Source organism: Pseudomonas sp. 22515 (genome assembly GCF_052044625.1).
Lineage (GTDB): Bacteria > Pseudomonadota > Gammaproteobacteria > Pseudomonadales > Pseudomonadaceae > Aquipseudomonas > Aquipseudomonas alloputida.
On sequence record NZ_JBQENN010000007.1, the window covers coordinates 1 to 55,651 of the forward strand.

Sequence of the window (55,651 nt, forward strand, 5' to 3'; positions counted from 1 at the left end):
TACGTCGGTACCAACGACCCTGTGATCAAATCGATCGCAACCGTTGAAGGTGCGGATGTCGGCAAGTTCGAGCAACTGACGCTGGACAAGACCCCGGTCAGCACCGCTGTGACCGACGAACCAGGTACGGGAACGCCGGGCACCGGCAACCAGGGTGACGTCACCATCGTTGGTATTACCGGCACGTCTTCTCTGACCGAAGGTGAAACCGGCCAGTACACGCTGACCCTGAGCAACGCGTCCAAGTCCGAAGTCACTATCACCCTTAGCTACAGCGGTACCGCCAAAAACGGTGATGACTTCACCGGTGTTGCGACCGTGAAGATTCCGGCCAATAGCACAGGCACGACGTTCAACATCGCTACCATCGATGACAAACTGGTCGAAGGTACCGAGAACTTCGTCGTGAAGATCGAAGCCGCCACGGGTGGTAACTTCGAGAACCTGCAGGTTGATAGCAGCAAATCGAGCGTGACGACCACCATTCTCGACAATGACCACCTGCCGGTTTCGCCTGGCGGCGCAGTATTTGGCGTGGAGGACACCGATTACGTATTTGCCTGGAGTGATTTCAAAGTCACTGATGCCGATGGCAACACTAACCTGTCTGTGACCATTACCTCGCTCCCGGCCGCCGGCAACTTGCAGTTCTTCAACGGTACTGCATGGGTGAATGTGGCCGTTGGCCAGGTGGTCAGCCAGGCTGATATCACTGCCAAGAACCTGAAGTTCGTTCCGGCCCTCAACCAGTCGGGTGCGGACAACTACGGTGGTACTGGCGTGGGTAACCAGAAGGCTGACTACGCCCAGTTCAAGTTCAAGCCGAACGATGGCACCAACCTGGGCAGCGAAGTGACCATGAAGGTCGATATCAGCCCGGTTGCCGACAAACCGACCCTGAGCTTCGGCAGCGCCGATATCGAGTCCAAAGGGCTGACCAAGGAAGTCTGGACCAGCCTCAAAGGCCTGGGTACTGGCGGCAACGGCATTACCGGCGAGGATCTGAAGACGGTCTTTGCCAACTCCGGCAGCGCGAACTCCAGCAGCACCACGACCAACGTGCAGTCCGATGGCAGCGTCACCGCTGGCACCGGTTCGAAAACGTCGGGCCTGATCTACCTGGAAGCCGGCAAGGTCTATACCTTCAGTGGTTTGGCCGACGACAGCTTCGTGGTCACCATCGGTGGCAAGACTGTAGTCACGGCCACCTGGGGAGCCGGTGGCGGGGTGTCGGGTACCTTTACCCCAAATACCAGCGGCTACTACCCGATCGAGGTCTACCATGCCAACCAGTCCGGTCCAGGCAGCTATGACCTGAACATCCAGGTAGGCTCCGGTGCCGTTACCGACCTGAGCAGCTCGAACGTCAAGATGTACCAGAACGTGACCGAGATGGCGAACGCAGGCCTGGGCGTGTCCGACCTGCACACCGTGAATGGTCAGAGCTACTACGACGGCTACAAGCTCAACGAAGGGCCTGAGGGTGGCTCGGTGAAACTGGTCGGTATTTCCACCGCCCTGACCGACACTGACGGCTCCGAAAGCCTGAACGTGACACTCAGCGGTATCCCGAAAGGTACCGTGTTGAGCGATGGTGCAGGCCACACGGTCACGGTTGGTACTGCCCCGGTCGATGTGACAGGCTGGAAACTCAGCAGCCTGACGCTGACCCCGCCGGCCTATTACAAAGGCTCGTTCGACATCACGGTTACCTCGACTGCCACCGAAAGCCTGGGCGGCTCGGCCATCACCACCGGCAATATCCCGGTGACGGTGTACGCTGCGACCTACAAGGCCAGTGTGGGTACCTCGGGCAATGACACGATGACCGGTAGTGAAGGCAACGACATCATCGTCGCTGACGTATCCGGGCTGAACGTGGTTCAGGGCAAGAACTACAACATCGCCTTCATGGTCGACAGCTCGGGCAGTATGAGCGACAAGTCGATTGCCGACGCCAAGACGCAGTTGGCCTCGGTGTTCAACACGCTCAAGGCCAGCCTGGGCTCGGACACCTCGGGTACCGTAAACATCTTCCTGGTCGACTTCGATACCCAGGTAAACAAGAACGTGGCAGTGAACCTTGCCGACCCGGATGCTTTGAGCAAGTTGCAGGCGGTATTGAACTCGATGGTGGGCGGCTACTACGGTGGCGGTACCAACTATGAAGACGCGTTCAAGACCACGTCCAACTTCTTCAACAGCACCATGGCCACCGGCAACAAAGGTGCGGAGAACCTGACTTACTTCATTACCGACGGTAAGCCAACCTATTATCAGAGCGGTGAGTCCACCAACCCTAGCCTGTGGAAGAATGGCAAGAGCCTGGATGATGTAGTCAACGTCAACAATTACAAGATGGGTGACACGTTCAGCGCCTGGGCCGATGCGACTCACAAGGTCGAGATCAGCAGCAATGGTGTGGTCAAAGTGCTGACCTATACCGAGAACCGCCGCGGTGAGTTGGTGCTTGACTCCACCAAGACGGTCGGCACCCTTCACGCACAAGGTGATGGTACCTATGAACTCTCCAGCCTGGACGGTACCGGCTACGCGGATTACTGGAACTACGTCTACTCGGCCGCAGGTTCTACTGAAAGTTTCGCAGTATTGGGCGGCACCAATGGCTTGAGCAAAGTCCAGGCTATCGGCCTGAACAGCGATGTCACGCTGAACGATCTGAAACCTTACGACAGTGCCGGCAAGCCACAGACCAATATCGACCCGTCCGATTTGGCCAAGGCGATTCTCGGTCACTCCGAAGCAACGGTGCCAGGTGCCGACACCATTGATAGTGGTAACGGCAACGACATCATCTTCGGTGACCTGATCACCCTCAACGGTGTCGTCAGCGAGGGCTACCAGGCCCTGCAGACGTACGTTGCACAGAAGAGCGGTGTTGAAGTCGGTGCTGTCACTACCAGCAATGTTCACCAGTACATCACCGAGCACTACACCGAGTTCGATATCTCCGGTGCCAAAGACGGCAATGACATCCTGTCGGGCGGCAATGGCAATGACATCCTCTTCGGCCAAGGTGGCAGCGACACGCTCGATGGCGGCAAAGGTAACGACATCCTGCTGGGCGGTACCGGCAACGACACCCTGATCGGTGGCCAGGGCGACGATATCCTGATCGGTGGCAGCGGTGCCGACACCTTCGTGTGGAAGGCTGGCGACATCGGTAACGACGTGATCAAGGACTTCAACAAGGCCGAGGGTGACCGTATCGACCTGAAGGACCTGCTGCAGGGCGAGAAGGGCAGCACCATCGACAACTACCTGAAGCTCACCACGGTGGAGGGTACGACCACGTTGCAAGTCAGCAGCGAAGGCAAGCTCAACGCCGAAGGTGGTATCGCCAACGCCGACGTGACCATCAAACTGGAAGGGGTGAACTGGTCCAACCAGACGATCAACTCGTTGATCAGCGGTGCCGATCCGACCATCATCATCCACAACAAGGACAGCTGACAGACTACCGGGGNCGGCCCCGGCTCTTTCCTGCTACCCGCCAACAGCGCATACTCTGGCGCCGGGCCTGCGCGCCCGGCGATCTTTGCCTATGCTGCTGTCTACCAACAAGGAACCAACGTGACGAGGGACATCGCCATGTTCTACGTGCAACGCAACGCCGCCGGCCAGTTGCTGCGGGTGGAAGCAGCCGCGTTTGATCAGTTCACCGAAATGCTCCCTTCAGACCATGCCGATATCCAGGAATGGTTTGCCGATGATGTCGTGGAAAACAGCCTCAACCAGCTCAAACAAAGCGACCTGGACATGATCCGCGTGCTTGAGGACCTGATCGACGTGTTGACCGCCAAGGGGGTGTTCAAGATCACCGACCTGCCCGCCGGCGCGCAGGCCAAGCTGCTCAACCGTTCCACGGCGCGCAAGGCGCTCAGCAGCCTCAATAACCTGATTGACGAAGAAGAGCAGGGCGGGCTGATCTGACTGCAGGACGCTCCCGCGAGAGTGATATTGTTATTCCTTAATGGTATTTAAAATATTGGCTTTATGACTTTATAGTCGCTTTCACTGCGTACCCGTCGACCAATCGATGCGCCGCACGACTTGAACCCACACGGGAAATCCCCGTGCGTTTCTGATCGTTGCGCGCCATTGAGGTCGCGCATTGCGTGGGAGTGAAAAATGTCAGCCGCCTTGAACGCCTTGTCGTCCATCGACAGCGCCCAGCCGCAAGTTTTTGAAGTTCGCCCCTTCTCGGGTGCCGTCGGCGCCGAGATCATAGGTCTGGACCTGGCCAAACCGGTCAGCGCCGAGGATTTCACCCGTATCCATCGCGCCCACCTCGACCACCATGTGCTGGTGTTCCGCGACCAGCGTATCAGCCCGGAACAGCAGATCGCCTTTAGCCGCCGCTTCGGTGAGTTACAGATCCATGTGCTCAAGCAGTTCTTGCTGACTGGCCACCCCGAGATCCTGATCGTTTCCAACATCATCGAAAATGGCCAGAACATCGGCCTGGGTGATGCCGGCAAGTTCTGGCATTCGGACCTGTCGTACAAAGAGCTGCCAAGCCTCGGTTCCATGCTGCATGCCCAGGAACTGCCCAGTGAAGGCGGTGACACCTTGTTCGCCGACATGCATAAAGCCTGGGACGCTGTACCTGATACCCTGCGCAAAGTGGTCGAGGGCCGCAGTGCCGCTCACTCCTATACCGCCCGTTACGCTGAAACCAAATTCGAAGGCAACTGGCGCCCGACCCTGACTGCCGAGCAACTGGCGCAGGTAAAGGAGGTCATTCACCCGGTAGTCCGCACCCACCCGGAAAACGGCCGCAAGGCCCTGTTCGTGAGTGAAGGCTTCACCACCCGCATTGTCGGCCTGCCTGATGATGAAAGCCGCGACGTGCTGCAGCAGCTGTATGCCCTTAGCGTGCTGGAGCAGAACATTTACCGCCACCAGTGGCAGCCCCATGACCTGGTGTTCTGGGACAACCGCTCGCTGATCCACTTGGCCACCGGCTGCCCCGCGCACCTGCGGCGCAAGCTGTACCGCACCACCATCCAGGGCGATGCCCCGTTCTGACGACTGAGGAAACCATCATGCGCAAATCCATCAGCCGCCTGGCGGCAAGCATCGGCCTGGGCGCAAGCCTGGTCGTCGGCAGCCTAGCCGCCCCCGCCGTGGCCCAGGCCGAAGGCAAGATCCGTATTGCCGAACAATTCGGCATCGTCTACCTGCTGCTGAACGTGGTGCGTGACCAGCACCTGATTGAGAAACACGGCAAGGAGCAGGGCATCGACATCGAAGTCGATTGGGCGCAGCTGTCGGGTGGCTCGGCCATCAACGACGCATTGTTGTCCGGTTCGGTGGACATCGCCGGCGCCGGTGTCGGGCCGCTGTTGACCGTCTGGGACCGCACCAAGGGCCGGCAGAACGTGAAGGCCGTGGCTTCGCTGGGCAACTTTCCGTACTACCTGGTCAGCAGCAACCCCAACGTGAAGACCATCGCCGACATCTCCGACAAAGACCGTATCGCCGTTCCGGCGGTGGGTGTTTCGGTGCAGTCGCGCTTCCTGCAGTACGCCGCTGCCCAGCAGTGGGGCGACAAGGAATACAACCGCCTCGACAAATACACCTTGGCCGTGCCGCACCCGGACGCCACCGCCGCACTGTTAGCGGGCGGCACCGAGCTGAACGGGCACTTCTCCAACCCGCCGTTCCAGGACCAGGTGCTGGCCAACAAGGACGTGCACGTGGTGCTCAACAGCTACGACCTCCTCGGCCCCAACTCGCCGACCTTGCTGTTTGCTACTGAGAAGTTCCGCAAGGACAACCCCAAGACCTACAAGGCCTTCGTCGATGCCCTGGCCGAAGCCGCAGACTTCGCCCAGAAAGACAAGGCCGCTGCCGCCGACACCTATATCCGCGTAACCAAGGCCAAGATCGACCGCGACGCGCTGATCAAGCTGATCGACAACCCGCAGTACGAATTTACCGTTACGCCCAAGAACACCTACAAGCTGGCCGATTTTCTCTATCGGGTAGGCGCCATCAAGCACAAGCCGCAATCGTGGAAGGATTACTTCTTCCAGGATGAACGCCCGCTGCAGGGGAGCTGACCGATCATGACCGCCCCATTGCCAGGCCACACGGCCAGCAACCTGAGCCGTGTTGCAGCGCCGCCTTTGCTCAAGGTGGATAACCTCAGCCTCGAATACCGTACCGCGCAACGCGTGGTGCGGGCCACCCATCAGGTCAGCTTCGAAGTCGACCGCACTGATCGTTTTGTACTGCTCGGCCCCTCCGGCTGTGGCAAGTCCACCCTGCTCAAAGCCGTGGCCGGTTTTATCCAGCCGCAAGAAGGCCAGATTCTGCTGCAGGGCCAGACAGTTCGTGGCCCAGGCCCCGACCGCATCGTGGTGTTCCAGGAGTTTGACCAGTTGCCGCCGTGGAAAACGGTGAAGCAGAACGTCATCTTTCCGCTGCTGGTGTCTGGCCAACTCAAGCGTGCGGAGGCGGAGGAGCGGGCGCTGCATTATCTGGAGAAGGTCGGTCTGGCCGCCTTTGCCGATGCTTATCCACACACGTTGTCCGGTGGTATGAAGGCACGTGTGGCAATTGCCCGGGCCTTGGCCACCCAGCCCAAGATCCTGTTGATGGATGAGCCGTTCGCCGCCCTGGATGCGCTGACCCGGCGCAAGATGCAGGAAGAGCTGTTGCTGCTGTGGGAGGAAGTGCGGTTCACCCTGTTGTTCGTCACCCACTCCATCGAAGAAGCGCTGGTGGTCGGCAACCGCATCCTGTTGTTGTCGCCCCACCCGGGGCGGGTGCGCGCCGAAGTGCACAGCCATCAATACGGCCTGGGCAGCCTGGGTGGCAGCGACTTCCAGGCCAGTGCCCGGCGTATCCACCGTTTGCTGTTCGATGAAGCCGATATCCCGGAACAGCCTGACAACCTTGGGTTCAACGATATTCGTATCGCCTACTGACAGGAGCCTCAGCCATGACCACTACACCTGTACGCCAGGAATACGAGGTGCAGCTGGAGCCCCTGCTCAGTGTGCCTGTAGAACGACAACTCCCCTTGGCCCAACGCCTGTGGCAGCAAGGCTGGTTGAGAAAGGCGGTCATATTGCTGGTGATCGCTGTGCTATGGGAAGCCGTTGCCCGCTACCAGGACAATGACCTGCTGCTGCCAAGCTTTCTGCAAACCGCCACGGCGCTATGGGACGGCATGATCAGTGGCGAACTGCCCGCCAAGGTCGGTGTTTCGCTGGTAATACTGCTCAAAGGCTATGTGCTGGGTATCGTCCTGGCCTTTGGCCTGACCAGCCTGGCGGTGTCGACCCAATTGGGCCGAGACTTACTGGGCACACTGACCTCGATGTTCAACCCGTTGCCGGCCATTGCCCTGCTGCCGCTGGCCTTGCTGTGGTTCGGGCTGGGTGACAACAGCCTGATCTTCGTGCTGGTGCATTCGGTGCTATGGGCGTTGGCGCTGAATACTTATGCCGGCTTCCTCGGTGTGTCGGAGACGCTGCGCATGGCTGGCCGCAACTATGGTCTGAAGGGCCTGCGGCTGGTATTGCACATCCTCGTGCCAGCAGCCCTGCCGTCAATCTTGTCGGGGTTGAAGATCGGCTGGGCGTTTGCCTGGCGTACCCTGATCGCCGCTGAATTGGTGTTTGGTGCCAGCAGTGGCAAAGGCGGGTTGGGTTGGTACATCTTCCAGAACCGCAACGAACTGTATACCGACAAGGTCTTTGCCGGGTTGGCGGTGGTGATCCTGATCGGTCTGCTGGTGGAAGGGCTGGTGTTCAATACGCTGGAGCGGTTGACGGTGCGGCGATGGGGGATGCAGCGCTAGCAGGTTAGCCAGTACCGGCCTTTTCGCGGCAGATTGACGCTAGAATCCGCGTCTGCGGGATCTTCGTCCTTGAAAGAGGGGCGAGGCGCCGAACCGCCGCGAAAGACCCTGTACTGGCTACAAATTCTGGTACTGAGCTGCCGCATTGCTCAGAATCCTGCCAATCTCTTCCCGCAAGCCGGCAGGCTGCTCTACCACCACCCTGTCCCCATGGCTCAACAGCCACCAGCGTAATGGCCAGCCGTCACTTACCGTGCCGCGTAACCGATGCCCATGCTCCAGCGCCGTCAGTTGCATGTCGCTGCTCAATGGCGCATCCCGCAACTGCCGCGCCAGTGCATCGCTGATTCGCGCCACCAGCTCCACGCCCTCACCCTGCGATGGCTGCAATGCATCCCCTCGCAGATGTGTCAGCAAGTCGAAATTGCCGCGCAATTCGCCCACGGCACTGGCCGACCAGTGCCAACCGAACGGAATGCTCTTGTCATTGCGCTCCAGCGGGAATATCAGCGAAAGCTCGTTGAGGTCACGCTCGACAGTGCGTTTGCTGACCGTGAACCCCACGTCACGCAGGCGCCAGACCAGCTCGGCGCTGGTTATGCCTGGGGAACGGCTGGGCAACTGGCGCAGCAGCGCCCACTGTCGGCTAAGGGTGGCGCGAGTGGTGGCGAACGGCAAAAGATAACGTCCTTGTCTAGGCTTGCCGCAATAGGATGGCGGCATGCGAGGGGCATGGCAATTGGCCACAGCCTGCTCAGATCAAGGAAGTCGCATTTGGTTGCCTCGTGCCGGTTCGTTCGCGACAGGTTTTGACGTGACATCACGCAGAATCACGCCTCATCACAGCCGAAGGTTGGGGCTGTGCGTCGTTCAATGAGGATGAACATGTCTGTTGCCAGCAATATCCATTCGCTACTTGCCCGCCTTCTGCCCGAGCGGGTCATCGCCCCTCCTGCCCCTGCAGGAAGGCGACAGCGGCTGTTCTGCGGTGTGGGCTTGCCCAGCCAGCGGTCACTGCTGGTCAACCGCCTGGATGAGGCCAACGACCTGCAGGCGGTGTATGTCGACTTGCGTCGCCAGGCATTGCAAGGCAGCGTGTCCGCATTGAACGATCTCGGCTGGATCTGGCTCAACGGCAAGTACTGGCGGGCCGATACCGTGCTGGCCGGGCACCTGTTGCGCATGGCGGCCCTGCAGGGCAATGCTGCTGCCTGGTTCAACCTTGGGCAACAACACTACTTCGGCAAAGGCATCGACCCTTCCTATGTGCAGGCGGCGGAGTGTTACCGGCAGGCCTTCGACCGCGGCATGCTGCATGCCGCCGCCGCACTGGGTGACCTGTATGAGGAGGAGGTGTGCGACGGTGACCTGGAGTGGCAGGTTGACCTGGTGCAGGCCTACCAGTGGTTCATGCGTGGCGCCGAACAGGGCGAGGCGCGTTGTCGTTTTGAAGTGGGCTACCGGCTGATGCATGGGCTGCACGTAGAGGCCAACCTCAAGGCAGCGCTTTACTGGCTTGAGCTGGCAGCAGCGGCGGGGGTGGTGCAAGCGGCAGAGGAGCTGGCGGTGCATTTCAGCAGCCGTGATGCGGTGCGGTATCAGGAGTGGCGGGACCGGGCGGTGCAAATGGGCAGTACATTGGCCTTGACCATGAAGCTGGAAGACCAGATCCAGCCCTGAGTATTTCTCTCCAGTGCTGCACAGGGATTGCGTAGATTCCGAAACCGGTGCAGCCCCTGTGTGCGGGTTTACCCGCGAAGCGCGCCAGCACTGGCTGAAAAATGAACAACATTTCACCCCGGCTATCCGTCGCCCCCTGTTGACGACAGGGGGATGTCGGGGCGTATATTGATAGTTAGCAAACTATGAATATACTTGGTTCTCTTCATGTCCCTTGATTTCCTGCGCCTGCAAGTCAGCAGTGGCCTGGTAGTTGCTGCCCGCCACTGGCGGCGCATCTGTCATACCGCCTTGACCGGCTACGGCATTTCCGAGGCCTGCGCTGCGCCGTTGCTGATGATCGTGCGCCTGGGCGACGGCGTGCACCAGGTGGCTGTGGCCCAGGCCGCTGGCCTGGAAAGCCCGTCGCTGGTACGCCTGCTTGACCAACTGTGCAAAGCTGGCCTGGTGTGCCGCAGCGAGGACCCACTGGATCGCCGCGCCAAGGCACTGAGCCTGACTGCCGAAGGCCGTGCCCTGGCCGAAGCCATTGAAGCCGAACTGGTGCGCTTGCGCCGCGATGTGCTCGGCGGTATCGATCAGGCCGACCTGGAAGCTGCCTTGCGTGTGCTTCGTGCCTTCGAGGCTGCCGGTCTGGGCAGCGCAGGCGGGGTGGCATGAACGGTTTCTTCAGCTCTGTCCCTCCGGCCCGTGACTGGTTCTACGGCGTGCGCACCTTCGGCGCGTCCATGATTGCCCTGTACATTGCTCTGCTCATGCAACTGCCGCGTCCCTACTGGGCCATGGCTACGGTGTACATCGTCTCCAGCCCCTTCGTCGGCCCGACCAGCTCCAAGGCGTTGTACCGTGCCGTCGGCACGTTGCTCGGCGCTGGCGGGGCAATCTTCCTGGTGCCGCCGCTGGTGCAGTCACCGTTGCTGCTGAGCATCGCCATTGCCCTGTGGACCGGCACCTTGCTGTTCCTTTCGCTGAACCTGCGCACGGCCAACAACTACGTGCTGATGCTGGCCGGTTATACCCTGCCGATGATTGCCTTGGCCGTGGTGGATAATCCGCTGGCAGTGTTCGATGTGGCCTCTTCTCGCGCGCAGGAAATCTGTTTGGGAATTGTCTGCGCGGCAGTCGTCGGGGCTATCTTCTGGCCACGCCGGCTGGCGCCGGTGGTAGTCGGTGCCACCGGAAACTGGTTCACCGAGGCGATTCGCTACAGCGACACCTACCTGGCCCGCGATGCCAGTGCCGACAAGGTCGGCGGGATGCGCGGGGTGATGGTCACCACCTTCAACTCGCTGGAGCTGATGATCGGTCAGCTCGCCCACGAAGGTGCCGGCCCGCATACCCTGAAGAACGCCCGCGAATTGCGCGGGCGGATGATCCATCTGCTGCCGGTGATCGACGCCCTCGACGACGCACTGGTAGCCCTGGAAGGCCGCGCCCCGGCCCAGTTCGCCCAGCTTCAACCCGTGCTGGAAGCCGCTCGTGAATGGCTCAAAGGCACTGCCGACAGCGCTTCGGTAGCGCACTGGGCCACGTTGCATGAGCAGATCGGCCGCTTGCAGCCCGCTACAGCCGCCCTCGACCAGCGCGCCGAGCTGCTGTTGTCCAACGCCCTGTACCGCCTGACCGAATGGGCCGACCTGTGGCAGGACTGCTGCACCCTGCAGCACGCCCTGCGTACCGATGATGCCAAGCCTTGGCGTGCGGTGTATCGCCACTGGCGGCTGGGCCGCCTGACAGCGTTTTTTGATCGTGGCCTGATGCTGTACTCGGTAGCCTCAACGGTCCTGGCGATCGTGGTCGCCTGCGGCCTGTGGATCGGACTGGGCTGGAACGACGGCGCCAGTGCGGTAATCCTCGCGGCAGTTGCGTGCAGCTTCTTCGCCGCCATGGACGACCCGGCACCGCAGATCTACCGGTTCTTTTTCTGGACGCTGATGTCGGTCATCTTCTCCAGTCTGTACCTGTTTTTGGTACTGCCCAACCTGCACGACTTCCCGATGCTGGTGCTGGCCTTTGCCGTGCCGTTCATCTGCATAGGCACCCTGACCGTACAGCCGCGCTTCTACCTGGGCACCTTGCTGACCATCGTCAACACGTCGACCTTCATCAGCATCCAGGGCGCCTACGACGCCGACTTCTTCACCTTCCTCAACTCCAACCTTGCCGGCCCCGCGGGCCTTCTGTTCGCCTTTATCTGGACCCTGGTGATGCGCCCGTTCGGCGTGGAGCTGGCGGCCAAGCGCATGACCCGCTTCGCCTGGCGCGACATCGTCGAAATGACCGAGCCTGCGACCTTGGCCGAGCACCGCCAGGTTGGCGTACAGATGCTCGACCGCCTGATGCAGCACCTGCCACGCCTGTCGCAAACCGGCCAGGACAGTGGCGTGGCACTGCGCGACCTGCGCGTAGGGTTGAACCTGCTCGACCTGCTGGCGTACATGCCGCGCGCCGGCCAGCAGGCTCGCGAGCGCCTGAACACTGTGGTCGAGGAAGTCGGTGCGCACTACGCCGCCTGCCTGCGTGCTGGCGAACGCCTGCATGCCCCGGCCGCACTGTTACGCAACATGGAACGCGCTCGCCTGGCGCTGAACCTGGACGAGCTGTACGAGCGCGGTGATGCCCGCACCCACCTGCTGCATGCCCTGAGCGGTCTGCGCCTGGCGCTGTTGCCGGGGGTGGAGGTGATGCTCGAGCCAGCTGAACAACCGCAACTGCCCCCCGGCCTCGACGGAGCACCCCTGTGATTGGTGAACTGGATATCAGCGGGGTGTTCCTGCCCACGCTGCTGGTGATGATGTTTGGCACCTACCTGCTGTTCCTTGGGGTGCACGCGGTGCTGGTGCGCCTGCATTTCTACCGCCTGGTCTGGCACCGGGCGTTGTTCAACGTTGCTCTGTATGCCGTGCTGCTTGGTGCGGTGGACCACTTTTGCCGAAACCTGATGCTGCCATGAAAAAACCTATGCTGACCTTGGGCCGTGTGGTCCTGACCTTGCTGGTAGTGACCTTCGCCGCCGTGCTCGTGTGGCAGATGGTGGTCTACTACATGTTTGCCCCCTGGACCCGTGACGGCCACATACGCGCTGACGTGATCCAGATCGCCCCCGATGTGTCGGGATTGATCCAGAAGGTCGAGGTGCGCGACAACCAGACCGTCAAACGTGGCGACGTGCTGTTCACCATCGACCAGGACCGCTTCACCTTGGCCCTGCGTCAAGCCAAGGCAACCCTTGGCGAGCGCCAGGAGACCCTGGCCCAGGCTTCCCGCGAAGCGCAGCGCAACCGCAAGCTGGGCAACCTGGTGGCCGCCGAGCAACTGGAAGAAAGCCAGTCCCGCGAGGCCCGTGCCCGTTCGGCTGTCAGCGAGGCGCAAGTGGCTGTCGATACTGCTCAGCTCAACCTTGACCGCTCGGTGGTGCGCAGCCCGGTAGACGGCTACCTCAACGACCGCGCGCCGCGTAACCACGAGTTCGTCACCGCCGGCCGCCCGGTGCTGTCGGTGGTCGATAGCGCCTCGTACCATGTCGATGGCTACTTCGAGGAAACCAAGCTTGGCGGTATACACATCGGCGATGCCGTGGACATCCGTGTGATGGGCGACAACACCCGCCTGCGCGGCCATGTGCAGAGCTTTGCCGCTGGCATCGAAGACCGCGACCGCAGCAGTGGCGCCAACCTGCTGCCTAACGTTAACCCGGCGTTCAGTTGGGTACGCCTGGCCCAGCGCATCCCGGTGCGCATCGCCTTTGACGAAGTGCCGCAAGACTTCCGCATGATCGCCGGGCGCACTGCCACGGTGTCGATCATCGAGGGCCAGCGCCCATGAAACAGCTGATCCTGGCTGGCCTGTGCCTGTCGCTGGGGGCCTGCATGATGGTGGGTCCCGACTATGAGGTGCCTGGGGATGCGGCCGTGCAACGCAATGACCTGAACGGCCCGCTGCGCCAGGATGCCGACAGCGTCGTGTCGGCGCCGGTCCCCGAGGACTGGTGGCAGCTGTATCAGGATCAGCGGCTGAATGAACTGGTGCGCCAGGCGCTGAGTGCCAACACCGAATTGCGCGTGGCGGCGGCCAACATCGCCAAAGCTCGCGCCCAGGTGGAGGTGGCTGAATCGCAAGGCGGCTTCAACGGTGGCGTCAAACTCGGCGCTCAGCGGCTGCAGGAGTCGGGCGAAGCTTTCCTGCAGCCTGAGAAGGTGCCGGTAGCCAACATCGGTGAGGCCATCATCAGTGCCTCGTACCAGTTCGACCTGTGGGGTACCTTCAAGCGTGGTACCGAGGCTGCCAAGGCAAATGCCGACGCAGTGCAGGCCGCTGCCGACACTGCCCGCATCACGCTTGTGGCGGACGTGGTCAAGGCTTATACCCAGGTGTGCTCGGCCAACGAGGAATACCACATTGCCCGTGAGTCCCTCGATCTGCAGGAGCAAAGCGTGAAACTCAACCAGCGCCTGCGCGATGCTGGGCGTGGTGATGAAACCCAGGTCACCCGCTCGCAGACCCAGTTCAAATCCTTGCGTGCCGAACTGCCACGCTTCAAGGCCGAACGCGAGACGGGCATGTACACCCTGGCCGCGCTGCTGGCCAAGCCGGTCGACCAGTTGCCTGCCGGTACCGCCGATTGCGCCGAGCTGCCGCACCTGAACCAGCTGGTCCCGGTGGGCGATGGTGCGGCCCTGCTCAAGCGCCGCCCCGACGTGCGTCAGGCCGAACGCCAGCTGGCTGCCGCCACCGCCTATATTGGCGTGGCCACCGGCGCCTTGTACCCGGACATCAGCATTGGCGCCCAGGTTGGCACCATCGGTATCCTGGAGAACCTTGGTGAGCCTTCGACCAACCGCTGGGGTTTTGGCCCGCAGATCAGCTGGACCATCCCCACCAACGGCACCCGTGCCCGCATTCGCATGGCCGAAGCCTCGACCCAGGCGGCCCTGGCGAACTTCGATGGGGTTGTGCTGAATGCCATCCGCGAGACCCAGACCCGCCTGGCGCAATACAGCGCCTTGCTCGATCGGCGCGAGGCGCTGGCCGAGGCGGAGAAATCGGCCAAGGAAGCGGCGGACCAGACGCACCGGTATTACCAAGCGGGGCGTGAGTCGTTCCTGGCGGATTTGCAGGCGACGCGGACCTATACCGATATGCGTGCGCAGTTGGCGGCGGCGAACAGCCAAGTGGCGTTGGGGCAGATTGGGGTGTTTCTCGCGTTGGGTGGGGGGTGGAAGGCCCGTACTCAGGAATAAGTGTGCTCACGGCTCGGCGAATTACGCACTATCAAAATTGCCAGTTACGCGGTTCGAAAATAGGGGGCATGCTTCCGTGAGCTAAAAAAGGAGGTGTGATATGGGCGAGGATTCGACGAGTGTCGTGAAGAGCTTTTACTGCCGAGATCGATTGGCAACACAAGTGCGCGAGTTATCGTCGTACTCGTTACTTGACCACCGGCAAGGCTGTCTGGCTCAGGTAAATGTCGGGCAGGGCGCAGGCTCTGTATTATTTGCTGTCGATGCCATGCGGACTGTAATTGCAGGTAGTGCTGAGCTATCTTTTGCCAAAATGTGCTATCAAGCGTACGGACTCAGTTCTCCTCAACCATCGATAGTTCCCGGCTTTAATGGTGAGTCTCGTGACGCCGTCACCGGCTGCTACCTGCTGGGTGCAGGCTACCGTCTTTACAGTCCGGTAATGATGCGATTTTGCAGCCCGGATAGTTGGAGCCCATTTGGCGAAGGTGGTTTGAATGCATATGCCTACGTGTCGTGTGACCCTGTCAACTATTCTGATCCAACGGGGCATGGTAAACACATTAAGATGAAGGTTTCACAACCGAAAGAAAGGCCTGGTAAGTTAGCGGTAGAGCCTCTCCGTACTCCGGCTTCGAAGAGTCCCTCACTGGATCGATCGAACTCAAGCGGTTCGAATTTATCTGGGGCGTCGTCACCCTTGACCCCCTCCCCAGTCAGTGCGGGAAGTAGTAAGCGATACAGCTCTCAAGCTTCAAGTGACACCAGTGCATCTACTGACCTTGACGACATTTGGAAGCTTGATAAGAGCCGAGCCACGTATAAAGAGCTGACACCTGCCGAGCAGTATGTGTTTGATGAATTTCAGAATGCTATAAAAAACGAGGGCAAGTCTCCCAGAGACGCTGCAGAGATGGCAGGTGCCAGTGACTATAAGAGAATGAAAGATAAAAAAGTCAATAGGTTTCAAATCCGCCTTAGTCAAGGGCAGCGTGTGTCATTTGAAATAGAAGGTAAGAACGTGATCATTCGCCAAGTAGGTGGGCATACCTGATTATCGCGTATCAAATTTGTAGCAAGATTTTTCATGAAATCTGCCCAAGACCCTTGAGGTAAGCTGAGTCAGAGTAAAGAATGTTCTCTTTCGCATTCCCTCCGAGACTGGCCATGAATTCCCGTTTCCGTCTACTTGCCTGGCTACCGGCTGTGTTGCTTGGCCCGGTGCTGGCGCTGTGCAGTAACCTGGCGCTGGCAGAAGCGCCCGCCGAGGCCACCAAGGCCTTGCATTTGCTCGATTACATCGGTGCCGACTACCCGCCGACCGTACAAGACGGGACGGTGATCGACGATGGCGAGTATCGCGAACAACAGGAGTTCAGCGCGGTATTGGCCGATCTGCTCAAAGGCCTGCCGGCAAATGCTGAGCAAAAGGGTCTGGAGCAAGGTGTTCAAGCGCTACGCCAAGCCATCGACCAACGCCAGGAGGGCGCCGCAGTCGCCAAACAGGCCCGACAGCTGGGTGCGCGACTGGCTGTGGCCTACGAGGTCAGCCAGGCACCGGTGATTACCCCGGACCCAGCCCGCGGTGCTGCGCTGTACGCGCAAAACTGCTCGATTTGCCACGGCGAAACCGGCGCCGGCGATGGCCCGGCTGGCGTGGGCCTGGAGCCTGCACCCGCCAACCTGCGTGATGTCTCGCGCCTGGACCAGTTGAGCCTGTTCGACCTCTACAACACCCTGGCCTTGGGTATCGACGGCACCGAAATGCCGTCGTTTGCCGACCAATTGGACGATCGCCAGCGCTGGGACGTGGCCGCGTACATTGCCAGCTTCACCGCCAAGCCGGAAGCAGGCAAGGGTGACAAGACCTGGAACCTCGCCGACCTGGCTCGCCAGACGCCGGCCGAAGTCGCCGCCAACGAAGGCACTGCGGCCGTCGAGGCATTCCGTGCCCAGCGTGCTCAACCGCCGCAAGTAAAGCGCGGCCCTGCGCAATTGCTCGAATACACGGCCAGCACACTGGACAAGAGCCTGGCGGCCTACCGCGCAGGCGACCACGATCAGGCCTATGACCTGTCGGTGGCGGCCTACCTGGAGGGTTTCGAGCTGGTGGAAAGCTCGCTGGACAACATCGACACCCAGGCGCGCAAGGACACCGAAAAAACGCTGATGGCCTACCGTCAGTCCTTGCAGGACGGCTTGCCCGTGGCCCAGGCCGAACAGCGTCTGGCCGACGCCAAAACCAAGCTCGAGCAGGCGGCCAAGCTGCTGGGCAGCGATGGCCTGAGCTGGACGCTGAGTTATATCTCCGGTTTGCTGATCCTGCTGCGTGAAGGCCTCGAGGCGATTCTGGTGCTGGCGGCGATCCTGGCCTTCCTGCGCAATACCGGGCAGCAGTCGGCAGTGCGCAGCGTCAACATCGGCTGGGGCCTGGCGCTGGTTGCCGGCTTCGCCACCTGGGCGCTGGCGGCCTATGTGATCGATGTGGGGGGCGCTCAGCGCGAGCTGCTGGAAGGCTGCACGGCGCTGTTCGCTGCTGTGATGGTGCTATGGCTGGGTGTGTGGATGCATGACCGCCGCCACGCCGCCGCCTGGAAGGACTACATCAAGAGCAGCCTGGTCAGCGGTGGCGGGCGCTTCGGCTTTGCTGTGCTGGCATTCTTCTCGGTATACCGCGAATTGTTCGAAGTGATCCTGTTCTACGAGACCCTGTGGCTGCAGGCAGGCCCTGCCGGGCATCAGGCGGTGCTGGCGGGTGGCGCGACGGCATTGTTGCTGCTGGTGGGCCTGGCCTGGGTGATTCTGCGGGGTTCGGCCAAGCTGCCGCTATCGCTGTTCTTCAGCATCAACGCCGCGCTGCTGTGCGCGCTGTCGGTAGTATTCGCCGGGCATGGCGTGAAGGCGCTGCAAGAGGCCGGCGTGCTGGGCACACGGCCAGTGGCGTTCTTTGAGTTCGACTGGCTGGGGATTCATGCCGATGCCTACTCGCTGTCGGCGCAAGCGGTGGCCTTGCTGGCCATCGTGTTCCTTTACGGCCGCTCGTGGCTGGCGGAAAAGCGCAGTACTGCGGCCAACTGACTGGAGCCTGCGCGGTCCTGCAGGGCCCGCGCAAGGTCTCAGATCTTGCGCGAGCCTGATGCTCAGGCCGGCTGTGGCGCCTTGAGAATGTTCTGTAGCAGTTGGACACTTTCAACGGCGTCATGACCCAGGCTGGTCAGATAGCCGCCATCCGGTTGATCGGTCAGCCCCTTCTCATGCAGGCGTTGCGCAGCCGCGATCAGGGCAGGGGATGCGGTGCTGGTTATCTTGATGCCTTCCTGGCTGCTGTCGTGTTTGAACAGCGCGAGTACTTCCATTTCGTCGATCAAATCGGGGGTAAAAGGCATGGCGACTCCTGACTTCCAGACAAGGATTGCGGCACTTTCTACGGTGCCTGATCTTCGAGTGTAGCCGGGTTATTCGTCGTCGCCTTGATCCATCTCAGGCGGCAGCTCCGGCAGTGCCCGCAGAGCGTTCTCATACCACTCGCCGTTGAACGCACGGTCCTCTACCAACATGTTGTCGATTTCGAAGGCCAGCACATGGGCCATCAGGTTCAGAATGTCTTCACGCTCATAGCCGACCAGCGTCAGCTTGTTGAAAGTGGCCTTGGCCGCAGGCGGCTCGCCGCTCTCGATCTGGTTTTCGATGGCCTGGGTCAGTGTTGCCTCGGCGAAGGCTTCGTCGTCGTCATTGTCGATGTTGGTGGGCTCGCTCATCGCGGTACTCCTAGGATGGATGCAACAGTGTGCCATGCCTGTGGCGGCAATGCCCGGGCATTGACGGGGTGCATGACGCTGGTCAGCGGCAGGCGTTCAGTCTATAAAAGCCAGGCCAACCCCTTACGGCCTGGAGGCTGTTACCTCATGCTCAAGCTTCATGGATTCTCGGTCAGCAACTACTACAACATGGTAAAGCTGGCCCTGCTCGAAAAAGGCCTGCCTTTCGAGGAAGTCACCTTCTATGGCGGCCAGGCGCCACAGGCGCTGGAAGTGAGCCCGCGGGGCAAGGTGCCGGTGCTTGAAACCGAACATGGCTTCCTCAGCGAAACCAGTGTGATCCTCGACTACATTGAACAGACCCAAAGCGGCAAGGCACTGCTGCCGGCCGACCCGTTCGAGCAGGCCAAGGTGCGTGAGCTGCTCAAGGAAATCGAGCTGTACATCGAGCTGCCTGCGCGTACCTGCTACGCCGAGTCGTTCTTTGGCATGTCGGTCGAACCGCTGATCAAAGAGAAGGCGCGTGCTGACCTGCTGGCCGGGTTTGCCACGCTCAAGCGCAATGGGCGCTTTGCACCCTATGTTGCGGGCGAGCAACTGACGCTGGCAGACCTGATGTTCTGCTTCTCGGTCGACCTGGCCAACGCGGTGGGCAAGAAGGTGCTGAGCATCGACTTCCTGGCGGACTTCCCGCAGGCCAAGGCATTGCTGCAGTTGATGGGGGAGAACCCGCACATGGCGCGGATCATGGCGGACAAGGAAGCGTCGATGCCAGCCTTCATGGAGATGATCCGCAGCGGCAAGCGCTGAGATTTGTGTTGGGTCATTCGCGGGTAAACCCGCTCCTACCGGTAAAGCACAACCGTTGTAGGAGCGGGTTTACCCGCGAACGAGGGCGAAGCCCTCGCCCCGGAGGTTAGCGAGACGCCAACAGGGCCTTGCCACGAACAACGGCAGCACGCACCTGCGCCGGCGCCGTACCACCAATGTGGTCGCGCGCATTCACCGAACCTTCCAGCGTCAGCACGGCAAACACGTCCTGTTCGATCTGGTCGCTGAACTGGCGCAGTTCGTCCAGGCTCATCTCGGCCAGGTCCTTGCCAGTGTCCACACCATACTTCACCGCGTGGCCAACGATCTCGTGACAGTCACGGAATGGCAGGCCACGGCGAACCAGGTAGTCGGCCAGGTCGGTCGCGGTGGAAAAGCCGCGCAGGGCCGCTTCACGCATGATGGCGTGCTTGGGCTTGATCGCCGGGATCATGTCAGCGAAGGCCCGCAGCGAGTCGCGCAGGGTATCGGCGGCGTCGAACAGCGGTTCCTTGTCTTCCTGGTTGTCCTTGTTGTAGGCCAGTGGTTGGCCTTTCATCAGGGTCAGCAGGCCGGTCAGGGCGCCGAACACACGGCCGCTCTTGCCGCGTACCAGCTCTGGCACGTCCGGGTTCTTTTTCTGCGGCATGATCGAGCTGCCGGTGCAGAAGCGGTCCGGAAGGTCGATGAACTGGAACTGCGCGCTCGTCCACAGCACCAGCTCTTCGGAGAAGCGCGAAAGGTGCATCATCGCCACGCTGGCAGCGGCGCAGAATTCGATGGCGAAATCACGGTCCGACACGCCATCCAGCGAGTTGCCGGCCACGGCTTCAAAGCCCAGCAGCTTGCAGGTCAGTTCACGGTCGATCGGGTAGGTGGTGCCGGCCAGCGCGGCGCTGCCCAGTGGCATGCGATTGGTGCGCTTGCGGCAGTCGACCAGGCGCTCATAGTCGCGGCTGAGCATTTCGAACCACGCCAGCAGGTGGTGGCCAAAGGTGACCGGCTGCGCCGTCTGCAGGTGGGTGAAACCAGGCATGATGGTTTCGGCTTCACGCTCTGCCTGCTCCAGCAGGCCCTGCTGCAGGCGGGTGATTTCGCCCAGGATCAGGTCGATTTCGTCGCGCAGCCAAAGGCGGATGTCGGTGGCCACCTGGTCGTTGCGGCTACGGCCGGTGTGCAGCTTCTTGCCGGTGATGCCGATGCGGTCGGTCAGGCGTGCTTCGATGTTCATGTGCACGTCTTCAAGGTCGACACGCCAGTCGAAGTTGCCGGCTTCAATCTCGCCCTGGATGGTTTTCAGGCCATCGATGATGGTGTCGCGCTCGGCATCACTGAGCACGCCGACCTGCGCCAGCATGGTGGCATGGGCAATCGAACCCATGATGTCGTGACGGTACAGGCGCTTGTCGAAATCTACCGAGGCGGTGAAACGGGCGACGAAGGCGTCGACGGGCTCACTGAAGCGGCCGCCCCAGGACTGATTGGTCTTGTCGGTGCTCATGGATTCACTCATTGCAGGCGTGAACGAAAAAGTGGCGTCGATGATAGCAGGGTTGGGCTGGCTGCCGCAGGGCGCCGGTCGAGAGAAATGCCCGGAAAATCGCATAGAAGGATTTCAAGGAATGAACGGCAGTGTTCCACGGACCGTCTACAGTTGGACAAAGGACTGGCAGTGAATCTGCCGGGCCGAGTGAATCTTTGGCCATCGCACCGGTCTAGAGCGTGACCGCAGTGTCGCTCGAACCACACCTGTCTACGCTATACCTGTGCGAGACTCATTCAGGAATCCAGCGCAATTATGAATGTCCTGATCGTTGATGACGAACCCCAAGGCCGTGAACGCCTCAGCCGGCTGCTCGGCGAACTGGAGGGTTACACTGTGCTGGAGCCCAGCGCCACCAACGGCGATGAGGCCTTGGCGCTGATTGAAAGCCTCAAGCCCGATGTGGTCCTGCTGGACATCGGCATGCCAGGCCTGGATGGCCTGCAGGTTGCCGCTCGCCTGTGCGAACGCGAGGCGCCGCCGGCGGTGGTGTTTTGCTCCGGGGATGATGAATACGGTGCAGAGGCATTCAAGGACAGTACCCTCAGCCATGTGACCAAGCCCTTCCAGGCCCAGGCCTTGCGCGATGCCTTGCGCAAGGCCGAAAAACCCAACCGCGCCCAATTGGCGGCGCTTACCCGGCCGGCCAATGAAGGCGGCGGCCCTCGCAGCCATATAAGTGCCCGCACGCGTAAAGGCATCGAACTGATCCCTTTATCCCAGGTGATCTATTTCATTGCCGACCACAAGTATGTGACCTTGCGTCACGAAACCGGGGAGGTGCTGCTTGACGAGCCACTCAAAGCCCTGGAAGACGAATTCGGCGAACGCTTCGTGCGCATCCACCGCAATGCGTTGGTCGCCCGCGAGCGCATCGAACGCTTGCAGCGCACCCCGCTGGGGCACTTTCAGCTGTATCTGAAAGGCCTGGACGGCGATGCCTTGACCGTCAGCCGTCGCCATGTGGCCGGTGTGCGCAAGATGATGCAGACCCTCTGAGGCCCTTGGACTCGGCCCGCTCCTGCACCTGACTGCGTGTGGCCTGTTGATCCGTATCTGCAAGCGATACCGGCGATGCTGTTATGATCGGCGGTATTTCTCTGGATCGGGGCGTTTCATGTCCACTCGCGAAATCCGCATTGCCACCCGTAAAAGTGCTTTGGCCCTGTGGCAGGCCGAATACGTCAAGGCCCGCCTCGAGCAGGCCCACACCGGTCTGCAGGTGACCTTGGTGCCCATGGTCAGCCGCGGTGACAAGTTGCTCGACGCGCCGCTGGCAAAAATTGGCGGCAAGGGGCTGTTCGTCAAGGAACTGGAAACCGCGCTGTTGGACAACGAAGCCGACATCGCCGTGCACTCGATGAAAGACGTGCCCATGGACTTCCCCGAGGGCCTGGGCCTGTACTGCATCTGCGAGCGTGAAGACCCGCGTGATGCCTTCGTTTCCAATACCTTTGACAGCCTCGAAACGCTGCCCGCCGGCAGTATCGTCGGTACCTCAAGCCTGCGCCGTCAGGCCCAGTTACTGGCGCGCCGCCCAGACCTGCAAATCCGCTTTCTGCGCGGCAACGTCAACACCCGCCTGGCGAAGCTGGATGCCGGCGAGTACGACGCCATCATCCTCGCCGCGGCGGGCCTGATCCGTCTGGGCTTCGAGGACCGCATCACCTCCACCATCAGCGTCGATGACAGCCTGCCGGCAGGTGGTCAGGGCGCGGTGGGCATCGAGTGCCGCAGTGCCGACGTTGAGATTCATGCACTGCTGGCGCCACTGCACCATGTCGACACCGCTGACCGGGTGATCGCCGAGCGCGCGCTGAACAAACGCCTGAATGGTGGCTGCCAAGTGCCGATCGCCTGCTACGCGGTCCTTGAAGGTGACCAGCTGTGGCTGCGCGGCCTGGTCGGCCAGCCTAGCGGCGGGACCTTGCTGGTGGCCGATGCCCGTGCACCCCGTGCTGCTGCCGAGGCCCTGGGCGTACAGGTGGCCGAAGACCTGCTGGGGCAGGGCGCCGAGGCCATTCTGAAGGAAGTCTACGGCGAGGCCGGTCACCCATGAGCCAATGGCGCCTGTTGCTGACCCGGCCTGCCGAGGACTGCGCGGCGCTGGCGCAAAGCCTGGCGGCAGCGGGAGTGGGCAGCAGTTGCCTGCCACTGCTGGAAATTGAACCTATTACCGTGCAAGCCCCACAGCGACTGTCGCTGGAGGGCTTGCATGACTTCCAGGCGATCATTGTGGTCAGCAAGCCGGCCGCCCGGCTGTTGCTTGAGCATCTGGCCGAGACCAGCATCCAGCCTCCGCAGCGAGGCTGGTTCACCGTAGGTGAGGCAACCGCTGGGGTGCTGCAGGGTGCAGGGCTGGAGGTAAGCTTTCCGCCGCGTGGCGATGACAGCGAAGCCTTGCTGGCACTGCCGGCCCTGCGCCAGGCACTTACCGAGCCGGCACCGCGTGTCTTGATCGTTCGCGGCGTCGGAGGTCGCGAACTGCTGGCAGAGCGTCTTGCAGAGCAAGGTGCTAGTGTCGAATATCTGGAACTGTATCGTCGCTGCCTGCCGGCCTACCCGGCGGGTACGCTGATGCGCCGCATTGAAGCGGAACGCCTCAATGGCCTGGTGGTCAGCAGTGGGCAGGGTTTTGAACATTTGCAGCGGATGGCCGGTGCCGATTGGCTGCGGCTGGCCCAGTTGCCGCTGTTCGTGCCCAGCCCGCGGGTCGCCGAGCAGGCCAAGGCCGCCGGGGCCCAACAGGTTGTGGATTGCCGTGGCGCCAGTGCCACGGCCTTGCTGGCAGCCGTGCAGCGTAGCGCTGCACCTGCCTCTTAAGGCGCTAAGCTGAATGCGGTGCGCCCCCATGCAAAGGATGGATACGTGAGCGAGACTGTCTTGTCCAATAACGATCAACCGTCGGCACAGGCGCCTGCGGAACCCGTTACCACCCCACCTGCCAAGCGCTCCGGCAGTGGCCTGGCAGCGCTGGCCTTGCTGCTGGGTGCGGCCGGGGTGGCGGTAGGTGGCTGGGGTGTCTGGCAGGTGCGTCAACTGCAGGGCAGTGAGTTCAACCAGGGCCAGCACATCGAGGCGCTGACCCAGCGCGCCGAGGCGCTGCAGCAACGTGAACAGCAGATCAGTGCGCAACTGGCCAGTCTGCCAGCCGCCAGCGAGCTGGAAGACCGCCGGCGGCTGGTAGCCCAACTGCAGGGCGACCAGCAGCGGCTCAGTCAGCGCCTGGAAACCGTGCTGGGAGAAAGCCGCAAAGAGTGGCGCCTGGCCGAAGCCGAGCACCTCCTGCGCTTGGCTACCCTGCGCCTTTCCGCATTGCAGGACATCACCAGTGCCAAAGCCCTGGTCGAAGGCGCCGACGAGATCCTGCGCGAGCAGAGCGACCCGGGTGCCTTCGCCGCCCGCGAGCAGCTGGCCCGCAGCCTGGCCACGCTCAACAGCACTCAGCAACCGGACCGCACTGGCCTGTTCTTGAAGCTGGCTGCGCAGCGTGAGCTGGTACAGCAGTTGAGCGCCCAGTCCCCCGAGTTCGACAGTAACGCCGATGCGCTTGGCGCCCTGACCGCCGACGGTGATGGTGCCAGCAGGCTGTCGCAGTGGTGGGCAGAAATATCCAAGTACTTCCAGATCGACTTCAATGCCGATGAAAACGTGCGTCCGTTGCTGGCCGGGCAGCAACTGAACCAGCTGCGCCTGGCGCTGAGCCTGACTATCGAGCAGGCCCAGTGGGCGGCGCTCAATGGTGATGCCAAGGTTTACACGCAGGCGCTGGACGACGCCCGCAGCGTACTGCTGGCCAACTTCAACGCAGACAACCCGCAAAGCAAGGCCATGCTCGACAGCCTCAATGCCCTGGCCGATCAGCCGGTATCGGTGGTTACCCCTGACCTTAGTGAAAGCCTGGCGGCAGTGCAGGCCTATATTCAGCGCCGTCACCTGCCGGCCGAGGCTGAAGGGGGCAAGCCATGAAGCGTGTCTACCTGTTGGCCGTGCTTGCGATCGTGGTTGCTGCGGCACTGGGCATCGCGGTCGCCAAGCACAGCGGCTATGTACTGGTTTCCTATGGTGGTTTCCGTTATCAGTCGGGGCTGTGGGCAGCCTTGGCGGGTATTTTGGCGGTCGTCCTGCTGCTGTGGTTGCTGCGCTATCTGGTCGGCCTGGTGCTGACTTCCAGTGGTGTGGTCAACCCGTGGTCACGGCGTAACCGCAGCCGACGTATCCGCCTGGCGATCGAACAGGGCCAACTCGATCTTGCCGAAGGCCGCTGGGCCAGTGCCCAACGGCACTTGCACCGTGCCGCCGAGGCTGAGCGCCAGCCGTTGCTGTACTACCTCGGTGCCGCGCGTGCCGCCAACGAGCAAGGCCGCACCGAAGACAGCGACAACTTGCTGGAGCGTGCCCTGGAGCGCCAGCCGCAAGCGGAGCTGGCCATTGCCCTGACCCATGCCCAGTTGCAAATGGACCGTGGCGAAAACGATGGGGCCCTGGAAACCCTGCTGGCCATGCAGGAACGCCACCCGCACAACGGCCAGGTGCTGCGCTTGCTGCAACGCCTTTACGTGGAGCGCGGCGACTGGTCTGCACTGATCCGCCTGATGCCCGACCTGCGCAAGGGTAAAGTGCTGCCCGCCGCCGAGCTGGCTGCTCTGGAACAACGCGCCTGGGGCCAGAACCTTAGCCTGGCGACCACCCGTGGCGAAGATGCGCTCAGTGCACGTCAATCCTTGGAGCGCGCCTGGCAGCAGCTGACCGCAGCCCAGCGCCAGGAGCCACAACTGGTGCTGGCGTACGCCGAGCAACTGCGCCAGGTAGGTGCCCAGAACGAGGCCGAACAGGTGCTGCGCACGGCCCTCAAGCGCGACTACGAAAGCCACCTGGCCCGCCTTTACGGCCTGGTGCGTGGTGATGACCCGGCGCGTCAGCTGCAAACCGCTGAAGGTTGGCTCAAGGCTCACCCGCAAGACGCCAGCCTGCTGCTGACCCTGGGCCGTCTGAGCCTGCAAAACCGCTTGTGGGGCAAGGCGCGTGACTACCTTGAAAGCAGCCTGCGCATGGAGCGCAACCCCGAGGCCTGTGCAGAGCTGGCCCGCCTGCTCGCGGGGCTGGGCGAGACGGAGCGCAGCAACCAGCTGTTCCAGGAGGGCCTTGGCCTGCTGGACGAGCGCCTGCTGGCGCTGCCTTTGCCAGAAGGCGTACGCGCCTGACCTACCCCAAGGCCCGCGCAAAGGTGCGGGCTTTGGGGGCAGGTAATTTATCTTTCGCTGTCAGTTTGATCTGAAGTCCATTTCTTCCGTCGCCTCCTACGGCATATCTGGAAATTTCCTACGCGATTCAGTGACTTGTCGTTGCTGTCGTGCCTTGAAACAAAGCGTGTCTTTCCTCTACCGTTTCAAGCCACTACTTTTTCCCCGGGACCTTCACCGCCCATGCTGCCGGCCCGTTTGCGCACCTTTTTTCTTCCTGCCTGCCTAGTCGCACTGGCGGTACTGGTTGCGTCTTTCCGTCTGGAAAACACAGTGGGGCTGATGCCGTGCCCATTGTGCCTCAGCCAACGGTTGCTGCTAGGCGTGTACGCGCTGCTGTGCTTCGCAGCCGTGCTGCAGGCGCCGGGCACGCGGGGCATCCTTCGTTATGCTCGCCTGGTGCTGGGCTGCTCGTTGGCCGGCGCCTTGCTGGCAGCACGGCATGTCTGGTTGCAGGGGGCTGAGGGGGTCAATGAGGTATGCCCGGTGCCGATCGGGCGAGTGTTCGAGCAATCCTGGGGTGAGGCGGCACGGCAACTGTTGCTGGGTGGCCCGGATTGCCGTTCGCTTGCCTGGAGCTTTCTCGATCTGACACTGCCGGAATGGAGCCTGTTGGCCTTCCTGCTGCTGGCGGTGCTGCCCTTGAGTTGCCTGCTGGCGTATCGTTTCCGCACCCTGGCAAGAACATGACCTGGCGCAAGGTTGTGCCATTAGCGCGACCAATGGTGATGTAACAGGGTATTAAACACTTGTATGAACTTTGTGTGCTGCGTACCTTGAAGGGCAGCACGCGCGGGAATAATCTCCCAGCACGCATACCGGAAAAACAACTGCTCGATGCCGTCCTGCTGATGTCACCTTTGTGCTGCGCGGTCGTGGTGCGAGGTGCAGCGGCATCTACCCAGAAGGGAAGAGATCGCCATGCTCGATAGTTGTCAGAACGCCCAGGAACGCTGGGGTGGGGTTCACAAGCTGATCGACCGTTGGCTGGAGGAGCGCCAGGAACTGGTGCAGGCTTTTCGCGCCCTGCGCGATGTGAGGCCAGCCTTCGCCGACAAGGACACCAACGGGGACTTTTGCGCCCTTCTGGTCGACTACGTTTCGGCGTGGCACTTCGAAGTCTGCGAGCAACTGGTCAGCGAGGCCAAGGCGTTCGGAGACAAGAAGGCGCTGAAGCTGGCCGAAGAGATCAACCCACGGATCAACGACAGTACTCAGATAGCACTGGCCTTCAATGACCATTGCACCAAGGGGGAGTGCAAGGACACCGAACGCTTTGCCGAGAAGCTGGCCAAATTGGGCGGGTTGTTGCACGAGCGCTTCGAGCTTGAAGACTGCCTGATCGAAGTGCTGCACAACGCACACAAAGAAGAGGGTGCAGTGCAGGCCTGAGGTTGGCGTCAGTCGCCAACCGCCAGCAGTTCGATCTCGAATACCAAGGGGGTGTAGGGTGCAATCAGGTCTCCCGCCCCCTCGGCGCCATAGGCTTGCGCTGAAGGAATTACCAAGCGCCATTTGGCGCCGGTGTGCATTTTCGGCAAGGCGACCTGCCACCCTTCGATAACCGAATCCAGGTTGAACCATTGGGGGGTCTGGTTTTGGTCGAATATTGAGCCATCCGGCAATCTGCCCACATAACGCACCTGCACTTTGCCGCCCGCTTTCGGCTGTACACCCGTGCCTGGTTGCAATTCGCTGTACAACACACCTTCCGTTAGTTCGTGCACCCCATAACGCCCACGTTCATTAGCCATGAAACGCGTTTCGGCGGCCTGCAGCTTTTGCACAGCGGCGTCGCCTTCCTGGGCCTCATGCTGCTGCAGCACCGCCTGCATGCGTGCCTTGTCGAGTTTCAGGGGTTGCCCCTGATAGGACTGCTTCAGGCCTTCGACCAGTGCATCCAGCTGCAAGCCCGGCATCTCCTGGCGCAGGCGCTCACCCAGGCTGGCACCCAGGCTGTAGGCCAAATCGTGTTCGTCGTTGTCGGCCAAGGCGAGGGGTGCCATCAGGCATAAACCCAAAACAAGATATCGAGGCAACGCCTGACTCCCAAATACCAGCAATGATTAATTCAGCAACTACACTTTCACGCAGCTGCAAGATAACAACTTTGCCCAGGCATGCAACGCGGCGTAAACATTACGGTCAACATGCCCTAGCGGCGGTAGCAGCAGAAGCATAGTATGAGCCGCAATCTCGTCAGCCAGGAGGTAAACCATGTCGGCCAAAAAGAAGCCAGTAAGTACGCCGTTACACCTGCTCCAGCAACTTTCGGGCAGCTTGCTCGAACACTTGGAAGAGGCCTGCTCGCAAGCGCTGGCTGATGCGGAAAAACTGCTGGCGAAGTTGGAAAAGCAGCGTGGCAAGGCGCAGGAAAAACTGCACAACGGTCGCCTGAAACTGCAAGACGCGGCCAAGGCAGGTAAAGCCAAGGCGCAAAGCAAGGCGCAAAAAGCCATCGGTGAACTTGAAGAGCTGCTCGAGTCTCTCAAGGAGCGTCAAACCCAGACGCGCTCTTACATTCAGCAACTCAAACGCGATGCTCAGGACAGCCTCAAGCTGGCTCAGGGTGTAGGCAAGGTACGCGAAGCTGCAGGCAAGGCCCTTGATCAACGTGCGGCCAAACCGGTTGCCAAGGCAACCGCTGCCGCCAAGCCTGCGGCCAAACCGGCTGCCAAGGCGACCGCTGCTGCCAAGCCGGCGGCCAAACCAGCCGCCAGGGCGACCGCTGCCGCCAAGCCTGCGGCCAAACCGGCTGCCAAGGCGACCGCTGCCGCCAAGCCTGCGGCCAAACCGGCTGCCAAGGCGACCGCTGCCGCCAAGCCTGCGGCCAAACCGGCTACCAAGGCGACCGCTGCTGCCAAGCCTGCAGCCAAACCGGCTGCTAAGGCGACCGCTGCTGCCAAGCCTGCAGCCAAACCGGCTGCCAAGGCGACCGCTGCCGCCAAGCCTGCTGCCAAGGCGACTGCGGCAGCCAAACCTGCGGCCAAGCCAGCTGCCAAAGCCCCTGCTGCCAAGCCGGCCGCAAAACCAGCTGCCGCCAAGGCACCTGCACGCACGGCCGCCAAACCCGCTGCTAAGCCTGCTGAAGCCAAGCCCGCTACACCACCGGCGGCCACAACCAACTCGGTGAGCCCGGCTGCTGCTGCACCGTCGGCACCTGTGAGTACTCCGGCTCAGGCACCTTCGGCGTCCTGAAGCGCAGCCGCTGCGACGCGCAACTGAACTAGCGCGTCATGATGCAGAGCCTGGTCCGGTGCCAGCCGGGCCAGCCAGTCGTCCGCGGGCTCATGGGAGCCCACGGGCCACTGTTGCGAGCGTTCCTGCAAGCGCTCCAGCAAGGCTTTTTCAGCCTGCAACTCCAACCCCTTCACCTGCTCACGTAATGCCGCCAGTTGTGTATCACCCGATGCTGTGGCTCGCCATTGCTGGCGCAGGCTGCGCAGCGGGGCGACCACGTCACGCTGCCAGGGCTCGGCAAGTTCTTGCAGTGCTTGCGCACGTTCGCCCAGTACGGCCACACCACGTGCTTGCAGCCAGGTCGCGCACAGCAGCAGGCAGACATCGCCACCCAGTGCCTGCAGTTCAAGGCAAGCGGTTTCCACGCCGGGCCTGGTATACAGGGTCAGGGCGTAATTCCACAGGTCGGTGTGCATGGTTCCACTCGCGCTATGGGCCGAGGAAGCTGGTAGACTCCGCGACCATCATGATCAGACTATCCAACCTCACTTTACAGCGTGGTCCGCAGCGCTTGCTAGAAGGCGCCGAGATGACCCTGCACGCCGGTCACAAGGCCGGCCTGATCGGCGCCAACGGCGCCGGAAAATCCAGCCTGTTCGCCTTGCTGCGCGGTGAGCTGTCGCCCGATGCCGGTGACTGCCAACTGCCCGGCGACTGGCGCATCGCCCACATGCGCCAAGAGGTCGACACCCTCGACCGCCTGGCTGTGGACTATGTACTTGACGGCGACGTGCGCCTGCGCAAGGTCCAGGCCGAACTGGCCGCGGCCGAGCAGGCCCACGACGGCACCGCACTGGCGCGCCTGCACAGTGAGCTGGAAAGCGCCGACGGCTATACCGCCGACGCCCGTGCGCGCAAGTTGCTGGCTGGGCTGGGCTTCACCAACGAACAGATGGACCGCCGTGTCGGCGATTTCTCTGGTGGCTGGCGGATGCGCCTGAACCTGGCCCAGGCACTGATGTGCCCGTCCGACCTGTTGCTGCTCGACGAGCCCACCAACCACCTCGACCTCGACGCGATCCTGTGGCTGGAAGACTGGCTCAAGGGCTACCCCGGCACGTTGTTGCTGATCTCCCACGACCGTGACTTCCTCGATGCCGTGGTCGACCATGTGCTGCACGTCGAGCAACGCAAGCTCAACTTGTACAAAGGCGGTTACACCGCCTTTGAGCGCACCCGTGCCGAGCGCCTGGCGCAGCAGCAGCAGGCCTACGAGAAGCAGCAGGCGCAGCGCGCGCACATGGAGAAGTACATTGCCCGCTTCAAGGCGCAAGCCACCAAGGCCCGCCAGGCGCAAAGCCGGATCAAGGCCCTGGAGCGCATGGAAGAGCTGTCGGCGGCGCATGTCGATTCACCGTTCGACTTTGTCTTCCGTGAATCGCAGAAAATTTCCAGCCCATTGTTGAGCCTTTCCGAAGGTCGCCTGGGTTATGGCGACAAGGCCATCCTCGACAAGGTCAAACTGCAGCTCACCCCAGGCGCTCGTATTGGTCTGCTCGGGCCCAACGGCGCCGGCAAGTCGACCCTGATCAAGAACCTTGCAGGTGAGCTGGAGCCGTTGTCGGGGCGTCTGGTTCGTGGCGAGAACCTGGCTGTAGGCTACTTTGCTCAGCACCAGCTTGACTCGCTGGACGACAAGGCCAGCCCGCTGCTGCACCTGCAGCGCATCGCCCCTACCGAGCGTGAGCAGACGCTGCGCGACTTCCTCGGCGGCTTCGACTTCCACGGTGCCCGCTGCGACGAGCCAGTGGTTAACTTCTCCGGTGGCGAAAAGGCCCGCCTGGCACTTGCGCTGATTGCTTGGGAGCGGCCAAACCTGCTGCTGCTTGACGAACCGACCAACCACCTGGACCTGGAAATGCGTCTGGCACTGACCATGGCCTTGCAGGAGTTTGCCGGTGCAGTGGTGGTGGTATCCCACGACCGTCATTTGCTCAAGAGCACCACGGACGACTTCCTGCTGGTGGCCGACGGCAAGGTCGACACCTTCGACGGTGACCTGGAGGACTACAGCCGCTGGCTGGTCGAGTACCGCCAGCGCAGTGCGCCGGCCAGTACTGCACCGGCCAACCCGGACAAGACCGACAAGAAAGCCCAGCGCCAGGCTGCCGCAGCCTTGCGTCAGCAGTTGGCACCGCACAAGAAGGCTGCCGACAAGCTGGAAACCGAGCTCAACCAGGTGCACACGCAATTGGCCGAGATCGAGACCGCGCTGGGTGATGGTGGCCTTTACGAGGCGGCGCGCAAGGACGAGTTGCGCGACCTGCTGGCGCGCCAGACCAAGCTCAAGCAACGCGAAGGCGAGCTGGAAGAGGCCTGGATGGAAGCGCTGGAAACCCTTGAAAGCATGCAGGCCGAACTCGAGGCGTTGTCCTGATGGAGGAACTGCGTTCGCTGCTGCCAGGGCAATGGATGGACACCTTCTGGCTGGGTTTGCAGATCCTCTTGATCCTGGCCGCGGCGTTCGTCCTGCAGCGCATCATTGCTCGCGGGCTGAGCCGCCTGGGCCAGCGTTACCCGTTGCCGCCGGAGCTGCTGGTGCCCGTGCGCGGCGGCCTGCGCTGGCTGATCATGGGCAGCGCGCTGCTGTTCGTGCTGGAGCGCATGGGTGTTTCGGCGACCGTGTTGTGGACAGCACTTTCCGGCTTCGTAGCGGTAGCGGCGGTGGCCTTCTTCGCCATGTGGAGCGTGCTGTCCAACCTGTTGTGCGCGGTGTTGATTTTCACGGTCGGGCCGTTTCGCATCGGCGATGTGGTCGAGCTGGTCGACACCCTCGACAAGCCAGGCGTGAAAGGCCGGGTGATCGCTATCAACCTGCTGTTTACCACCCTGCTGGAAGTGCCCGAAGCGGGCGGGGCGCTGGTGCAGGTGCCCAATAGTCAGTTCTTCCAGAAGTCGGTGCGGCGCTGGCGCGGTGCCGAGGTACAGGCCCTGCACAAAGAAACAGCTGCCGAAGCTGACTGAGCCTGCACCGGCCCCTTNGGGAGCGGGCGTGCCCGCGAAGAGGCCAGATCAGGCCACACAAATCCATCAGAAATCACTGGTTATTTTTTCGCCAAAACCTTAGCTTAACGTTTTGCAACAAATGTTCGAGCGAGGTGTGTGATGTCGATGGAAGTATGGTTAGGCTTCTTTGCCGCCTGCTGGGTGATCAGCCTTTCACCCGGTGCCGGGGCGATTGCCTCAATGTCCAGCGGCCTGCAATACGGCTTCTGGCGTGGTTACTGGAACGCCCTGGGCCTGCAGCTGGGCCTGATCATGCAGATCGCCATCATCGCCGCCGGCGTCGGTGCCGTCCTGGCCGCCTCGGCCACGGCGTTCCAGGTCATCAAGTGGTTTGGCGTCGCCTACCTTGTGTACCTGGCCTACAAGCAGTGGCGTGCCCTGCCGATGGACATGAGCGAAGAATCAGGCGTGCGCCCGATCGGCAAGCCGTTGAGCCTGGTGTTCCGTGGTTTTCTGGTCAACATCAGCAACCCCAAGGCGCTGGTGTTCATGCTGGCGGTGCTGCCGCAGTTTCTCAATCCCCATGCACCGCTGCTGCCGCAATATGTGGCGATCACCGTGACCATGGTGACGGTCGACCTGCTGGTGATGGCGGGGTACACCGGGTTGGCTTCGCATGTGTTGCGCATGTTGCGCACGCCCAAACAGCAAAAGCGTTTGAACCGCACCTTTGCCGGGTTGTTCATTGGTGCAGCCACCTTCCTCGCGACCTTGCGCCGCGCGCCGGTCTGACAGGCCGCATACAGGCCATTCGCGGGCAAGCCCGCGATTGGCCCATCACTCTTTCTCCTTGTCCACCAAACCCTTCAGCAGATCTATCGGCAGCGGGAAGACGATGGTCGAGCTCTTGTCCCCGGCAATCGTCCCCAGCGTCTGCATATAGCGCAACTGCATCGCCCCCGGCTCCTTGCTCAGCATTTGTGCGGCTTGCATCAGTTTCTCCGACGCCTGCAGTTCACCCTCGGCATGAATCACCTTGGCCCGACGTTCGCGCTCGGCCTCGGCCTGGCGGGCGATGGCGCGTACCATCGACTCGTTCAGGTCAACGTGCTTGATCTCGACGTTGGCCACCTTGATGCCCCAGGCATCCGTCTGCGCGTCCAGCACCTGGCGGATGTCCATGTTCAGTTGCTCGCGTTCTGCCAACAGCTCATCCAGCTCGTGTTTGCCCAGCACCGCTCGCAGGGTTGTTTGGGCCAGCTGGCTGGTCGCTACCAGAAAATCCTCGACCTGAATGATCGCTTTCTGCGGGTCGAGCACGCGAAAGTACAACACTGCGTTGACCTTGACCGAAACGTTGTCTCGGGTGATCACATCCTGCGGCGGCACATCCAGTACCACTGTACGCAGGTCGACCCGTACCATTTGCTGGATCACCGGGATCAACAGGATCAGCCCCGGCCCTTTGACCTGCCAGAAGCGCCCCAGTTGGAACACCACGCCGCGCTCGTATTCGCGCAGGATGCGAAACGCCGACAGCACCAGCATGGCCAGCACGATCAGCACAGCGCCGAAACCGACTTGCATGAACATGGTCATTCTCCTTGCGTCGCTGGGGCGGCGGCGCTCACTTCCAGCATCACGCCATGGCGCGCGGTCACCCGTACGTTCTGGCCAGTTTGCAGCGGCGTTGCGCACTGCACCTGCCATTGCTCGCCCTGAGCCAGCACGACACCACAGAAGGGGTCGCTTGCCATCACCTGGGTGACGGTGACCAGGCTGCCGACCAGGCCGGCGTCGCCGCTGACCAGTGCCCGTCGGCGGGCCTTGAGGGCCATGCCCAGCACGCCACCGATCAGGAGTGCCGAGAGCAGCGCCAAGGTGCCGATCAAGGCCAGCGGGATGCCGAAACCGGGGGCGTCGGTGTCGATCAGGATCAACGCGCCGACCACAAAGGCAACGATGCCGCCGAAGCCGACCACGCCGAAACTGGGCAAGAAGGCTTCGGCGATCATGAAGGTGATGCCAAGCAGGATCAGCGCCACCCCGGCAAAACTCACCGGCAATAGCTGCAGCGCATACAGCGCCAGCAGCAGGCAGATACCACCGACCACACCGCCCACCGCAGAGCCGGGGTTCATGAATTCGAACAACAGGCCGTAAACGCCGATCATGATCAGGATCAGCGCTACGCTGGGGTTGGTGATTACCGCCAGAACCCGTGTGCGCCAGTCCGGCAGGTGCTCGACCACGCTGGCGCCTGCGGTCTGCAACTGGCGTGGCTGGCCGGCCACCTGGAGCGTTTTGCCGTCGAGCTTGCGCAGCAGGTCAGGCAGGTCATCGGCCACCTGATCGATCACGTTCAGCCGCAAGGCCTCGCTGGCGGACAGGCTGACCGCCTCGCGCACGGCCTTCTCCGCCCAGTCGGCGTTGCGGCCGCGCATCTGCGCCAGGCCACGGATGTAGGCGGCGGCGTCGTTGACCTGTTTGCGTGCGAGGGTTTCATCGTCGCCGCCTTTGGCTTTGTCGTCACTGGGCGTGCCAGGCGGGCCGCCGATCCGCACTGGCGTGGCAGCACCCAGATTTGTTCCGGGCGCCATCGCCGCGACATGGCTGGCGTAGAGAATATAGGTGCCGGCGCTGGCGGCACGGGCGCCGCTGGGGGCAACGTAACTGGCGACGGGTACGGTGCTGGCGAGAATCGCCTTGATCATCTGGCGCATGGCACTGTCCAGCCCGCCCGGGGTATCCATGCGGATAACCACCAGTTGCGCGCCTTGCGCCTGGGCCTGGCTGAGGCTGCGCACCAGGTAGTCGGCGCTGGCTGGGCCGATGGCGTCGTCGATGCCCAGCACCCACACCGCGCCGGGCGCTGCCTGGCCACCTGGCGTGATGCCAAGCAACAACAGCAGCAACAGCCAGCGCCAGCAGCGGGCGATCACCTGTCGTCACCTCATTTGCGCGTATTACACAAGTTTAGCCCCGACCACCCGTACCCGGCCTAAAATTGAGAATTGGGGGGCGAAACCGGAGGTGCATCATGCGTATGGCAAAGACCCTGCAGGCCCGCCTGGACAAGGCCAACTGCGACTACGACATCATTCCCCACCCACATTCGGCCACCAGCCTGGAGTCGGCCCGAACGGCCGGCGTGCCCGCCGAGCGGGTCGCCAAGTCGGTGATGCTCGATGACCGTCATGGCAACTACATCATGGCCGTGCTACCGGCCAACCGGCACCTGGACATGACCAAGGTGCGCATGTCCGGGGCCTGGCATCTGACCCGTGAAAGCGGTCTGCCGAGCCTGTTCAATGACTGCGAACGCGGAGCCGTGCCGGCCCTTGGCGATGCTTACCAGATAAAAATGCTGCTCGACCCGAGTCTTACCCGCCAAGGCGATGTCTACCTGGAGGCGGGTGACCACGATCACCTGATTCACATGAGCATGGAGCAGTACATGAAACTGGTGCCGCACGCCGAAGTGCGCGAGCTGTGCTGATGTTTTCAAACCAATGCCAGGCAGGCGTCGTGGACGGCTTGCCTGGCGCTAAGGAGGAACCATGGAAGCGCCGATCCATCCCTTTGCCGAACTGTTCAAGCAGCTGGGCTTGCCCGACGATCCCACGAGTATCGATCAGTTCATCACCAGCCATTCCCCGCTGAAGAACGAAATCAGGCTGGTGGATGCGCCGTTCTGGACCGACTCTCAGCGGGCATTTCTCCAGGACAGCATCATTGAAGATTCCGATTGGGCCGTGCCCTTCGATCAACTCAACGAAGCCTTGCGCCGCCCCCGAAAATAAAGCGCCGAGCGGCACCTGACGAGTGATCGGCCGTTGCTATGCTCAGGAAAACAATAAGGGGATAGCGCGATGAAAGATCCCTACGCACCAGGTTTCTGGTGTTCCGTGACGATCCTGGGCACCCTGACGGCCAGTTACTTCTATGGCATCAGACAGACGCAACAGATGAACCAGGCCGTGCATTTCCTGTACGCCGCTGCCGCAGTCACTGTAGCGGTTGCACTGGTGGCGCTGACATGGATCGCCTGGCAGCAGTTGCGCCTGAACAAGCGCGAAGTGGTGCAGGGGCGAACGTTGCTGACCATCTGGAATACCAAGGTTGCGCTACGCCGCGTCGAGACGGTTTTCGACCGTTATTTCTGGGGCAGCTACTGGCATTCGGGGCGTACCTTCGAAGAGGTCATGGGCGAGCTCAGGGGCACTCCGCTGGAGCAGAGCCTGGATGCGCTGAAGCGCCAGTGCCGGGTGCTCGACCGCGAAATCCATGACCGCCATCACCACTGGCTGGCCAACGCTCGCGACCTGTCCAGCGTGGCCCAGGCGATGGCCCGTGAACGCTACCAGCTGGACCTCGGCGAGCCCACGCACAGCGGCCACGGCAATACGGCAGTGCTCAACCGTGACCTGGAAGTGCTGGTGTACACCTGGTCGGCGCGCTTGCGTAGCTTCGACCATCAGCTGGACGAACTGGAGCGCGCCTACCATTGAGGCGCTTCATTCGCCGCGGATGTACTGCTCCATTTGCTTGATCAGGCTCGCCTGTTCGTCAATGGTTTCCTTGACCAGGTCGCCGATCGACAGAAGGCCGAGCAATCTGCCGTTGTCGACCACCGGCAGGTGACGCAGGTGCCGGTCGGTCATCAGGTTCATGCAGAAATCGAGCTTTTGCTTGGGATCCACAGTGACTACCGGTGCGCTCATGATTTCGCGTACCGGCGTAGCGGCGGAAGAGCGGCCCTTGAGGACCAGTTTGCGCGCGTAGTCCCGCTCACTGACGATGCCCACTACCTGGCCACCCTCGACCACGGGCAGTGCACCGATGTTTTTCTCCGCCAGCAGTTTCAGGGCGTCGAGCACCGAGTCATCCGGGCCGATGGTGTACACGGTCTGGTGCTGGGACTTGGTCTTGAGGATTTGTTCGACGGTCTTCATACGGGCCTCTGCGGGTGAAAAAAGCACTGTCTCGGTGTAACTAAAGCATCCGGTACGGCGCTCTGCACGGCAATGCAGGAAACGGCATGGAGGCGATTGAAAAACGTCATGGCTGTTCGCTTGTAGGGGCCTTTTNAAAGCCGCGAAGAGGCCGGTACTGCCGATCAAAGCTTCGGCATCTGCCCGATCCGCGCCACCATTTCGCTCACCACCTGCAAGTCCAGCATGAACTGCTCCACGGTCTTGAACTCGTTGTCGTTGTGCCCGGTGTACTTCACGTCCGGCATGGCCAGGCCGAACTGGACGCCGTTGGGCAGGTCGTGGACCGAAGTCGCACCGGCGGACGTGCCGAACTCATGCTTCATCCCCAGGTTCTCGGTGGCCACAGCGAGCAGGGCCTTTACCCATTCGCCTTCAGGGTTGCGGTACATCGGCTCGTCCAGGCTGTAATCGAACGCCACCGAGGTGTTGCTTTGCCGGGTCCATTTACCCAGTTTGTCGGCCAGCTCGTCCTTGATCGTGGCGATCGGCTTCCCCTTGGGAATGCGCAGATTCACCGCCAGTTTCAAGCCTTTGTCATCCACCCCGACAAAGGTCAGCGAGGTGGTCAGCGGGCCCATGAACGGGTCCTTGAAGGCCACGCCGAGCGTGTTGCCCAGGTAGTCCAGGCCCCAGTTTTCGGCGGCGTAGCGGGCCGCGTCGGTAAAGTGGTTGTGCTTGAGCGACACCTGCTGGCCGAGGCCATTGATGAAGTCGAGCATACGCGCCACCGGGTTGATGCCGGATTCCGGCTCCGAAGAGTGTGCGGAAACACCGGTCACGGTGAGCAAGACTTGCTTGCCGTCGGCCTTGGCGTCGATGCTGAAGTCGCTTCCATGCTGCTTCACATATCTGGCACCGGCTTGCTGCAGGTGCTTGACCAGCTGTGCCGGGTTGTCAGAAATCAGGGTCGCAACCGAAGTTGTCGGGATCTGGTTGGTGGCCAGGCCACCGGTCAGGTTGACGATCTCGGCACCCTTGCCGCTGGCCGGGCGCTTGGTGAAGCTGGCCATGACCGTGCCGTAGCCTTTCTCGGCAATCACTACGGGGTAGCCGCCGTCGAGGGCCAGGTTGTAATCGGGCGTAGGGTTGCGCTCAAAGTAGTAGGGGATGGCATCACCGCTGGTTTCTTCGGTGGTGTCGATCAGCAGCTTGAACTGCCGGGCGAGCGGCAGGTTTTCGTCCTTGGCCACTTTCAGCGCATACATCGCCACCACGATGCCGTTCTTGTCGTCTTCGGTGCCGCGGCCGTACATGCGGTCACCCACCAGGGTGACCTTGAACGGGTCCAGGCGCGTACCGTCGGCCAGCTTCCAGTTGTCCGGGTTGACCGGCACGACGTCAGCGTGGGCATGGATACCGATCACTTCCTTCCCGCTGCCCAGCGAGATCTCGTACACCCGGTTGTCGATGTTGCGGAAGGCCAGGCCGAAGCGGTCGGCCAAGGCCTTGATCTTGTCGGCGATCTTGAGGAATTCAGGGTTTTCGTACTGCGGTGTACCCTCGACGTTGAAGGTGGGGATGGCTACCAGTTCACGCAGGGTTTCGGTAGCGGCTTTGCCATACTTGATGCGGGTATACAGGCCGAGCAGGCGGTTGATCTCGTCTTGTTGCTCGGCGGCCAATGGCTTGTTGGCCAGGTAGGCGTCGACGGTTGCCTCGAGGTTGTCGGCCTTGCCCAGGGCGCTGCCTTTGAGCTTGCCGAGGAATTGCCTGAAATCGCTTGGGTCGCTGCCGTCGAAGGCTTTGACGATAGCTGCGGACTGCTGCTGGGTGAGGTTGGCTTGGGCAGGCTGGGTGAACAGGCCAATGCCGGCCAGCAGCAGGGTGGTGGCGGTGAGTTTTTTCAACTGCATGGTTGTGCGCATTCCTTTGCCAATCATTGTTATGGGTTACCCGTTCGGAGAACGGGAAGACGCCCACGCTAACATCAATGACCCGTGGCACGGGAGTACCAGAAAGGTGACATGGCGCACAAACGAAAAAGCCCCGGGCTCAGGCCCAGGGCTTTCTTGATATGGCGCACTCGGCGGGATTCGAACCCACGACCCCTGCCTTCGGAGGGCAGTACTCTATCCAGCTGAGCTACGAGTGCAACGCGCACGCATGATACCCATCTGTATCGTTGACGTCCATCGCCTTGATCTGTAGCTGTTTTTACCGTGTTGGCTGTGCAGATCCCCGGGGCCGGATACACGACAATACCGATCAAACTGTCGGCCAGGGTGGAACCGGCCGTAACTGGACCCGCGTCAATGCCGTCGACTACGCTGCCGATGGCGACAGCATCATCGTTTCAGCTCACCATCAGGGTGTGTTGAACATTGGCTTTGACAAGCAGTGAAACGAATTTTGGCATCGCCCCGAGTCCGGCCGCAGCATCGTCTACCCTTCAGCGGCCTTTCTGCGGGCGATTTCAGATGGGCTGTTCAACCATTCGTTCTTTTTTTCGAACAGCCTATTGTCCAACACCCCAGCAGCCGCTTAGCATTCGTTTGAGATTTCAAACGCTCGATGCCCTGCCTTGGGCGCTTTTCAACAATCAACAATTCGGGAAGCCGACATGCAGCTCAAAGACGCTCAGTTGTTCCGCCAGCAAGCCTATATCAATGGTGAGTGGCTGGATGCGGACAACGGCCAGACCATCAAGGTGACCAACCCGGCCACCGGCGAAGTCATCGGTACCGTGCCGAAGATGGGCACCGCGGAAACTCGCCGTGCTATCGAAGCCGCCGACAAGGCCCTGCCGGCCTGGCGTGCCCTGACTGCGAAAGAGCGCTCGGCCAAGCTGCGTCGCTGGTTCGAACTGATGATCGAGAACCAGGACGACCTGGCTCGCTTGATGACCACCGAACAGGGCAAGCCACTGGCCGAAGCCAAGGGCGAAATCGCCTACGCGGCCTCGTTCATCGAGTGGTTCGCCGAAGAAGCCAAGCGCATCTACGGTGACACCATCCCAGGCCACCAGCCAGACAAGCGCCTGATTGTCATCAAGCAGCCAATCGGCGTTACCGCGGCCATCACCCCGTGGAACTTCCCGGCCGCCATGATCACCCGTAAAGCCGGCCCGGCCCTGGCCGCTGGCTGCACCATGGTCCTCAAGCCGGCTTCGCAAACCCCATACTCCGCTCTGGCCCTGGTCGAGCTGGCCCACCGTGCCGGCATCCCGGCTGGCGTGCTGAGTGTGGTGACCGGCAGCGCCGGCGAAGTTGGCGGCGAACTGACCGGCAACTCCCTGGTACGCAAGCTGTCCTTCACCGGCTCGACCGAAATCGGTCGCCAGCTGATGGAAGAATGCGCCAAGGACATCAAGAAGGTTTCCCTGGAGCTGGGTGGCAACGCCCCGTTCATCGTGTTCGACGACGCCGACCTGGACAAGGCGGTCGAGGGCGCGATCATCTCCAAGTACCGTAACAACGGCCAGACCTGCGTCTGCGCCAACCGTATCTACGTGCAGGACGGCGTCTACGACGCGTTCGCCCAGAAGCTGGCCGCTGCAGTTGCCAAGCTGAAGATCGGTAACGGCCTGGAAGAAGGCACCACCACTGGCCCGCTGATCGACGGCAAGGCTGTCGCCAAGGTCCAGGAGCACATCGAGGACGCCGTCAGCAAAGGCGCCAAAGTGCTGTCCGGTGGCAAGCTGATCGAAGGCAACTTCTTCGAGCCGACCATCCTGGTTGACGTACCGAAGACCGCTGCTGTCGCCAAGGAAGAGACGTTCGGCCCACTGGCGCCGCTGTTCCGCTTCAAAGACGAAGCCGAAGTCATCGCCATGTCCAACGACACCGAGTTCGGCTTGGCCTCGTACTTCTACGCCCGTGACATGAGCCGTGTGTTCCGTGTCGCCGAAGCCCTGGAGTACGGCATGGTGGGTATCAACACCGGCCTTATCTCCAACGAAGTGGCGCCGTTCGGTGGTATCAAGGCTTCGGGCCTGGGCCGCGAAGGTTCCAAGTACGGTATCGAGGACTACCTCGAAATCAAATACCTGTGCATCAGCGTCTGATAGCACGGTAAAGGCTTTACCTCTGCCAGCGGGGCGCGAGAGCGACGTCTCGCTGGCCTTTTTTACATTGCAGTACCTGGTGGCCAGGGCGTTCACGACAGTCGATCAACGAATACTGTTCGCGAGCACTCCCAGCCGCCCCCGAATAAAAGCGCCATTCCTGTCGGCGCAATGAGGGCATTATGAGCAAAACCAACGAATCCTTGATGCAACGTCGTGTAGCTGCCGTCCCACGTGGCGTCGGCCAGATCCACCCGATCTTCGTCGACACCGCGAAGAACTCGACCGTGATCGACGTTGAAGGCCGCGAACTGATCGACTTCGCCGGCGGCATCGCAGTACTGAACACCGGCCACCTGCACCCGAAAGTGGTTGCAGCCGTGCAAGAGCAGCTGACCAAGGTCAGCCACACCTGCTTCCAGGTGCTGGCTTACGAGCCCTACGTAGAGCTGTGCGAAAAGATCAACAAGCTGGTCCCAGGCGACTTCGACAAGAAGACCCTGCTGGTCACCACCGGCTCCGAAGCCGTTGAAAACGCCGTCAAGATCGCCCGTGCTGCCACTGGCCGCGCTGGCGTCATCGCCTTCACCGGCGGTTATCACGGCCGTACCATGATGACCCTGGGCCTGACCGGCAAGGTCGTGCCGTACTCCGCTGGCATGGGCCTGATGCCAGGCGGCATCTTCCGCGCCCTGTTCCCGAGCGAACTGCACGGTATCAGCGTTGACGACGCCATCGCCTCGGTCGAGCGCATCTTCAAGAACGACGCCGAGCCGCGCGACATCGCCGCGATCATCCTCGAGCCAGTACAAGGCGAAGGCGGCTTCCTGCCAGCGCCGAAAGAGCTGATGAAACGCCTGCGCGCCCTGTGCGACCAGCACGGCATCCTGCTGATCGCCGACGAAGTACAAACTGGCGCTGGCCGTACCGGCACCTTCTTCGCCATGGAACAGATGGGCGTTGCGCCTGACCTGACCACCTTCGCCAAATCCATCGCTGGCGGCTTCCCGCTGGCCGGTGTGTGCGGCAAGGCCGAATACATGGACGCCATCGCGCCTGGCGGCCTGGGCGGTACCTACGCGGGTTCGCCGATCGCTTGCGCCGCAGCCCTGGCCGTGATCGAAGTGTTCGAAGAAGAAAAACTGCTGGACCGCAGCAAGGCTGTGGGTGAGCGCCTGACCGCCGGCCTGCGCGAAATCCAGAAGAAGTACCCGATCATCGGCGACGTCCGTGGTCTGGGCTCGATGATTGCCGTCGAAGTCTTCGAGAAAGGCACTCACACCCCGAACGCAGCTGCTGTTGGCCAGGTTGTCGCCAAGGCTCGTGAAAAGGGTCTGATCCTGCTGTCTTGCGGCACCTACGGCAACGTCCTGCGTATCCTGGTTCCGCTGACCGCCGAAGACGCGCTGCTGGACAAAGGCCTGGCCATCATCGAAGAGTGCTTCGCTGAAATCGCCTGATGTGACGCGCTTCAGAAAAAACCCGCCTCGGCGGGTTTTTTTATGCCCAGATAAGCCATGTGGCGCTATGGTTATCGGAGGATTGGCTTTGGAAGCTGCGACGGACTGTGTGTCAGGGTATTCAGGAGTAGTTGGTGATGAGCGCTGCAGCCCCCACCCCACCAAGCGTACTGATTGTAGAAGGCGATCCTTGGGTACGGGACATGCTCAGCGAGATGCTGCTCAGCGTGCGCTGTGACGCCCGCCTGCAGGTATGCGCTGACGGCGCGCAGGCGCTCAGTGCCCTGTCCAGCAAGCCGGACCTGATCATCGCTGCCCGCGAGCTGGCCGGTGTCGACGGCCTCGACCTGCTGCGCAAGGTGCGCGCCAAAGGGCCAGGGGTGCCGTTCATTCTCATGAGTAACCGCAATGACAGCGCCAGTGTGCGCGAAGCGCTGCCCCTGCACCCCACGGCTTACCTGAGCAAGCCACTGAACCTGGATAACCTGCGCAAGCGCCTGCAAGAGTTGCTGCTGGCTGTTGGCGAGGAGATTGCCTGCCCGGTACCGGCGTTGCAGGCGGGAGCCAGCCTGCCAGCCTACCTTGAGCAGCGCCGCGCTACCGCCGATGGCGGGCCGCTGCTGGCCGATGTGCAGGTAGCGATCAATCGAGCGCTGAACCCTCAGGGCCTGAACCTCAGGGTGCTCGAAGAGGAGGTGCGTAACGACCCGCAGGTGACGGCGGTGCTGATCGCTGCCGCCAATAGTGCGGCATTGCACCGTGAAGCCCCGGTGCAGACGTTGCTGCAGGCCCTGAACAAGCTTGGCAGTACCCAAAGCATGAACCTGATCCTGGGCATGACCCTCAAGCGCAGCGCACGCCTCAGCGACCCACTGTTGGCAGAGCACGCAGCCCGTTACTGGGACCTGTCACTGCACACTGCCGAATATGGCCGCACCTTGGCGCGCATGCTCGAGCTGGACGAGGGCCGTTGTTATTGCGCGGGCTTGCTGCATTGCCTGGGCGACCTGGCGGTGTTGCGCTGCCTGCAAGAGTGGCGGTTGGCCGGGGGAGACCTGGACGAGCGCAATGTGCAGCAATCGCTGGAAGAGTTTGGTGCGGCGTTCGGCTCGGCGCTGCGTACTCGCTGGCGTTTGCCGCTGGCACTGCGCGAGTTGATCGCTGCGATCTACCAGTTGGGCGGTGGCGTTTACTCGCGGGAGATCCTGGCCATGAACCTGGCTGGGCAGTTGTCGCGGCTGCCGGCTGGGCAGGGGCTGGAGAAGGTGGCCAGCGGCAAGACGGCGCGCCTGCTCAAGCTTGGCCTGCCGGAGCTGAGGCGGTTGCGCAAAGAGGAGAACCCGGAAGTAAAACCGCAGGAAGAACCGCCGGTGGCTGGGGCCGAAGTTTCCAGCTGAGATTCGGGGGCCACATTGCGGCCCTTCGCGGGCTTGCCCGCTCCCACAGGTGTGGCGCCGGGCCCGCGAATACCGGCCAAAGCCGGTGCCCTTGCCGCCTGATCAGCCGCGGACTATCTGGTTCTTGCCCTGCCGCTTGGCCTGGTACATTGCCGCATCGGCCCGCGCATACAGGCTGTCCAGCGCCACATCCTCATCGGTCAGCTCGGTCAGCCCCTGGCTCACCGTCACCCCGTACGTCTGCTGGCCATGGCTGAAGCTCAAGTGCTGAATCTGCCGTTGCAAGCGCTCGGCAATCTGCTCCGCGACCTGGGCGTTGCAGCCCGGAAACACCGCCGCAAATTCTTCGCCGCCAATGCGTCCGAACAGGTCGCCCCGGCGTAGCACGGCCTTGCCGCTGTCGGCGATGTGTTGCAGCACCTGGTCGCCTTCCTGGTGGCCATAGCTGTCATTGATGCGTTTGAAGTCGTCGATATCCAACAGCAGGAAAGCCAGCGGTGTACCGTCCTCGCGTGCACTGTCGAAGGCTTGCTGGGCACATTCGAAAAAGTGCCTGCGGTTACTGCTCTGGGTCAGCACGTCGGTGGTGGCCAGGCGCTGCAGTTCGCCTTCAAGCTGCTTCTTCTCGGTGATGTCTTCGGCGATACCGACAATGATTACCCGGTCGCCATCGTGCTGCTGGTTGATGTAGCACTTGTCGCTCAGCCAGCGCAGTTGCCCATCGGCATTGAGGATGCGGTACTCGCGGTCTTCCACCGCGCCCTTGAGCAGTACCTGGGCCAGGCTACGCTCGGCGAACTCGAGGTCGTCGGGGTAGATGCTGTCACGCCATTCATTGTAGTCAGCCAGCACCAGGCTGACCGGGCGGCCGAAGATGCGCTCGTAGGCTGGGCTCACGTACAGCACCTGACGGGTTTCCCAGTCGAAGGCCCAAAGCACTGCGTTGACGCTGTCGAGCAACGAGCTGAACAGCTGATCACGCTCACTCAGGCGGGCAACCTCACCTTGGGCGTGGAGCAACGCCAGTAAAGTCTGGGCAGCTTCGGGAGGAGGGGTGCCGGGGAAAATCGTTGGAATGTTCTTGGCCATGTGCACGGAGCAGGTCTCAACGTGAAAGCGTGCGGCCAACATCCGGCCCGCCACGCAGGCGATATTCCGGATTCGAGTGGAGAGGCGGGGGCGAAGTTCCGAACGGCACGCCCCGTTGCGGGGCGTGCCGATCAACGGCGGTCAGGCGCCGGTCGGACGCAGCGAGTAAGTCTTGAGTTGTGCTGCGAAGTCGCGCAGTGCCTGGATGCCGCTGGTTTCGGCCTCGTGTACCCAGTCTTTCATGGCAGCCAGCATGTCGTGGCCGTTGGCACTGGTGCGCGCCCAGATCTGCTGCAGGGCCAGGCGTTTTTCGTAGATGGTTTTCAGTGCCTGGCTGTGCGCGAGCATGGACTCGATGCGCACGTGGTGGCGGTCTTCCAGCAGGCTGGTTTCGCGCGAGAGCAGCCGTTTGGCACGGCGGAAGCGGTAACGCACCGAGGCGTCGACACGGGCCAGTTCCTGTTTCACCAGCGGGCCGATCACCAGCTTGCGGTACTGGGCCATGATCTGGAAGCGGTTGTTGAGGATGGCCATGGCGGTGTCCATGTCCAGGCTGGCCTTGCCGGCCACCCGGTGGGCGATGGGCGCCACGCGCTGCACCTTGGCCAGACGCAACAGGCAGAACAAGCGGATCCACGCCCAGCCCATGTCGAACTCCCAGCGTTTGACCGAGAGCTTGGCCGAGTTGGGGTAGGTGTGGTGGTTATTGTGCAGTTCTTCACCGCCGATGATGATGCCCCAGGGCACCAGGTTGGTGGCGGCGTCGCGGCATTCGAAGTTGCGATAGCCCAGGGCATGGCCCAGGCCGTTGACCACACCGGCGGCCCAGAACGGAATCCACATCATCTGCACCGCCCAGATGGTGATGCCCAGGGTGCCGAACAGCAGCAGATCGATCACCGCCATCAGTGCGATGCCGCCCAGTTTGTAACGCGAGTACAGGTTGCGCTCAATCCAGTCATCCGGGCAGTTCTTGCCATAGATGCGCAGGGTTTCGGGGTTGCGTGCCTCTTCACGGTACAGCTCGGCACCTTTGCGCAGCACCGTGCCCAGGCCCTTGTACACCGGGCTGTGCGGGTCGTCGGGGGTTTCGCACTTGGCGTGGTGCTTGCGGTGGACGGCGGTCCACTCACGGGTGTTCTGCGCCGTGGTCAGCCACAGCCAGAAGCGGAAGAAGTGCTTGAGCGCGCCGTTGAGCTCCAGGGCCCGGTGCGCGGAGTAGCGATGCAGGTAGACCGTGACGCTGACAATGGTCACGTGGGTCATCAACAGAGTGATGCCGACCAGTTGCCAGGCCGACAGGTCGAGCAGGCCGTTATACCACATAGGTGCAAATACCCTCGAAATGCAGGGGGAAGGGCTGATTATCCCTTGGCGGGGAAATAAAACCAGTCAACCGTTGAGATAGGAGGTCACGACATGTTTCAGCCTTTATAATGCCCGCTCCTTTTTGATGGCCTTTCCCACCCGACATGTCTGTTTCCGTTCGCGACGCCTTGCGCATGGCTGCGCTGTATGTGGTGCTCTCGATCCTCTGGCTTGCGCTGGCGGAGGTGATGCTGCACAGCATGACTGACGACCCCTTGGCATTGACTGTGGGGCGGCAGATCAACGTGGTGGTCTGGGTGCTGCTCAGTGCCGTGCTGATCTACGTGTCGCGTGTGCGCCTGCTCAATTTCATCGGCCATGGCGCGCGTTTGCGTTGCGAAGACCGTGAACGGCTGCGCATGGCTGCCGCGGTGTTCGACAGTACCCTCGAGGGTGTGCTGGTGACCGACCGCCAAGGCCTGATCGTGCACGTCAATCGTGCCTTCATGCGCATCACCGGCTACCAGCAGGATGAGGTCATCGGCCAGCGCCCGAGCAAGTTCAAGTCGGGCCGCCATGGCCTGGCCTTCTACCAGGAAATTTTTGCCACCCTGGCCGAGAAGGGCGAGTGGAGTGGTGAAATCTGGAACCGGCGCAAAAGCGGGGAAATCTACCCGCAGTGGCAGACCATTTGCGCCATTCGTGATGACGAAGGTGAGCTCAGCCATTACGTGGCGGTGTTCAGTGACATCAGCGCCATCAAGCATTCGGAACAAGAGCTTGCCTACCTCGCCCACCACGACCCGCTGACCGGCCTGCCCAACCGCCTGCTGTTTACCGACCGGGTGGAGCAGGCATTGGCGGTGGCGCAGGCCAACAAGCGCGGTTGCGCCCTGTTGCTGCTGGACCTGGATCATTTCCAGAGCATAAACGACGGCCTGGGCCATACCATTGGCGACCAGTTGCTGAAGCTGGTAGGCGAGCGTCTGGGAGAGGTGTTGGGTAACGGCATGACCCTGGCGCGTCTGGGCGGCGACGAGTTCGGCGTGCTGGCCGAGAACTGCCAGCAGGTTGGCCAGGCGGGCAAGCTGGCGCAATGCATCATCGAGCGCATGCGTGAGCCGTTTCAGTTCGAGGGCAATCGTCTGTTCATCAGCGCCAGCGTCGGAATCAGCCTGTTCCCCAGCGATGCCTTGAGTGCCGAGCAGTTGCTGCGCAATGCCGACTCGGCGTTGTACAAGGCCAAAAGCAACGGTCGGGCCTGTTATGCGCTGTACACCGAAGAGCTGACCGCCCACGCCCAGCATCGGGTCGAGACCGCCGCCGAATTGCGTCGGGCCCTGGAGCAGGATGAACTGCGGGTGTACTTTCAGCCGGTACACGACTTGGCGACGGGCCGGCAGGTCGGGGTCGAGGCGTTGGTGCGATGGCAGCACCCCGGGCGCGGCCTGGTACCGCCGAGCGAGTTCATCCCGATTGCCGAACGCACCGGCCTGATTGCCGAGATCGATACCTGGGTGCTGCAACAGGCCTGTCGGCAAATGGTGCAGTGGCAGGCTGAAGGCCGGCAGCTGGCATTTGTTGGGGTGAACATCTCCAGTCGCCTGTTTGGCCAGCATGAGCTGTATCGGCAGATAGCCGAAGTGCTGCATGACACCGGCCTGGCCCCGGCCTTGCTGGAGCTGGAAGTGACCGAAAGCGCGGTGATGGAAGACCCTGAGGTGGCGCTGGAGCAACTGCACCGCTTGCGCGAACTGGGGGTGACCCTGGCCATCGACGACTTTGGCACCGGGTATTCGTCACTGCTGCGGCTCAAACGTTTGCCGGTGCAGAAATTGAAAATCGACCAAGGGTTTGTGGCTGGGTTGCCAGTGGATGAAGACGACATCGCTATTGTGCGGGTGATCATCGCCTTGGCCCGTAGCATGGGTATGCAGGTGCATGCCGAGGGCATCGAGCAGACGGAACAGGCCAGCTTCCTGTTGCAGGAGGAATGCCAGTTGGGGCAAGGGTACTGGTTCGGGCGGCCAGTGCCGGCTGAGGATCTTCGCTGGGATTGAGAGCGGGCTGCAAAGCAGCCCTGGATTTCAGCGCTTGTTCAAACCCTTCGCCAGGCGGTCCCCGCCCAGCTGGATCAACGCCACTAACGCTACCAGCATGGCGATCACGGTCAGCATGATCTGGCTGTCGAAACGCTGGTAGCCATACCGATAGGCGATATCCCCCAGCCCGCCGGCACCAATCGCCCCGGCCATCGCCGACGAGTTGATCAAGGTCACCAAGGTTATGGTGAAGCCCCCGACGATCCCCGGCAGTGCCTCGGGCAACAGTACATGCCAGACGATGTGCCAGCGCCGGCAGCCCATGGCCTGTGCGGCTTCCACCAGACCATGGTCGACCTCACGCAGGCTGACCTCGGCAATCCGCGCAAAGAACGGTGTGGCGGCAATGGTCAGCGGCACCACTGCCGCCCACACACCATAAGTGGTACCCACCACCAGGCGGGTGAAAGGAATCAGCGCAACCATCAGGATCAGAAACGGAATCGAGCGGAACAGGTTGACGAAGGCGCCCAGCACCCGGTTCAGCAGCCGCGCCTCGAAGATCCCACCCTTGTCGCTGGTGACCAGCAGTACCGCCATGGGTACACCCACCAGCAGGGCGATCAGTGACGAAACCCCAACCATCAGCAGCGTATCAAGCAAGCCTTCCAGCAGGCGATCAAACCACATGGCCCAATACCTCCACGTCCTCGGCCCAACGGCGGGCACGTTCCAGCAATTGATGGGTGTCGTGCGGCGAGTGTTGCACCGAGAGGATGAGTTGCCCCAAGGCATGTTCGCCGATGGTTTCCACGCCGCCCTGCAGCAAACGCACACGCCCGCCCAGGTCGTTGAACAGGGCAGACAGCTCTGGCTCGCCAAGCACCGTCAGTTTCAGCACTACGGCGCTGTTGCCGCTCGCCGGGTGGGCCTGGAGGCTGGCTTGCAGTGCGGCGGGTAGCTTGGCCTGCAAAGGGGCGAGCAGGGTGCGGGTAACCTCGTGACGAGGTGAACCAAACACCCGCCAGACCTCGCCCTGCTCGACCACTGCGCCGCGTTCCAGCACCACAACCCGGTGGCAGATGTCGCGAATCACCGCCATTTCGTGGGTGATCAGCACGATGGTCAGGCCCAGGCGCTGGTTGATATCGCGCAGCAGCTCCAGGATCGAGGCGGTGGTTTCCGGGTCCAGCGCCGAGGTGGCCTCGTCGCACAGCAGGATCTCGGGGGTGTGCACCAGTGCCCGGGCAATGCCCACGCGCTGTTTCTGCCCGCCGGACAGTTGCGCCGGGTACACGTGATGTTTTTCCTGCAGGCCGACCAGTTCCAGCAACTCGCGCACCTTGCGCTGGCGTTCGGCTTTTGCCACGCCGGCGACTTTCAACGGCAACTCGACGTTCTGCCACACGGTCTTGGCCGACATCAGGTTGAAGTGCTGGAAGATCATGCCGATGCGCCGGCGCAGGGCCACAAGCTGGTCCTCATCGAAAGGCGCGATATCCACCTGGTCGATCAATACGCGGCCCTGGCTGGGTTGCTCCAGGCGGTTGATGGTGCGCAGCAGTGATGACTTACCGGCGCCGCTGCGGCCGATGATGCCGAAGATCTCGCCATGGCGGATGTTCAAGTCGATGCCTTGCAAGGCCGGTTGCGCCTGGCCCGGGTAGGTCTTGCCCAGGCCGATGAAGCGCACGTGGGCTTCATTGACCTCGGGGCGCAGGGCCTGTTCCCTGGCCATAGGCGGCAGTGCTTGGGGTGTAGGCGCCCTGAGCGCGCTGGCCTGGCTCATGTCAGCCTTCCCAGCCGGCTTGGTAGAGCTTGCCGTGAGCTTTGTTCAACGCAGCGCGCACCACTGGCGAATGCTGGTAGATGTCGACGAACTTGGCCAGGCGTGGGTCGTCCTTGCTTTGCGGGCGAATGACGAACTGGATCACGTATTCCTTGTTTTCCAGCCCATCGAACAGCAACGCCGAGGTGGCATCGAAGGTGTTGGCCAGGCGGATGTAGGCCGGGTAACCCTGCACCAGGTCGGCGTCGTCGTAGGCGCGTACCAGTTGCACCGCCTCGACCTGAAGGATCTTCAACTTTTTCGGGTTGGTGAGGATGTCATCCTCGGTGGCCTTGTAGCCCACGCCGGGCTTCAGGGTGATCAACCCGGCCTTGGCCAGCAGCAGCAGGCCACGGCCGCTGTTGATCGGGTCGTTGGCGATGGCCACGCTGGCGCCTTCAGGCAGCTCGGCAAAGCTTTTGTACTTTTTCGAGTACAGGCCAACGTTGTTGATGATGCCCGGGGCGTAAGGCACAAGGTTGAAGCCTGCAGCAGCCTTGGCGTTTTCCAGGAACGGGATGTGCTGGAAGTAGTTCACGTCGATGTCGCCGCTGTTGAGGCTGACATTGGGCGCAATCCAGTCGCTGAACTCGATCAGCTTCACTTCCAGGCCTCGCTTGTGGGCTTCTTCCACCGCGGCTTCCAGCGGAATGGCAAAGGCCGAGGTGGTGCCGATCTTCAACGGCTCGGCAGCAAGGGCACCGGCGCACAGGCCGAGGGTGATGGCAATGGCCGCGACGGGCCGGAACAGTTTCTCAAGCATGGTGCAGGGCTCCAGTCGGGGTAGGGGTAAAGCGGTAAGCCGAGCCAGGGTGGTCGGCGGGTAAGTGCGGGTGGTCGGTATGAAACAGTTTTTCGCGCAGGGTGCCTTCGGTGTAGGCCGTCTTGTAGCGGCCACGCAGCTGAAGTTGCGGGATGACCAGCTCGACGAAGTCCTCGAAGCTCTCCGGGGTGACGGTGCGGGTCAGGTTGAAACCGTCCAGGCCGGTTTCATCGATCCACGCGATCAACTGCTCGGCCACCTGTTCAGGCGCGCCGACCAGGGTTACGTAGCGGCCGCCCAGGGCGTGCTGTTGCAACAGGCGCCGGCGCGTCCAGGCGTTGTCTTGCAACTGGCGCGTGGCTGACTGGATGGCGTTGCCCTGGCTGAAGGCAATGGGTTCGTCCAATTCATAGGCGGCGAAGTCGATGCCAGTGGACGCGGCGAAGTGCGCGACGCCCGCTTCGGCGCTGGCGTGGCGCAGGTACTCGGCGTGTTTGGCCTGGGCCAGTTGCTCGGTGGCCGCAACGATCACCGTGATGCCCATGAACACTTTGACTGCCTGCGGGTCGCGGCCGGCGGCCTGGGCGGCCGCGCGAACCTTGTCGACCTGGGCGCGGGTGGCTGCCTTGTCTTGGCCACTGATGAACACGCATTCGGCATGGTTGCCGGCGAAGGCCAAGCCACGCGGCGAGCTGCCGGCCTGGAACAGCACCGGGGTGCGCTGCGGTGAGGGCTCGCACAGGTGGTAGCCTTCGACCTTGTAGAACTCGCCCTGGTGCTGAACCTTGCGCACCTTGTCGGGCGTGGCATAGACGCGATGCTCGCGGTCGGCGACCACTGCGTCGTCGGCCCAGCTGCCTTCCAGCAGCTTGTACAACACCTGCAGGTATTCATCGGCCTGGTCGTAGCGGCGATCATGCGCCGGTTGCTGCGCCAGGCCCATGGCCCGGGCGGCGCTGTCGAGGTAGCCGGTGACAATGTTCCAGCCCACCCGGCCATTGCTCAGGTGGTCGAGTGTGGAAAGTCGCCGGGCGAACAGGTACGGCGCCTCGTAGGTGAGGTTGGCGGTAAGGCCGAAACCCAGGTGACGGGTGACCGCAGCCATGGCGGAGACCAGCAGCAGCGGGTCGTTGACTGGCAGCTGGATCGACTCCTTGAGGGTGACGTCCAGTGACTGGCCGTAGATGTCGTAGGTGCCGACGATGTCGGCAATGAAAAGCCCGTCGAACAGGCCGCGCTCCAGCAGGCGTGCCAGGTTGGTCCAGTAGTCCAGGGTCTTGTACTGGGTTGAAGTGTCCCGTGGGTGGGTCCACAGACCGTGGTTGATGTGCCCGATGCAGTTCATGTTGAAGGCATTGAGCAGAATCTGCTTGGCCATCAGATGGTCCCCCGGCGCGGCGGGTTGGCATCGTTGAGGTAGTAGTTGCCGATGGCGTGGTACTTCCAGCGCACCGGATCGTGCAGGGTGTGCACGCGAGCGTTGCGCCAGTGGCGGTCGAGGTTGTGTTCGGCCAATGTTGCCTGGCTGCCGCCCAGTTCGAACAGGGTGGTACCGGCGGTGAGGGAAATTTCGGTGCTGATGGCGCGTGCTTCGGCCACGGCAATGGAGGCGGCGGCCACGTTGTCGGCAGTGCTGTCGTCGCGGGCGCGGTCGAGGTATTCGCCTGCGCGCTCCAGCAGGGCTTCGGCCGCATGCAAGCGGACCGCCAGATGGCCGAAGCTTTTCAGCGTCAGCGGGTCATCCGTGGCCTTGTCCAGGCCGGAGTCGACCCACGGACGGCTGCGGGTGCGCACGAAGTGCAGGGCGTCTTCATAGGCGGCGCGGGCAATACCGGTGTCGATGGCGGCATGGAGGATCTGCGCCAGCGGGCCGACCGGGGTGGGGCGCTCGAAGGCGCTCTGGAACGGCACCACGTCCGCTGCGCTGACGTACACGTTATCGAACACCACCGAACCGCTGCCGGTGGTGCGCTGGCCGAAGCCGCTCCAGTCGTCGATCACCTGCAGCCCCTGGCTGTCGGCCGGGACGAAGGCCAACTGTTGTATACCTTGTTCATCCACGACCGAGGTTGGAATGCGCTGGGCATAGATGGCGCCTGTGGAATAGAACTTGCGCCCGTTGATGCGGAAACCGTCGCCGTCACGGCTCAGGCGGGTGGTGCGCTCGTGGGCGGTCTTGGTGCCCAGCTCAGCCAGGGCATTGCCGAAACGGCGGCCGGCCAGCACCTCGGCGTACAGGCGCTGTTGCTGTTCGGGGCTGCCGTTTACCCGCAGCACTTCCAGACCGTAGAAATGATTCTGCGGAATCTGCCCGAGCGAACCGTCGGCCTGCGCGATACGGGCGATGACCTTGGCCAGGGTGACGTTGGATACGCCGGCACCGCCGAAGGCTTTGGGCACGCTGATGGCCCACAGGCCGGAGCGGGTGAACAGCTCGAGTTCGGCCAGCGGCAGGCGGCGCTCGCGGTCGCGCAAGGCGCTGTCGCGGCGCAGTTGTTGGGCGATGTCTTCGGCGACGGCCAGGGCTTGGGCGTCGCTGGTGATGATAGCGATTGTCATGGAGTTCTCCGGGGGGCCGCTTTGTGGCCCTTCGCGGGCTTACCCGCTCCCACAGGTGAAGTGATGCCCGTTCAGGCGGTGGCAATCCTGTGGGAGCGGGCAAGCCCGCGAAGGGCTGCGCAGCAGCCCCAAAGGCAGCAAATCAGATCCAGGAATGCCGTGCAGGCAGGGTGCCATTAAGGTGGTAAGCGCCCACCGCGTGGTACTTCCAGCGCACCGGGTCGTGCAGGGTGTGCACCCGAGCATTTCGCCAGTGGCGGTCGAGGTTGAACTCGGCAAGGGTGGCGCGGCTGCCGGCCAGCTCGAACAGCTTTTCGCTGGCCTGCAGGGCAATTTCGGTAGTCAGCACCTTGGCCTCGGCCACCGCAATCGAGGCACGTGCCGCACTGGCTGCGTCGATAGGCGCAGCGTTGACCTCGTCGAGTACCCGAGCAGCTTTGCGCAACAGCGCTTCGGCGGCGTGCAGCTCGAGTTTCAGGCGGCCGATGTCGGCAATTACATAAGGGTCGTCACTGGCACGGTCGACGTTGGCTTCAATCCACGGCCGGGACTTTTCGCGCACGAAGGTGATCGCATCATCGATAGCTGCTTCGGCGATGCCAGCATCGATCGCCGCCTGGATCAGCTGCGAAGCGGCGCCCTGAATGTTGGGGATATCGCGCTGGCGCCAGTTGTCGATTACCAGTTCCGCGTCCACCGGCACCTGGTCCAGCAGCACGGTACCGCTGGCGGTGGTGCGCTGGCCGAACCCGGACCAGTCATCGACAATGCGCAACCCCGGGCTGCCCCGGCGCACGAATGCCAGGCGCTGGCGGCCTTCGTCGTCGAGGGCTTTTACCGCCACCCAATGGGCGAACAAGGCACCGGTGGAGTAGAACTTCTCGCCACTTATGCGGTAGCTGTCGCCGGCGCGCGTGATTCGGGCCTTGAGGGTGAGGGTATCCCTGGTGCCACGCTCAGGCCCGGCATTGCCGATGCGCCAGCCGTCGAGCACGCTGCGAAAGATCCGCGCTTGCTGCGCCTCGCTGGCCGTCAGGCGCAGCAGTTGCAGCATGCCGAACTGGTTCTGCGGGATCTGCCCCAGGGCGGGGTCGGCGGCGCTGATCAGGCGGAACACTTCGGCGACCGTTGCGAACGATACGTCGGGGCCACCGTAGGCCTTGGGTACGCTGATGCTGCCCAGACCGCTGCGGGTAAACAGTTCGATTTCGGCCCAGGGCAGTTTGCGTTGCTGGTCGCGCCGGGCAGCTTGCTCACGGGCGACCTTGGCCAGTTCGCGGGCCGCTTGCAGGGCTTCGGCGTCGTTGCGCAGTACCTTGGCCGGCAGCAGCGGGGGCGAGCTGTCGAGATCGCTATGGAATTGGGTGTTGGCTTGGCTGGGCATCAGTGCCGCTCCTTGGCTGCACTCAATGCCCTGGCGTTACGCACTGGGGTGATTGTGATCCTGACCATTCCTGACCTCACAAAATAGTTATGTCGCTACAGCTGATCGCGACAGATGTGTGCTGGTCCGGTGGTCCGGTTTATATACCCTAATGATTTATAAAAATTTTATGAACTAACTTTTTGGAATATTTATAGAAGGGGATATGTTACAGACGTGCCGGGCTCTTCGCGGGTAAACCCGCTCCTACACAGATGCCTCAAGATCTGTGCATTCACTGTAGGAGCGGGTTTACTCGCGAAAGGGCCGGAACAGGTTTACTCGGAGGCCGCAGTCCCGAGGAACTTGCGCAAGAACTGCCGGGTACGTTCTTCCTTCGGCGCCGCGAACAGCGCCTTTGCTTCGCCCTGCTCCACGATCACGCCCTTGTCGAAGAAGATCACCCGGTTCGCCACGTCCCGGGCAAAGCTCATCTCGTGGGTGACGATGATCATGGTGCGCTTTTCCTCGGCCAGGCCGCGGAT

The 55,651-nt window shown here is 62.1% G+C and carries 53 protein-coding genes and 1 tRNA gene (1 of these 54 cut by a window edge); 34 read left to right on the plus strand and 20 right to left on the minus strand.

Annotated elements, in window-relative coordinates; translation table 11 throughout:
• From ACTJJN_RS08590 to ACTJJN_RS08615, 6 genes are all read left to right on the plus strand, one after another.
• Positions 1–3,474 (plus strand): type I secretion C-terminal target domain-containing protein (locus tag ACTJJN_RS08590; RefSeq protein ID WP_440781201.1); only part of this gene is annotated, 3,474 nt, incomplete at its 5' end.
• Positions 3,475–3,612: 138 nt separating this feature from the next.
• Positions 3,613–3,954, plus strand: coding sequence for a hypothetical protein (locus ACTJJN_RS08595; RefSeq protein WP_003255921.1), 342 nt, complete (start codon positions 3,613–3,615; stop codon positions 3,952–3,954).
• A 198-nt stretch (positions 3,955–4,152) separates the two neighbouring features.
• Complete coding sequence (locus tag ACTJJN_RS08600; protein ID WP_003255919.1) at positions 4,153–5,052, plus strand: TauD/TfdA dioxygenase family protein; 900 nt, start codon at positions 4,153–4,155, stop codon at positions 5,050–5,052.
• A 17-nt stretch (positions 5,053–5,069) separates the two neighbouring features.
• Positions 5,070–6,089, plus strand: a complete 1,020-nt coding sequence (locus ACTJJN_RS08605; RefSeq protein ID WP_003255916.1) for an ABC transporter substrate-binding protein — start codon at positions 5,070–5,072, stop codon at positions 6,087–6,089.
• Between the two features lie 6 nt (positions 6,090–6,095).
• Positions 6,096–6,959 (plus strand): ABC transporter ATP-binding protein, encoded by an 864-nt coding sequence (locus tag ACTJJN_RS08610; protein ID WP_003255915.1) that lies wholly within the window; start codon positions 6,096–6,098, stop codon positions 6,957–6,959.
• 14 nt (positions 6,960–6,973) lie between these two features.
• Positions 6,974–7,837 (plus strand): ABC transporter permease, encoded by an 864-nt coding sequence (locus ACTJJN_RS08615; protein ID WP_011953178.1) that lies wholly within the window; start codon positions 6,974–6,976, stop codon positions 7,835–7,837.
• Between the two features lie 117 nt (positions 7,838–7,954).
• On the opposite strand, the gene ACTJJN_RS08620 is transcribed toward ACTJJN_RS08615, so the two are convergent.
• Positions 7,955–8,515 (minus strand): WYL domain-containing protein, encoded by a 561-nt coding sequence (locus tag ACTJJN_RS08620; protein WP_003255912.1) that lies wholly within the window; start codon positions 8,513–8,515, stop codon positions 7,955–7,957.
• Between the two features lie 207 nt (positions 8,516–8,722).
• Between ACTJJN_RS08620 and ACTJJN_RS08625 the strand changes: the two genes are divergently transcribed.
• The 8 genes from ACTJJN_RS08625 (at position 8,723) to ACTJJN_RS08660 (ending at position 17,835) form a co-directional block, all read left to right on the plus strand.
• Positions 8,723–9,517, plus strand: coding sequence for a tetratricopeptide repeat protein (locus ACTJJN_RS08625; RefSeq protein WP_011953180.1), 795 nt, complete (start codon positions 8,723–8,725; stop codon positions 9,515–9,517).
• 207 nt (positions 9,518–9,724) lie between these two features.
• The gene (locus ACTJJN_RS08630) at positions 9,725–10,177 is read left to right on the plus strand and encodes a MarR family winged helix-turn-helix transcriptional regulator (RefSeq protein ID WP_003255908.1); all 453 of its coding nucleotides are present in this window, start codon (positions 9,725–9,727) and stop codon (positions 10,175–10,177) included.
• The gene (locus ACTJJN_RS08635; RefSeq protein ID WP_011953181.1) at positions 10,174–12,261 is read left to right on the plus strand and encodes an FUSC family protein; all 2,088 of its coding nucleotides are present in this window, start codon (positions 10,174–10,176) and stop codon (positions 12,259–12,261) included. Before ACTJJN_RS08630 ends, ACTJJN_RS08635 begins: the two co-directional genes overlap by 4 nt.
• Positions 12,258–12,470: a DUF1656 domain-containing protein gene (locus ACTJJN_RS08640; RefSeq protein WP_003255905.1), complete on the plus strand. Its 213-nt coding sequence runs from the start codon at positions 12,258–12,260 to the stop codon at positions 12,468–12,470. The genes ACTJJN_RS08635 and ACTJJN_RS08640 overlap by 4 nt, the downstream gene beginning before the upstream one ends.
• Entirely contained in the window at positions 12,467–13,342 is an 876-nt protein-coding gene (locus ACTJJN_RS08645; protein WP_003255903.1) for an efflux RND transporter periplasmic adaptor subunit, read from the plus strand. Before ACTJJN_RS08640 ends, ACTJJN_RS08645 begins: the two co-directional genes overlap by 4 nt.
• Complete coding sequence (locus tag ACTJJN_RS08650) at positions 13,339–14,757, plus strand: efflux transporter outer membrane subunit (protein WP_011953182.1); 1,419 nt, start codon at positions 13,339–13,341, stop codon at positions 14,755–14,757. Before ACTJJN_RS08645 ends, ACTJJN_RS08650 begins: the two co-directional genes overlap by 4 nt.
• Before the next feature lie 100 nt (positions 14,758–14,857).
• The gene (locus ACTJJN_RS08655) at positions 14,858–15,811 is read left to right on the plus strand and encodes an RHS repeat-associated core domain-containing protein (protein ID WP_011953183.1); all 954 of its coding nucleotides are present in this window, start codon (positions 14,858–14,860) and stop codon (positions 15,809–15,811) included.
• Between the two features lie 80 nt (positions 15,812–15,891).
• On the plus strand, positions 15,892–17,835 hold the full coding sequence (locus ACTJJN_RS08660; RefSeq protein ID WP_011953184.1) for an FTR1 family protein: 1,944 nt from the start codon (positions 15,892–15,894) through the stop codon (positions 17,833–17,835).
• Positions 17,836–17,897: 62 nt separating this feature from the next.
• Here the strand turns inward: ACTJJN_RS08660 and ACTJJN_RS08665 are convergent, their stop codons facing one another.
• Both ACTJJN_RS08665 and ACTJJN_RS08670 read right to left on the minus strand, forming a co-directional pair.
• Positions 17,898–18,143 (minus strand): TIGR02647 family protein, encoded by a 246-nt coding sequence (locus ACTJJN_RS08665; RefSeq protein ID WP_003255900.1) that lies wholly within the window; start codon positions 18,141–18,143, stop codon positions 17,898–17,900.
• 69 nt (positions 18,144–18,212) lie between these two features.
• Positions 18,213–18,515: a hypothetical protein gene (locus ACTJJN_RS08670; RefSeq protein ID WP_011953185.1), complete on the minus strand. Its 303-nt coding sequence runs from the start codon at positions 18,513–18,515 to the stop codon at positions 18,213–18,215.
• Between the two features lie 147 nt (positions 18,516–18,662).
• On the opposite strand from ACTJJN_RS08670, the gene ACTJJN_RS08675 reads away from it, so the two are divergent.
• Positions 18,663–19,325, plus strand: coding sequence for a glutathione S-transferase (locus ACTJJN_RS08675; RefSeq protein ID WP_011953186.1), 663 nt, complete (start codon positions 18,663–18,665; stop codon positions 19,323–19,325).
• A gap of 106 nt (positions 19,326–19,431) precedes the next feature.
• On the opposite strand, the gene argH is transcribed toward ACTJJN_RS08675, so the two are convergent.
• On the minus strand, positions 19,432–20,826 hold the full coding sequence (gene argH, locus ACTJJN_RS08680) for an argininosuccinate lyase (protein ID WP_003255897.1): 1,395 nt from the start codon (positions 20,824–20,826) through the stop codon (positions 19,432–19,434).
• Between the two features lie 297 nt (positions 20,827–21,123).
• Between argH and ACTJJN_RS08685 the strand changes: the two genes are divergently transcribed.
• From ACTJJN_RS08685 to ACTJJN_RS08715, 7 genes are all read left to right on the plus strand, one after another.
• Positions 21,124–21,867: a LytR/AlgR family response regulator transcription factor gene (locus tag ACTJJN_RS08685; RefSeq protein ID WP_003255896.1), complete on the plus strand. Its 744-nt coding sequence runs from the start codon at positions 21,124–21,126 to the stop codon at positions 21,865–21,867.
• Positions 21,868–21,985: 118 nt separating this feature from the next.
• Entirely contained in the window at positions 21,986–22,927 is a 942-nt protein-coding gene (gene hemC / locus ACTJJN_RS08690) for a hydroxymethylbilane synthase (RefSeq protein WP_011953188.1), read from the plus strand.
• Positions 22,924–23,691, plus strand: a complete 768-nt coding sequence (locus ACTJJN_RS08695) for a uroporphyrinogen-III synthase (protein ID WP_011953189.1) — start codon at positions 22,924–22,926, stop codon at positions 23,689–23,691. The genes hemC and ACTJJN_RS08695 overlap by 4 nt, the downstream gene beginning before the upstream one ends.
• A gap of 45 nt (positions 23,692–23,736) precedes the next feature.
• A complete protein-coding gene (locus ACTJJN_RS08700; RefSeq protein ID WP_003255892.1) occupies positions 23,737–24,837 on the plus strand; it encodes a uroporphyrinogen-III C-methyltransferase in 1,101 nt (366 codons plus the stop codon).
• On the plus strand, positions 24,834–26,072 hold the full coding sequence (locus ACTJJN_RS08705; protein WP_011953190.1) for a heme biosynthesis protein HemY: 1,239 nt from the start codon (positions 24,834–24,836) through the stop codon (positions 26,070–26,072). The genes ACTJJN_RS08700 and ACTJJN_RS08705 overlap by 4 nt, the downstream gene beginning before the upstream one ends.
• 222 nt (positions 26,073–26,294) lie before the next feature.
• A complete protein-coding gene (locus tag ACTJJN_RS08710; RefSeq protein ID WP_003255889.1) occupies positions 26,295–26,801 on the plus strand; it encodes a disulfide bond formation protein B in 507 nt (168 codons plus the stop codon).
• A gap of 231 nt (positions 26,802–27,032) precedes the next feature.
• On the plus strand, positions 27,033–27,503 hold the full coding sequence (locus ACTJJN_RS08715; RefSeq protein WP_003255887.1) for an Rsd/AlgQ family anti-sigma factor: 471 nt from the start codon (positions 27,033–27,035) through the stop codon (positions 27,501–27,503).
• Positions 27,504–27,511: 8 nt separating this feature from the next.
• Here ACTJJN_RS08715 and ACTJJN_RS08720 read toward each other — a convergent pair whose 3' ends face one another.
• Positions 27,512–28,150: an FKBP-type peptidyl-prolyl cis-trans isomerase gene (locus tag ACTJJN_RS08720; protein WP_221100745.1), complete on the minus strand. Its 639-nt coding sequence runs from the start codon at positions 28,148–28,150 to the stop codon at positions 27,512–27,514.
• A gap of 178 nt (positions 28,151–28,328) precedes the next feature.
• Here ACTJJN_RS08720 and ACTJJN_RS08725 point away from each other — a divergent pair, with 178 nt between their 5' ends.
• Positions 28,329–29,309 carry an AlgP family protein gene (locus ACTJJN_RS08725; RefSeq protein ID WP_221100744.1) on the plus strand — a complete coding sequence of 327 codons (981 nt, stop codon included), beginning with the start codon at positions 28,329–28,331 and terminating at the stop codon, positions 29,307–29,309.
• Here the strand turns inward: ACTJJN_RS08725 and ACTJJN_RS08730 are convergent.
• Positions 29,288–29,767 carry a TIGR02444 family protein gene (locus ACTJJN_RS08730; protein WP_440781202.1) on the minus strand — a complete coding sequence of 160 codons (480 nt, stop codon included), beginning with the start codon at positions 29,765–29,767 and terminating at the stop codon, positions 29,288–29,290. The two genes, ACTJJN_RS08725 and ACTJJN_RS08730, sit on opposite strands and share 22 nt — an antisense overlap.
• 50 nt (positions 29,768–29,817) lie before the next feature.
• On the opposite strand from ACTJJN_RS08730, the gene ACTJJN_RS08735 reads away from it, so the two are divergent.
• From ACTJJN_RS08735 to ACTJJN_RS08745, 3 genes are all read left to right on the plus strand, one after another.
• Positions 29,818–31,728: an ATP-binding cassette domain-containing protein gene (locus ACTJJN_RS08735; protein WP_088513465.1), complete on the plus strand. Its 1,911-nt coding sequence runs from the start codon at positions 29,818–29,820 to the stop codon at positions 31,726–31,728.
• Complete coding sequence (locus ACTJJN_RS08740) at positions 31,728–32,315, plus strand: mechanosensitive ion channel family protein (RefSeq protein ID WP_003255880.1); 588 nt, start codon at positions 31,728–31,730, stop codon at positions 32,313–32,315. The genes ACTJJN_RS08735 and ACTJJN_RS08740 overlap by 1 nt, the downstream gene beginning before the upstream one ends.
• A 141-nt stretch (positions 32,316–32,456) precedes the next feature.
• Complete coding sequence (locus ACTJJN_RS08745; protein ID WP_011953195.1) at positions 32,457–33,089, plus strand: LysE family transporter; 633 nt, start codon at positions 32,457–32,459, stop codon at positions 33,087–33,089.
• Positions 33,090–33,134: 45 nt separating this feature from the next.
• Here the strand turns inward: ACTJJN_RS08745 and ACTJJN_RS08750 are convergent, their stop codons facing one another.
• Together ACTJJN_RS08750 and ACTJJN_RS08755 are read right to left on the minus strand one after the other, a co-directional pair.
• Complete coding sequence (locus ACTJJN_RS08750; RefSeq protein WP_020190425.1) at positions 33,135–33,890, minus strand: slipin family protein; 756 nt, start codon at positions 33,888–33,890, stop codon at positions 33,135–33,137.
• Positions 33,891–33,892: 2 nt separating this feature from the next.
• Positions 33,893–35,239: an NfeD family protein gene (locus tag ACTJJN_RS08755; protein ID WP_011953197.1), complete on the minus strand. Its 1,347-nt coding sequence runs from the start codon at positions 35,237–35,239 to the stop codon at positions 33,893–33,895.
• A gap of 98 nt (positions 35,240–35,337) precedes the next feature.
• Between ACTJJN_RS08755 and ACTJJN_RS08760 the strand changes: the two genes are divergently transcribed.
• The 3 genes from ACTJJN_RS08760 to ACTJJN_RS08770 all read left to right on the plus strand — a co-directional run bounded on the left by ACTJJN_RS08760 (position 35,338) and on the right by ACTJJN_RS08770 (position 36,808).
• Positions 35,338–35,796, plus strand: coding sequence for an aminoacyl-tRNA deacylase (locus tag ACTJJN_RS08760; RefSeq protein WP_003255874.1), 459 nt, complete (start codon positions 35,338–35,340; stop codon positions 35,794–35,796).
• Between the two features lie 61 nt (positions 35,797–35,857).
• A complete protein-coding gene (locus ACTJJN_RS08765; RefSeq protein WP_011953198.1) occupies positions 35,858–36,100 on the plus strand; it encodes a DUF2789 domain-containing protein in 243 nt (80 codons plus the stop codon).
• A gap of 69 nt (positions 36,101–36,169) precedes the next feature.
• Positions 36,170–36,808, plus strand: coding sequence for a hypothetical protein (locus ACTJJN_RS08770; RefSeq protein WP_003255871.1), 639 nt, complete (start codon positions 36,170–36,172; stop codon positions 36,806–36,808).
• A gap of 6 nt (positions 36,809–36,814) precedes the next feature.
• On the opposite strand, the gene ACTJJN_RS08775 is transcribed toward ACTJJN_RS08770, so the two are convergent.
• The 3 genes from ACTJJN_RS08775 to ACTJJN_RS08785 form a co-directional block, all read right to left on the minus strand.
• Positions 36,815–37,252, minus strand: a complete 438-nt coding sequence (locus ACTJJN_RS08775; RefSeq protein WP_003255870.1) for a CBS domain-containing protein — start codon at positions 37,250–37,252, stop codon at positions 36,815–36,817.
• A 164-nt stretch (positions 37,253–37,416) separates the two neighbouring features.
• Positions 37,417–39,147: a dipeptidase gene (locus ACTJJN_RS08780; RefSeq protein ID WP_041168251.1), complete on the minus strand. Its 1,731-nt coding sequence runs from the start codon at positions 39,145–39,147 to the stop codon at positions 37,417–37,419.
• Positions 39,148–39,309: 162 nt separating this feature from the next.
• Positions 39,310–39,386 (minus strand) — tRNA-Arg (locus ACTJJN_RS08785).
• Positions 39,387–39,431: 45 nt separating this feature from the next.
• On the opposite strand from ACTJJN_RS08785, the gene ACTJJN_RS08790 reads away from it, so the two are divergent.
• The 4 genes from ACTJJN_RS08790 to ACTJJN_RS08805 all read left to right on the plus strand — a co-directional run bounded on the left by ACTJJN_RS08790 (position 39,432) and on the right by ACTJJN_RS08805 (position 44,154).
• Positions 39,432–39,635, plus strand: coding sequence for an aryl-sulfate sulfotransferase (locus ACTJJN_RS08790; protein WP_223817421.1), 204 nt, complete (start codon positions 39,432–39,434; stop codon positions 39,633–39,635).
• 219 nt (positions 39,636–39,854) lie between these two features.
• Positions 39,855–41,297, plus strand: coding sequence for an NADP-dependent succinate-semialdehyde dehydrogenase (gene gabD / locus ACTJJN_RS08795; protein WP_003255867.1), 1,443 nt, complete (start codon positions 39,855–39,857; stop codon positions 41,295–41,297).
• A gap of 182 nt (positions 41,298–41,479) precedes the next feature.
• Positions 41,480–42,757 (plus strand): 4-aminobutyrate--2-oxoglutarate transaminase, encoded by a 1,278-nt coding sequence (gene gabT, locus ACTJJN_RS08800; protein ID WP_003255866.1) that lies wholly within the window; start codon positions 41,480–41,482, stop codon positions 42,755–42,757.
• A gap of 137 nt (positions 42,758–42,894) precedes the next feature.
• Positions 42,895–44,154 (plus strand): response regulator, encoded by a 1,260-nt coding sequence (locus ACTJJN_RS08805; RefSeq protein ID WP_003255865.1) that lies wholly within the window; start codon positions 42,895–42,897, stop codon positions 44,152–44,154.
• 102 nt (positions 44,155–44,256) lie between these two features.
• On the opposite strand, the gene ACTJJN_RS08810 is transcribed toward ACTJJN_RS08805, so the two are convergent.
• Together ACTJJN_RS08810 and desA are read right to left on the minus strand one after the other, a co-directional pair.
• Positions 44,257–45,285 (minus strand): GGDEF domain-containing protein, encoded by a 1,029-nt coding sequence (locus ACTJJN_RS08810; RefSeq protein ID WP_003255864.1) that lies wholly within the window; start codon positions 45,283–45,285, stop codon positions 44,257–44,259.
• A 99-nt stretch (positions 45,286–45,384) separates the two neighbouring features.
• Entirely contained in the window at positions 45,385–46,569 is a 1,185-nt protein-coding gene (gene desA / locus ACTJJN_RS08815) for a delta-9 fatty acid desaturase DesA (protein WP_004576383.1), read from the minus strand.
• Between the two features lie 146 nt (positions 46,570–46,715).
• Between desA and dibA the strand changes: the two genes are divergently transcribed.
• Positions 46,716–48,611: a phosphodiesterase DibA gene (gene dibA, locus ACTJJN_RS08820; RefSeq protein WP_011953200.1), complete on the plus strand. Its 1,896-nt coding sequence runs from the start codon at positions 46,716–46,718 to the stop codon at positions 48,609–48,611.
• Between the two features lie 27 nt (positions 48,612–48,638).
• On the opposite strand, the gene ACTJJN_RS08825 is transcribed toward dibA, so the two are convergent.
• The 7 genes from ACTJJN_RS08825 to tcyN form a co-directional block, all read right to left on the minus strand.
• Positions 48,639–49,283 (minus strand): methionine ABC transporter permease, encoded by a 645-nt coding sequence (locus ACTJJN_RS08825; RefSeq protein ID WP_003255861.1) that lies wholly within the window; start codon positions 49,281–49,283, stop codon positions 48,639–48,641.
• On the minus strand, positions 49,273–50,382 hold the full coding sequence (locus ACTJJN_RS08830; protein ID WP_014861477.1) for a methionine ABC transporter ATP-binding protein: 1,110 nt from the start codon (positions 50,380–50,382) through the stop codon (positions 49,273–49,275). The genes ACTJJN_RS08825 and ACTJJN_RS08830 overlap by 11 nt, the downstream gene beginning before the upstream one ends.
• Position 50,383: 1 nt before the next feature.
• Positions 50,384–51,184, minus strand: a complete 801-nt coding sequence (locus tag ACTJJN_RS08835) for a MetQ/NlpA family ABC transporter substrate-binding protein (RefSeq protein WP_440781203.1) — start codon at positions 51,182–51,184, stop codon at positions 50,384–50,386.
• Positions 51,177–52,562 carry an LLM class flavin-dependent oxidoreductase gene (locus ACTJJN_RS08840; protein ID WP_440781204.1) on the minus strand — a complete coding sequence of 462 codons (1,386 nt, stop codon included), beginning with the start codon at positions 52,560–52,562 and terminating at the stop codon, positions 51,177–51,179. The genes ACTJJN_RS08835 and ACTJJN_RS08840 overlap by 8 nt, the downstream gene beginning before the upstream one ends.
• The gene (locus ACTJJN_RS08845) at positions 52,562–53,743 is read right to left on the minus strand and encodes an SfnB family sulfur acquisition oxidoreductase (RefSeq protein ID WP_011953204.1); all 1,182 of its coding nucleotides are present in this window, start codon (positions 53,741–53,743) and stop codon (positions 52,562–52,564) included. The genes ACTJJN_RS08840 and ACTJJN_RS08845 overlap by 1 nt, the downstream gene beginning before the upstream one ends.
• Before the next feature lie 142 nt (positions 53,744–53,885).
• Positions 53,886–55,127: an SfnB family sulfur acquisition oxidoreductase gene (locus tag ACTJJN_RS08850; protein ID WP_014755021.1), complete on the minus strand. Its 1,242-nt coding sequence runs from the start codon at positions 55,125–55,127 to the stop codon at positions 53,886–53,888.
• 317 nt (positions 55,128–55,444) lie between these two features.
• Positions 55,445–55,651, minus strand: partial view of an L-cystine ABC transporter ATP-binding protein TcyN gene (gene tcyN, locus ACTJJN_RS08855; protein WP_003255850.1) — the final stretch only. It continues 552 nt past the right edge of the window; 207 of the gene's 759 nt are visible here — the last part of the coding sequence; its start codon lies beyond the right edge, outside the window; it ends in the stop codon at positions 55,445–55,447.

Bases quoted from the DNA above. Each gene is read 5' to 3' on its own strand.
- ACTJJN_RS08595 (WP_003255921.1), top strand. From the start codon at position 3,613: ATGTTCTACGTGCAACGCAACGCCGCCGGCCAGTTGCTGCGGGTGGAA.
- ACTJJN_RS08600 (WP_003255919.1), top strand. From the start codon at position 4,153: ATGTCAGCCGCCTTGAACGCCTTGTCGTCCATCGACAGCGCCCAGCCG.
- ACTJJN_RS08605 (WP_003255916.1), top strand. From the start codon at position 5,070: ATGCGCAAATCCATCAGCCGCCTGGCGGCAAGCATCGGCCTGGGCGCA.
- ACTJJN_RS08610 (WP_003255915.1), top strand. From the start codon at position 6,096: ATGACCGCCCCATTGCCAGGCCACACGGCCAGCAACCTGAGCCGTGTT.
- ACTJJN_RS08615 (WP_011953178.1), top strand. From the start codon at position 6,974: ATGACCACTACACCTGTACGCCAGGAATACGAGGTGCAGCTGGAGCCC.
- ACTJJN_RS08625 (WP_011953180.1), top strand. From the start codon at position 8,723: ATGTCTGTTGCCAGCAATATCCATTCGCTACTTGCCCGCCTTCTGCCC.
- ACTJJN_RS08630 (WP_003255908.1), top strand. From the start codon at position 9,725: ATGTCCCTTGATTTCCTGCGCCTGCAAGTCAGCAGTGGCCTGGTAGTT.
- ACTJJN_RS08635 (WP_011953181.1), top strand. From the start codon at position 10,174: ATGAACGGTTTCTTCAGCTCTGTCCCTCCGGCCCGTGACTGGTTCTAC.
- ACTJJN_RS08645 (WP_003255903.1), top strand. From the start codon at position 12,467: ATGAAAAAACCTATGCTGACCTTGGGCCGTGTGGTCCTGACCTTGCTG.
- ACTJJN_RS08650 (WP_011953182.1), top strand. From the start codon at position 13,339: ATGAAACAGCTGATCCTGGCTGGCCTGTGCCTGTCGCTGGGGGCCTGC.
- ACTJJN_RS08655 (WP_011953183.1), top strand. From the start codon at position 14,858: ATGGGCGAGGATTCGACGAGTGTCGTGAAGAGCTTTTACTGCCGAGAT.
- ACTJJN_RS08660 (WP_011953184.1), top strand. From the start codon at position 15,892: ATGTTCTCTTTCGCATTCCCTCCGAGACTGGCCATGAATTCCCGTTTC.
- ACTJJN_RS08665 (WP_003255900.1), bottom strand. From the start codon at position 18,143: ATGCCTTTTACCCCCGATTTGATCGACGAAATGGAAGTACTCGCGCTG.
- ACTJJN_RS08670 (WP_011953185.1), bottom strand. From the start codon at position 18,515: ATGAGCGAGCCCACCAACATCGACAATGACGACGACGAAGCCTTCGCC.
- ACTJJN_RS08675 (WP_011953186.1), top strand. From the start codon at position 18,663: ATGCTCAAGCTTCATGGATTCTCGGTCAGCAACTACTACAACATGGTA.
- argH (WP_003255897.1), bottom strand. From the start codon at position 20,826: ATGAGCACCGACAAGACCAATCAGTCCTGGGGCGGCCGCTTCAGTGAG.
- ACTJJN_RS08685 (WP_003255896.1), top strand. From the start codon at position 21,124: ATGAATGTCCTGATCGTTGATGACGAACCCCAAGGCCGTGAACGCCTC.
- hemC (WP_011953188.1), top strand. From the start codon at position 21,986: ATGTCCACTCGCGAAATCCGCATTGCCACCCGTAAAAGTGCTTTGGCC.
- ACTJJN_RS08695 (WP_011953189.1), top strand. From the start codon at position 22,924: ATGAGCCAATGGCGCCTGTTGCTGACCCGGCCTGCCGAGGACTGCGCG.
- ACTJJN_RS08705 (WP_011953190.1), top strand. From the start codon at position 24,834: ATGAAGCGTGTCTACCTGTTGGCCGTGCTTGCGATCGTGGTTGCTGCG.
- ACTJJN_RS08710 (WP_003255889.1), top strand. From the start codon at position 26,295: ATGCTGCCGGCCCGTTTGCGCACCTTTTTTCTTCCTGCCTGCCTAGTC.
- ACTJJN_RS08715 (WP_003255887.1), top strand. From the start codon at position 27,033: ATGCTCGATAGTTGTCAGAACGCCCAGGAACGCTGGGGTGGGGTTCAC.
- ACTJJN_RS08725 (WP_221100744.1), top strand. From the start codon at position 28,329: ATGTCGGCCAAAAAGAAGCCAGTAAGTACGCCGTTACACCTGCTCCAG.
- ACTJJN_RS08730 (WP_440781202.1), bottom strand. From the start codon at position 29,767: ATGCACACCGACCTGTGGAATTACGCCCTGACCCTGTATACCAGGCCC.
- ACTJJN_RS08735 (WP_088513465.1), top strand. From the start codon at position 29,818: ATGATCAGACTATCCAACCTCACTTTACAGCGTGGTCCGCAGCGCTTG.
- ACTJJN_RS08740 (WP_003255880.1), top strand. From the start codon at position 31,728: ATGGAGGAACTGCGTTCGCTGCTGCCAGGGCAATGGATGGACACCTTC.
- ACTJJN_RS08745 (WP_011953195.1), top strand. From the start codon at position 32,457: ATGTCGATGGAAGTATGGTTAGGCTTCTTTGCCGCCTGCTGGGTGATC.
- ACTJJN_RS08750 (WP_020190425.1), bottom strand. From the start codon at position 33,890: ATGTTCATGCAAGTCGGTTTCGGCGCTGTGCTGATCGTGCTGGCCATG.
- ACTJJN_RS08760 (WP_003255874.1), top strand. From the start codon at position 35,338: ATGCGTATGGCAAAGACCCTGCAGGCCCGCCTGGACAAGGCCAACTGC.
- ACTJJN_RS08765 (WP_011953198.1), top strand. From the start codon at position 35,858: ATGGAAGCGCCGATCCATCCCTTTGCCGAACTGTTCAAGCAGCTGGGC.
- ACTJJN_RS08770 (WP_003255871.1), top strand. From the start codon at position 36,170: ATGAAAGATCCCTACGCACCAGGTTTCTGGTGTTCCGTGACGATCCTG.
- ACTJJN_RS08775 (WP_003255870.1), bottom strand. From the start codon at position 37,252: ATGAAGACCGTCGAACAAATCCTCAAGACCAAGTCCCAGCACCAGACC.
- ACTJJN_RS08780 (WP_041168251.1), bottom strand. From the start codon at position 39,147: ATGCAGTTGAAAAAACTCACCGCCACCACCCTGCTGCTGGCCGGCATT.
- gabD (WP_003255867.1), top strand. From the start codon at position 39,855: ATGCAGCTCAAAGACGCTCAGTTGTTCCGCCAGCAAGCCTATATCAAT.
- gabT (WP_003255866.1), top strand. From the start codon at position 41,480: ATGAGCAAAACCAACGAATCCTTGATGCAACGTCGTGTAGCTGCCGTC.
- ACTJJN_RS08805 (WP_003255865.1), top strand. From the start codon at position 42,895: ATGAGCGCTGCAGCCCCCACCCCACCAAGCGTACTGATTGTAGAAGGC.
- ACTJJN_RS08810 (WP_003255864.1), bottom strand. From the start codon at position 45,285: ATGTTGGCCGCACGCTTTCACGTTGAGACCTGCTCCGTGCACATGGCC.
- desA (WP_004576383.1), bottom strand. From the start codon at position 46,569: ATGTGGTATAACGGCCTGCTCGACCTGTCGGCCTGGCAACTGGTCGGC.
- dibA (WP_011953200.1), top strand. From the start codon at position 46,716: ATGTCTGTTTCCGTTCGCGACGCCTTGCGCATGGCTGCGCTGTATGTG.
- ACTJJN_RS08825 (WP_003255861.1), bottom strand. From the start codon at position 49,283: ATGTGGTTTGATCGCCTGCTGGAAGGCTTGCTTGATACGCTGCTGATG.
- ACTJJN_RS08830 (WP_014861477.1), bottom strand. From the start codon at position 50,382: ATGAGCCAGGCCAGCGCGCTCAGGGCGCCTACACCCCAAGCACTGCCG.
- ACTJJN_RS08835 (WP_440781203.1), bottom strand. From the start codon at position 51,184: ATGCTTGAGAAACTGTTCCGGCCCGTCGCGGCCATTGCCATCACCCTC.
- ACTJJN_RS08840 (WP_440781204.1), bottom strand. From the start codon at position 52,562: ATGGCCAAGCAGATTCTGCTCAATGCCTTCAACATGAACTGCATCGGG.
- ACTJJN_RS08845 (WP_011953204.1), bottom strand. From the start codon at position 53,743: ATGACAATCGCTATCATCACCAGCGACGCCCAAGCCCTGGCCGTCGCC.
- ACTJJN_RS08850 (WP_014755021.1), bottom strand. From the start codon at position 55,127: ATGCCCAGCCAAGCCAACACCCAATTCCATAGCGATCTCGACAGCTCG.